The sequence below is a fragment of the Aeromonas sp. SCS5 genome (assembly GCF_001887375.1).
Taxonomy (GTDB): Bacteria; Pseudomonadota; Gammaproteobacteria; order Enterobacterales; family Aeromonadaceae; genus Aeromonas; species Aeromonas jandaei.
On record NZ_LFCS01000006.1, the window covers coordinates 113,986 to 170,652 of the forward strand.

Annotated in this window: 54 protein-coding genes and 1 riboswitch (2 of these 55 cut by a window edge); of the genes, 22 read left to right on the forward strand and 32 right to left on the reverse strand. The window is 60.6% G+C overall.

Annotated features, from left to right (window positions below; genetic code table 11):
* On the forward strand, positions 1-678 hold the 3' end of the coding sequence (locus tag BS300_RS08345) for a nucleobase:cation symporter-2 family protein (RefSeq protein ID WP_042032987.1). The gene continues 720 nt to the left of window position 1, outside the view; 678 of the gene's 1,398 nt are visible here — the last part of the coding sequence; the start codon falls outside the window, past its left edge; it ends in the stop codon at positions 676-678.
* Between the two features lie 78 nt (positions 679-756).
* Here BS300_RS08345 and BS300_RS08350 read toward each other — a convergent pair whose 3' ends face one another.
* Positions 757-2,133, reverse strand: a complete 1,377-nt coding sequence (locus tag BS300_RS08350) for a sodium:alanine symporter family protein (protein WP_071912108.1) — start codon at positions 2,131-2,133, stop codon at positions 757-759.
* 107 nt (positions 2,134-2,240) lie between these two features.
* A riboswitch (glycine riboswitch) is annotated at positions 2,241-2,351 on the reverse strand.
* A gap of 507 nt (positions 2,352-2,858) precedes the next feature.
* Between BS300_RS08350 and BS300_RS08355 the strand changes: the two genes are divergently transcribed.
* Positions 2,859-4,010, forward strand: coding sequence for a type III PLP-dependent enzyme (locus tag BS300_RS08355; protein ID WP_071912110.1), 1,152 nt, complete (start codon positions 2,859-2,861; stop codon positions 4,008-4,010).
* Between the two features lie 70 nt (positions 4,011-4,080).
* Here the strand turns inward: BS300_RS08355 and BS300_RS08360 are convergent, their stop codons facing one another.
* Positions 4,081-5,049 (reverse strand): calcium/sodium antiporter, encoded by a 969-nt coding sequence (locus BS300_RS08360; protein WP_043849393.1) that lies wholly within the window; start codon positions 5,047-5,049, stop codon positions 4,081-4,083.
* A gap of 125 nt (positions 5,050-5,174) precedes the next feature.
* Positions 5,175-5,648, reverse strand: a complete 474-nt coding sequence (locus BS300_RS08365) for a redoxin family protein (RefSeq protein WP_071912112.1) — start codon at positions 5,646-5,648, stop codon at positions 5,175-5,177.
* Between the two features lie 141 nt (positions 5,649-5,789).
* Here BS300_RS08365 and BS300_RS08370 point away from each other — a divergent pair, with 141 nt between their 5' ends.
* Positions 5,790-6,716: a phenylacetate--CoA ligase gene (locus tag BS300_RS08370; protein WP_071912114.1), complete on the forward strand. Its 927-nt coding sequence runs from the start codon at positions 5,790-5,792 to the stop codon at positions 6,714-6,716.
* Positions 6,717-6,770: 54 nt separating this feature from the next.
* On the opposite strand, the gene yfcD is transcribed toward BS300_RS08370, so the two are convergent.
* The gene (gene yfcD, locus BS300_RS08375; RefSeq protein ID WP_071912116.1) at positions 6,771-7,253 is read right to left on the reverse strand and encodes an NUDIX hydrolase YfcD; all 483 of its coding nucleotides are present in this window, start codon (positions 7,251-7,253) and stop codon (positions 6,771-6,773) included.
* 197 nt (positions 7,254-7,450) lie between these two features.
* On the opposite strand from yfcD, the gene BS300_RS08380 reads away from it, so the two are divergent.
* Positions 7,451-7,669, forward strand: coding sequence for a DUF1107 family protein (locus BS300_RS08380; RefSeq protein ID WP_071912118.1), 219 nt, complete (start codon positions 7,451-7,453; stop codon positions 7,667-7,669).
* 53 nt (positions 7,670-7,722) lie between these two features.
* On the opposite strand, the gene BS300_RS08385 is transcribed toward BS300_RS08380, so the two are convergent.
* From BS300_RS08385 to BS300_RS08440, 12 genes are all read right to left on the reverse strand, one after another.
* A complete protein-coding gene (locus BS300_RS08385; protein WP_071912120.1) occupies positions 7,723-8,037 on the reverse strand; it encodes a DUF2845 domain-containing protein in 315 nt (104 codons plus the stop codon).
* 190 nt (positions 8,038-8,227) lie between these two features.
* Positions 8,228-8,839 (reverse strand): FKBP-type peptidyl-prolyl cis-trans isomerase, encoded by a 612-nt coding sequence (locus tag BS300_RS08390; protein WP_033115749.1) that lies wholly within the window; start codon positions 8,837-8,839, stop codon positions 8,228-8,230.
* Positions 8,840-9,010: 171 nt separating this feature from the next.
* Complete coding sequence (locus tag BS300_RS08395) at positions 9,011-9,733, reverse strand: copper homeostasis protein CutC (protein WP_071912122.1); 723 nt, start codon at positions 9,731-9,733, stop codon at positions 9,011-9,013.
* Positions 9,734-9,774: 41 nt separating this feature from the next.
* Complete coding sequence (locus BS300_RS08400) at positions 9,775-10,677, reverse strand: ROK family protein (protein ID WP_071912125.1); 903 nt, start codon at positions 10,675-10,677, stop codon at positions 9,775-9,777.
* Between the two features lie 103 nt (positions 10,678-10,780).
* Positions 10,781-11,287 (reverse strand): GNAT family N-acetyltransferase, encoded by a 507-nt coding sequence (locus BS300_RS08405; RefSeq protein WP_071912127.1) that lies wholly within the window; start codon positions 11,285-11,287, stop codon positions 10,781-10,783.
* Positions 11,275-12,081, reverse strand: a complete 807-nt coding sequence (locus BS300_RS08410; protein ID WP_042032971.1) for a M48 family metallopeptidase — start codon at positions 12,079-12,081, stop codon at positions 11,275-11,277. Before BS300_RS08410 ends, BS300_RS08405 begins: the two co-directional genes overlap by 13 nt.
* Before the next feature lie 180 nt (positions 12,082-12,261).
* Entirely contained in the window at positions 12,262-13,236 is a 975-nt protein-coding gene (locus BS300_RS08415) for a phosphate ABC transporter substrate-binding protein PstS family protein (RefSeq protein ID WP_043849386.1), read from the reverse strand.
* A gap of 177 nt (positions 13,237-13,413) precedes the next feature.
* Positions 13,414-14,709: a phosphate regulon sensor histidine kinase PhoR gene (gene phoR / locus BS300_RS08420; RefSeq protein ID WP_071912129.1), complete on the reverse strand. Its 1,296-nt coding sequence runs from the start codon at positions 14,707-14,709 to the stop codon at positions 13,414-13,416.
* 8 nt (positions 14,710-14,717) lie between these two features.
* Positions 14,718-15,407 (reverse strand): phosphate regulon transcriptional regulator PhoB, encoded by a 690-nt coding sequence (gene phoB / locus BS300_RS08425; protein ID WP_033115756.1) that lies wholly within the window; start codon positions 15,405-15,407, stop codon positions 14,718-14,720.
* A gap of 95 nt (positions 15,408-15,502) precedes the next feature.
* Positions 15,503-15,922: a VOC family protein gene (locus BS300_RS08430; RefSeq protein WP_071912131.1), complete on the reverse strand. Its 420-nt coding sequence runs from the start codon at positions 15,920-15,922 to the stop codon at positions 15,503-15,505.
* A 62-nt stretch (positions 15,923-15,984) separates the two neighbouring features.
* Positions 15,985-17,265, reverse strand: a complete 1,281-nt coding sequence (locus BS300_RS08435) for a GGDEF domain-containing protein (RefSeq protein ID WP_071912133.1) — start codon at positions 17,263-17,265, stop codon at positions 15,985-15,987.
* A gap of 132 nt (positions 17,266-17,397) precedes the next feature.
* Entirely contained in the window at positions 17,398-18,225 is an 828-nt protein-coding gene (locus BS300_RS08440; protein WP_071912135.1) for a helix-turn-helix transcriptional regulator, read from the reverse strand.
* A 214-nt stretch (positions 18,226-18,439) separates the two neighbouring features.
* Here BS300_RS08440 and BS300_RS08445 point away from each other — a divergent pair, with 214 nt between their 5' ends.
* Complete coding sequence (locus tag BS300_RS08445) at positions 18,440-19,339, forward strand: DMT family transporter (protein WP_071912138.1); 900 nt, start codon at positions 18,440-18,442, stop codon at positions 19,337-19,339.
* An 81-nt stretch (positions 19,340-19,420) separates the two neighbouring features.
* Here the strand turns inward: BS300_RS08445 and BS300_RS08450 are convergent, their stop codons facing one another.
* The 5 genes from BS300_RS08450 to BS300_RS08470 form a co-directional block, all read right to left on the reverse strand.
* Positions 19,421-20,113 (reverse strand): response regulator, encoded by a 693-nt coding sequence (locus tag BS300_RS08450; protein WP_041208165.1) that lies wholly within the window; start codon positions 20,111-20,113, stop codon positions 19,421-19,423.
* A 3-nt stretch (positions 20,114-20,116) separates the two neighbouring features.
* Positions 20,117-21,682: an ATP-binding protein gene (locus BS300_RS08455; RefSeq protein ID WP_071912140.1), complete on the reverse strand. Its 1,566-nt coding sequence runs from the start codon at positions 21,680-21,682 to the stop codon at positions 20,117-20,119.
* 17 nt (positions 21,683-21,699) lie between these two features.
* Positions 21,700-23,250, reverse strand: a complete 1,551-nt coding sequence (locus tag BS300_RS08460; RefSeq protein ID WP_071912142.1) for an NAD-dependent malic enzyme — start codon at positions 23,248-23,250, stop codon at positions 21,700-21,702.
* Between the two features lie 23 nt (positions 23,251-23,273).
* Entirely contained in the window at positions 23,274-24,590 is a 1,317-nt protein-coding gene (locus BS300_RS08465) for a 2-hydroxycarboxylate transporter family protein (RefSeq protein WP_071912144.1), read from the reverse strand.
* A gap of 500 nt (positions 24,591-25,090) precedes the next feature.
* Positions 25,091-25,273, reverse strand: coding sequence for a hypothetical protein (locus BS300_RS08470; RefSeq protein WP_225628274.1), 183 nt, complete (start codon positions 25,271-25,273; stop codon positions 25,091-25,093).
* 308 nt (positions 25,274-25,581) lie between these two features.
* Between BS300_RS08470 and slyA the strand changes: the two genes are divergently transcribed.
* The 5 genes from slyA to BS300_RS08495 all read left to right on the forward strand — a co-directional run bounded on the left by slyA (position 25,582) and on the right by BS300_RS08495 (position 29,554).
* Positions 25,582-26,088 carry a transcriptional regulator SlyA gene (gene slyA / locus BS300_RS08475; RefSeq protein WP_041208161.1) on the forward strand — a complete coding sequence of 169 codons (507 nt, stop codon included), beginning with the start codon at positions 25,582-25,584 and terminating at the stop codon, positions 26,086-26,088.
* A gap of 1 nt (position 26,089) precedes the next feature.
* Entirely contained in the window at positions 26,090-27,145 is a 1,056-nt protein-coding gene (locus BS300_RS08480) for an HlyD family secretion protein (RefSeq protein WP_071912146.1), read from the forward strand.
* Positions 27,135-28,202, forward strand: a complete 1,068-nt coding sequence (locus BS300_RS08485) for a DUF2955 domain-containing protein (RefSeq protein WP_071912148.1) — start codon at positions 27,135-27,137, stop codon at positions 28,200-28,202. Before BS300_RS08480 ends, BS300_RS08485 begins: the two co-directional genes overlap by 11 nt.
* A 99-nt stretch (positions 28,203-28,301) precedes the next feature.
* Complete coding sequence (locus BS300_RS08490; protein ID WP_043849375.1) at positions 28,302-29,060, forward strand: transporter substrate-binding domain-containing protein; 759 nt, start codon at positions 28,302-28,304, stop codon at positions 29,058-29,060.
* Positions 29,061-29,197: 137 nt separating this feature from the next.
* Positions 29,198-29,554 carry an MliC family protein gene (locus tag BS300_RS08495; RefSeq protein ID WP_042032947.1) on the forward strand — a complete coding sequence of 119 codons (357 nt, stop codon included), beginning with the start codon at positions 29,198-29,200 and terminating at the stop codon, positions 29,552-29,554.
* Between the two features lie 50 nt (positions 29,555-29,604).
* On the opposite strand, the gene BS300_RS08500 is transcribed toward BS300_RS08495, so the two are convergent.
* The 3 genes from BS300_RS08500 to nrdD form a co-directional block, all read right to left on the reverse strand.
* Positions 29,605-29,997 carry an energy transducer TonB gene (locus tag BS300_RS08500; protein WP_041208157.1) on the reverse strand — a complete coding sequence of 131 codons (393 nt, stop codon included), beginning with the start codon at positions 29,995-29,997 and terminating at the stop codon, positions 29,605-29,607.
* A 190-nt stretch (positions 29,998-30,187) separates the two neighbouring features.
* Positions 30,188-30,697: an anaerobic ribonucleoside-triphosphate reductase-activating protein gene (nrdG, locus tag BS300_RS08505; protein ID WP_071912150.1), complete on the reverse strand. Its 510-nt coding sequence runs from the start codon at positions 30,695-30,697 to the stop codon at positions 30,188-30,190.
* A 100-nt stretch (positions 30,698-30,797) separates the two neighbouring features.
* Entirely contained in the window at positions 30,798-32,915 is a 2,118-nt protein-coding gene (gene nrdD, locus BS300_RS08510; RefSeq protein ID WP_041208156.1) for an anaerobic ribonucleoside-triphosphate reductase, read from the reverse strand.
* Between the two features lie 445 nt (positions 32,916-33,360).
* Between nrdD and BS300_RS08515 the strand changes: the two genes are divergently transcribed.
* Entirely contained in the window at positions 33,361-34,335 is a 975-nt protein-coding gene (locus tag BS300_RS08515) for an ABC transporter substrate binding protein (protein WP_071912151.1), read from the forward strand.
* A 61-nt stretch (positions 34,336-34,396) separates the two neighbouring features.
* Here BS300_RS08515 and ligA read toward each other — a convergent pair whose 3' ends face one another.
* The 3 genes from ligA to smc all read right to left on the reverse strand — a co-directional run bounded on the left by ligA (position 34,397) and on the right by smc (position 41,040).
* Positions 34,397-36,403 carry an NAD-dependent DNA ligase LigA gene (gene ligA / locus BS300_RS08520; protein WP_071912153.1) on the reverse strand — a complete coding sequence of 669 codons (2,007 nt, stop codon included), beginning with the start codon at positions 36,401-36,403 and terminating at the stop codon, positions 34,397-34,399.
* 98 nt (positions 36,404-36,501) lie between these two features.
* Complete coding sequence (gene zipA / locus BS300_RS08525; RefSeq protein WP_071912154.1) at positions 36,502-37,650, reverse strand: cell division protein ZipA; 1,149 nt, start codon at positions 37,648-37,650, stop codon at positions 36,502-36,504.
* A 15-nt stretch (positions 37,651-37,665) separates the two neighbouring features.
* Positions 37,666-41,040 (reverse strand): chromosome segregation protein SMC, encoded by a 3,375-nt coding sequence (gene smc / locus BS300_RS08530; protein ID WP_071912156.1) that lies wholly within the window; start codon positions 41,038-41,040, stop codon positions 37,666-37,668.
* Positions 41,041-41,150: 110 nt separating this feature from the next.
* Between smc and cysZ the strand changes: the two genes are divergently transcribed.
* The gene (gene cysZ, locus BS300_RS08535) at positions 41,151-41,915 is read left to right on the forward strand and encodes a sulfate transporter CysZ (RefSeq protein ID WP_042032896.1); all 765 of its coding nucleotides are present in this window, start codon (positions 41,151-41,153) and stop codon (positions 41,913-41,915) included.
* 145 nt (positions 41,916-42,060) lie between these two features.
* The gene (locus BS300_RS08540; protein ID WP_033115777.1) at positions 42,061-42,675 is read left to right on the forward strand and encodes a trimeric intracellular cation channel family protein; all 615 of its coding nucleotides are present in this window, start codon (positions 42,061-42,063) and stop codon (positions 42,673-42,675) included.
* Between the two features lie 85 nt (positions 42,676-42,760).
* Here the strand turns inward: BS300_RS08540 and BS300_RS08545 are convergent, their stop codons facing one another.
* From BS300_RS08545 to BS300_RS08555, 3 genes are all read right to left on the reverse strand, one after another.
* Entirely contained in the window at positions 42,761-43,012 is a 252-nt protein-coding gene (locus tag BS300_RS08545; RefSeq protein WP_041208149.1) for a lipoprotein, read from the reverse strand.
* Between the two features lie 49 nt (positions 43,013-43,061).
* The gene (locus BS300_RS08550; RefSeq protein WP_033115779.1) at positions 43,062-43,607 is read right to left on the reverse strand and encodes a YcbK family protein; all 546 of its coding nucleotides are present in this window, start codon (positions 43,605-43,607) and stop codon (positions 43,062-43,064) included.
* A 163-nt stretch (positions 43,608-43,770) separates the two neighbouring features.
* Positions 43,771-45,255 carry a L,D-transpeptidase family protein gene (locus BS300_RS08555; protein ID WP_071912158.1) on the reverse strand — a complete coding sequence of 495 codons (1,485 nt, stop codon included), beginning with the start codon at positions 45,253-45,255 and terminating at the stop codon, positions 43,771-43,773.
* A gap of 658 nt (positions 45,256-45,913) precedes the next feature.
* On the opposite strand from BS300_RS08555, the gene BS300_RS08560 reads away from it, so the two are divergent.
* The 5 genes from BS300_RS08560 to BS300_RS08580 all read left to right on the forward strand — a co-directional run bounded on the left by BS300_RS08560 (position 45,914) and on the right by BS300_RS08580 (position 51,400).
* The gene (locus BS300_RS08560) at positions 45,914-46,459 is read left to right on the forward strand and encodes a hypothetical protein (protein ID WP_033115781.1); all 546 of its coding nucleotides are present in this window, start codon (positions 45,914-45,916) and stop codon (positions 46,457-46,459) included.
* A 53-nt stretch (positions 46,460-46,512) separates the two neighbouring features.
* The gene (locus tag BS300_RS08565) at positions 46,513-47,523 is read left to right on the forward strand and encodes a glycosyltransferase family 2 protein (RefSeq protein ID WP_071912159.1); all 1,011 of its coding nucleotides are present in this window, start codon (positions 46,513-46,515) and stop codon (positions 47,521-47,523) included.
* A complete protein-coding gene (locus BS300_RS08570) occupies positions 47,523-47,894 on the forward strand; it encodes a GtrA family protein (protein WP_033115783.1) in 372 nt (123 codons plus the stop codon). Before BS300_RS08565 ends, BS300_RS08570 begins: the two co-directional genes overlap by 1 nt.
* On the forward strand, positions 47,894-49,060 hold the full coding sequence (locus BS300_RS08575; RefSeq protein ID WP_071912161.1) for a hypothetical protein: 1,167 nt from the start codon (positions 47,894-47,896) through the stop codon (positions 49,058-49,060). Before BS300_RS08570 ends, BS300_RS08575 begins: the two co-directional genes overlap by 1 nt.
* A 228-nt stretch (positions 49,061-49,288) precedes the next feature.
* Complete coding sequence (locus BS300_RS08580; RefSeq protein ID WP_071912163.1) at positions 49,289-51,400, forward strand: alpha-amylase; 2,112 nt, start codon at positions 49,289-49,291, stop codon at positions 51,398-51,400.
* A gap of 69 nt (positions 51,401-51,469) precedes the next feature.
* On the opposite strand, the gene BS300_RS08585 is transcribed toward BS300_RS08580, so the two are convergent.
* On the reverse strand, positions 51,470-52,096 hold the full coding sequence (locus BS300_RS08585) for a glutathione S-transferase (protein WP_071912165.1): 627 nt from the start codon (positions 52,094-52,096) through the stop codon (positions 51,470-51,472).
* A gap of 168 nt (positions 52,097-52,264) precedes the next feature.
* On the opposite strand from BS300_RS08585, the gene BS300_RS08590 reads away from it, so the two are divergent.
* The 4 genes from BS300_RS08590 to BS300_RS08605 all read left to right on the forward strand — a co-directional run bounded on the left by BS300_RS08590 (position 52,265) and on the right by BS300_RS08605 (position 55,786).
* Positions 52,265-52,909 carry a response regulator transcription factor gene (locus BS300_RS08590; RefSeq protein ID WP_033115787.1) on the forward strand — a complete coding sequence of 215 codons (645 nt, stop codon included), beginning with the start codon at positions 52,265-52,267 and terminating at the stop codon, positions 52,907-52,909.
* Between the two features lie 87 nt (positions 52,910-52,996).
* The gene (locus tag BS300_RS08595) at positions 52,997-53,578 is read left to right on the forward strand and encodes a TetR/AcrR family transcriptional regulator (RefSeq protein WP_033115788.1); all 582 of its coding nucleotides are present in this window, start codon (positions 52,997-52,999) and stop codon (positions 53,576-53,578) included.
* A gap of 71 nt (positions 53,579-53,649) precedes the next feature.
* A complete protein-coding gene (locus BS300_RS08600) occupies positions 53,650-54,528 on the forward strand; it encodes an alpha/beta hydrolase (RefSeq protein WP_071912167.1) in 879 nt (292 codons plus the stop codon).
* A gap of 112 nt (positions 54,529-54,640) precedes the next feature.
* Positions 54,641-55,786, forward strand: a complete 1,146-nt coding sequence (locus BS300_RS08605) for a patatin-like phospholipase family protein (RefSeq protein WP_071912170.1) — start codon at positions 54,641-54,643, stop codon at positions 55,784-55,786.
* Between the two features lie 6 nt (positions 55,787-55,792).
* Here BS300_RS08605 and BS300_RS08610 read toward each other — a convergent pair whose 3' ends face one another.
* On the reverse strand, positions 55,793-56,667 hold the end of the coding sequence (locus BS300_RS08610; RefSeq protein WP_071912173.1) for a monovalent cation:proton antiporter family protein. Its footprint extends 1,078 nt past the window's final position; only the last 875 of its 1,953 coding nucleotides appear in the window; its start codon lies off the right edge, out of view — the gene reads right to left on this strand; the stop codon is at positions 55,793-55,795.

Here is a 56,667-nt window from a genome sequence, read left to right on the forward strand (position 1 = left end):
GGCAAAGTGAGCGCCCCCACCTTCGATGGCCCGCTGGTGATGGTGCCCATTCCGCTTCACTACGGTCTCGGCTTTGACTGGCAGCTGTTCGTACCGCTCGCCATCATCTTCGTGGTGACGGCGCTCGAGGCGATCGGTGACATGACCGCCACCTCCGACATCTCCGGCGAGCCGCTGGAAGGGCCTGTCTATATGGAGCGGATCAAGGGCGGCGTGCTGGCCGATGGCGCCAACTCCATGCTGGCAGCGCTGTTCTCCACCTTCCCCATGTCCACCTTCGCCCAGAACAACGGCGTTATTCAGCTGACCGGCGTCGCCAGCCGTCATGTCGGCCTCTTCATCGCCGCCATGCTGGCCCTGCTCGGCCTGTTCCCTGCGGTAGCCAGTCTGGTACAGCAGATCCCCGAACCTGTGCTGGGCGGCGCCACCATCGTCATGTTCGGCACCATTGCCGCCGCTGGTGTGCGCATCATCTCCCGCGAGGAGCTCGACCGCCGTGCCCTGATGATCCTGGCGGTGTCGCTGGCCATGGGCCTCGGGGTAGCGCAGGTGCCGGAAGTGCTGCAGCACCTGCCGGAGCTGGCCAGAAGCGTGCTCTCTTATGGCGTCGCCACCGGCGGCATCACCGCCATCGTGATGAACCTGCTGCTGCCCAAGCGCAGCAAACAGCCTCTCTGATCCCGCGACGAACAGAGCGCAATAAAAAAGCCACGACCCGGGTCGTGGCTTTTTCCGTTTAAATCGATTGTTGCGGGATCAGGCGGTCTGCGGTTCCGGCTCGGCTTCGCCATCCTGTTCGCGACTGAAGTAGGCGCGGGTCTCGGCAATCACCACGTGGCGCAGGCCAATCAGACCGATAAGGTTGGGCACCGCCATCAGGCCGTTAACGATGTCGGCCAGCAGCCAAATCATATCCAGATGGAGGAAGGCACCGCTCGCCACCAGCACCAGATAGATGAGGCGGTAAGGTTTGATCGCCTTCACCCCGAACAGGTACTCGGTGCAGCGCTCACCGTAGTAGTTCCAGCCAAGGATGGTAGTAAAGGCGAAGAACAGCAGGCCAATGCTCACCAGATACTGGCCGATATGGGCATCAAGCCCCTGGGCAAAGGCCTGACTGGTCATGGCGGCGCCGCTCACATCGCCGCTCCACACCCCGGTCACCACCAGGGTCAGGCCGGTCATGGTGCAGATGATGATAGTGTCGATGAAGGTACCGGTCATGGAGACCAGCCCCTGCTCCACACAGGAGTCTGTCTTGGCCGCCGCTGCCGCGATAGGCGCTGAGCCCAGTCCCGACTCGTTGGAGAAGACCCCGCGCGCCACCCCGGACTGGATTGCCAGCATGATGCCGGCACCGACGAAGCCACCGGTCGCCGCATGGCCGGTGAAGGCACTCCCGATCACCAGCGCGATCGCCTCCGGCAAGGCACTGGCATTGTTCACCAGCACGCCCAGACAGGCGACGATGTAGAAGATGGCCATGAAGGGCACTACCTTGCTCGACACGCTGGAGATGGACTGGATGCCCCCCAAAGTCACCAGCGCCACGATCAGGGTCAACACCACGGCAGTCGCTTCACGGGGCACCGAGAAGGAGAGGCTCATGGCATCACTGATGGCGTTCACCTGCGGGAAGGTGCCGATGCCGAAGAAGGCGACGCCGATGCCGAACAGGGCGAACAGCTTGGCCAGCGGCCTGGAGCCGAGCCCCTTCTCCAGATAGTACATGGGGCCGCCAGCCATCTGGCCGTTGGCATCCTGCTCGCGATATTTGACCGCCAGCAGACACTCGGCGTACTTGGTAGCCATACCAAACAGCGCAGCCATCCACATCCAGAACAGGGCACCCGGGCCGCCCAGCTTGATGGCGGTGGCGACCCCGACGATGTTGCCGGTGCCGATCGTTGCCGAAAGCGCGGTACAGAGGGCGCCGAAGCTGGAGACATCCCCCTGCTTGCCCTGGCCCTGATCGCGGCCAAAGACCAGACGCAGAGCGAGCGGCAAGCGCACCACCTGAAGCAGACCCAGACGCAGAGTGAGGTAGATACCGGTCCCGACCAGCAGGATCAGCAGGGGTGGCCCCCAGATAAAGCTATCGATGGCGGTTAACGCCGATTGAATTGATGACATGCATCCTCCTTAAGAAACAAAAATTAAGGAGGAGAAGGATGATCTTCCCATAGGTGTCGCGATCGGCCAGAGGCGATCGGATGCGGGCCAAGCCCAGGTACAACCATCCCATCCCCTCTGTCCTTTTGCCTGAGAGTTTCCGGCGCCAGATTGCGATGCAATCATGGTGCCTTGCTCCTTCGGCGCCCGATTAAACGGGTCTCTCCAGAGTATCGTCCAGTAGCAGTCCACACCGGTTGCCCGGTACCTGAAAGATTCACTTCTTCGGTGGATGGTTGCCCATCGCTCTCCTGCTACCTTCATCCGAACTAATTTGGATTAGGAAGCGGGCATGTTAATCCAAAAAATGTGAGCTGTCTCGCACTTGGAACCCCGCTGCCGCACTTTTTTGCCCTGCGCTCAAACCCTCGCCAACATGTTAAATGTTAGTTAACTATCAACAAGTTAAGCCCGAACGGCAGCGAAACGGTTCGATCAGGAAAGTGGCTGAATTGATAGCAATCCTCTCAATCGTTTCGGCCAGAAAAACTTGCCAACATATCCAATCAAATAGCTTGCACACAGAGTCAATAAGCAGATAATCCGACGCATAACCAAGCACTTTGCCATCAATTTATGCACTGTGTTCGGTTGGTCCCACCGGACCGCTCGCCTGACCCGGCCGTCGCCGGTTCAATCGCATATGGCTTGGGCATATCACGCCCCCTAAGGATGACCAAAAGAGAATGAACGAGACCCTGGTAGCACAAGATTACCGTCAGCTGGTTGAACAATTCGGCTCCCCCCTGCTGCTGCTCGACAAGGCAGCCGTCCGCAAACAGTATCGGGCGCTGGCCACTGCCCTGCCCGATGTACGATTGCACTATGCACTCAAACCCCTGCCCCACGAGGCGGTGGTCTCTGTCTTGAAGGAAGAGGGGGCCTGTTTCGATCTGGCCACCAATGGCGAAGTGGATCTGGTGCGCAGTCAGGGGGTTCGCCCGGGACGCTGCATTCATACCCATCCCATCAAGCGCGACAGCGATATCCGTTATGCGCTGGAGTTCGGCTGCACCGTGTTTGTCTATGACAACCCGCTGGAGCTGGAAAAGTTCATTCCCTACAAGGACGAAGTGAAACTGCTGCTGCGGGTCAGCTTCCCCAACCCCGAGACCAAGGTCGATCTCTCCAAGAAGTTCGGCTGCACCCCGGAACAGGCGCTGCCACTGTTGCAACTGGCCCACGCCAAGGGGATCAAGGTGATGGGGCTGTCGTTCCACGTCGGCTCGCAGGTGCCTCACGCCCGTCGCCATGTGCAGGCCATCGACGCCTGCCGCGAGATCATGGAGCAGGCCTGGGCGCTCGGCCTCAAACCCTGGGTGCTGGATATCGGTGGTGGCTTCCCGGTCGATTATGAGGGTGGCGAGTTCGATATCGACGGCTTCTGTGCCCCGATCCGCGAGGCGCTGGCCAAGCTGCCCGCAACCGTACAGAAGATTGCCGAACCGGGCCGCTTTATCAGCGCACCGGCCATGACCTCGGTCGCCAGCGTGATGGGCAAGGCCCACCGCGGTGACAAGATCTGGTACTACCTGGATGACGGCCTCTATGGCAGCTACAACGGCCAGCTCTACGACCACGTCACTTATCCGGTGAGTACGCCCTATGCCAGCGGCGAGCTGCACAACTCGGTACTCTCCGGCCCCACCTGCGACAGCGTGGATGTGATCCGCGAGGGCATCATGCTGCCGGACCTCGAGCTTGGCGAGCTGGTAGTGGGCAAGGTGATGGGCGCCTACACCTGGGCCTCCGCCTCCACTTTCAACTTCTTCCCCAAGGCGAGCATCCTCATTCTGGACAGCAGCCAGAAGGGACAGAAACTGGTGGCTGTCGCTTAAACGCCGCCAACAGAATGCAAAGAGGGGAAGCCATGGCTTCCCCTCTTTCGTTGCATCATGCCCGATATGGCTAGACGAACTGGCTGCCCAGCAACCAGCCGGTGTAGGCGACGAAGCAGGTGAGCAGCACGCCCCCCTCCAGCCGGTTGATGCGGCCCTGCCCCTTGCGGCCCAGACACATCACCAGCAGCAGCAGGGTCAGTCCCATCATGATGCTCCAGTCGCGGGAGAGCACTTCCGGCGCCACATCGAGCGGGTGAATACCGGACGCAATCCCCACCACAGCCAGGGTGTTGAACAGGTTGGAGCCGAGCACGTTGCCAAGGGCCAGATCGTGCTCATTCTTGCGAATGGCGATGAGGGACGAGGCCAGCTCCGGCAGCGAAGTACCGATCGCGACGATGGTGAGACCAATCACCAGATCGCTGATGCCAAGCGTCTGAGCGATGGTCACCGCCCCCCACACCAGCAGGCGGGAGGCGCCGATCAGCAACACCAGCCCGACCACCAGCCAGAAGATGGCGCTTTTGAGGGACATCCCCTCACTCGCGATATCCTCTTCGGTCTCTACATCCAGCGCATCTCCCTTGCCATTCATGCCAGCCCAAATGGACCAGCCCATCAGGCCAACAAAGACGACACCCAGAATGGCGGCATCCATCCGGCCAAGATGGCCATCCAGCAGCAGGGCACCGGAGAGCAGGGTAATGCCGAGCAGGATCGGGATCTCCTTGCGCACCACCTGAGAGGCGACCGCGATGGGGCTGATAAGCGCCGTCAGACCCAGGATCAGCGCGATATTGGTGATGTTGGAGCCATAGGCGTTGCCAAGGGCCAACCCGGGATTACCCTGAGAGGCTGCCAGCGCGGAGACCACCATCTCGGGGGCCGAAGTGCCGAAACCGATGATCACCATGCCGATCAGCAGCGGCGGCATGCCGGCATAACGGGCGGTTGCCGCCGCCCCGTCCACAAACTTGTCAGCACTCCAGACCAGCAGCGCCAGTCCGGCAATCAGGGCAACAAAAGCCAGGGTCATACAGTCTCTATCCCATCGCCAGTAAACAGGAGCGCCAGCAAAAGCTGCTGGCGCCATTGGAAAGTGGCGCCCAGTGTAACGGCGCCGCCTGTCAATTCAAGGGAAAATCAAACAACGATTAATCGCTACAGTCTGCTCAGCAGACTCGCCGCATCGGAGACCTCGAACTTGCCGGGCACCTCCACAAACAGCTGCTCTACCACGCCATCGTTGGCGATCAACGCAAAGCGCTGGGCACGCACGCCGCCAAAGGCACCGGTCTCTTTGGCAAGTCCCAGCGCCCGGGTCCAGCTGCCATCACCATCGGCCAGCATGGTGATGGCCCCGGCGTTCTGGGCATCCTGCCACGCCTTCATCACGAAGGCGTCGTTGACCGACAGACAGCAGATAGTATCGACCCCCTTCTCCTTGAACTTGTCCGCCAGCACCACGTAACCCGGCAGATGGGCGTTGGAGCAGGTGGGGGTAAAGGCGCCGGGCACCGCAAACAGCACCACCCGCTTGCCGCCAAACAGGCTTTGGGTGTCTCGCTGCTGCTTTCCTTCGGCGGTGATGAAGGTGAATTCGCCCGCAGGCAGGGTCTGACCAATCGCGATCATCGTGCTCGTCCTTTAGTTGAGGGGGGCCTGTGGATGAAAAGAGCCCCAGTCTACCTCACACCAGCCATGTGACACAGGCCCCTCTCTGCTGGGGCCATTTGAACTAACCTTGAGCAGGATCTGCCGACTCAGGAGGCCTTCATGCATAACCATTACGACGGGCTGGAAATTCGTCCCCCAGCCCTGCGCGCACAACAGCAGCTGGATCAGCTCAATCATCAACTCGCCCATGTCAGCCAGTATTGCTCCGGCTACTCCAGCGCCTATCGCCACTGCCGTCTCGACGATCTGGAGCAGCTCGCCTCCCTGCCGCTGCTCGACAGCACGGATCTCTTTGCCGCCCAGCAAGCCTATCCCCCCTTTGCCGGACTCACCGGTCGGCCAGCCAGTCAGGCGTTGCGGGTCTTCTCCTGCCCCGGGCAGCTGGCCATTCCCGAATATGCCGGGGCCGACTGGTGGGGGGCTGCACGGGCGCTCTTTGCCGCCGGCTTCAAGGCAGGAGAGGTGCTGCTCAACTGCCACGACTATCACGCCGGCCCCACCGCCTTCATCTTTGACAACGGGGCGCGCCAGCTTGGCTGCCCCGTGGTGCCCTGCGGCCCCGACGACACCCAGCGCCAGCTCGAAGCACTGCGGCGCTATCAACCCACCGGTTTCGTCGGCCCGCTGGTCACCCTGCTCGATCTGCTGGAAGCCGCCGAGCTGGCAGAGACCCCCACCGAATGCCTGCGCCACGCCCTGCTGTGCGAGGTGACCCATCCCGAGACAGCACCGCTCGAGGCTATCCACGGCATTGCCGCCTTCAACTGTCTGGTGTGGCAGGATGTCGGGGTGGTGGCCTACGAGAGCCGCCCCGGTCAGGGCTTTATCGTCAACGAGAGCTGCATCGTCGAAATCATCGACCCGGCCAGCGGCAAGCCGGTGACGGGGGAAGATCCGGGACAACTGGTGGTGACCAGGCTCGATCTGGAGTATCCGCTGCTGCGCCTTGCCACCGACTGGCAGGGCTACTGGCTGGCCAGACCCAGCCGCTGCGGGCGCACCAACCGTCTGCTCAAGATTGTCTAGCAGCGCAACAAAAACGGGCAGCCCAAAGGCTGCCCGTTTTTTGTGGCGGCGCTCTTAACGTCGCGCCTGCCAGGTGGCGATAGCCAGCAGGGAGTCGGGGGTAAACTCGGCGGCGCGGGCCGCTATCTCGGCCAGGCTCATCCACTGCACCTCGCTCACCTCTTCGGCCTGCAACTGCAGCGGCCCCTGATAACGGCAGCTGAAGAGGCCACCCCAGACCCGATACCCCTCCCCTTCGGCATAGAAGTCACCGAATGCCTCGAGCGGCACATTACGTATCCCCAGCTCCTCGGCCAGTTCACGCCGCGCCGAGGGTTCCATCTCCTCCCCGGTGGTGACCACGCCGCCGGCGCACGCATCCAGCATACCGGGGCAGAAATCCTTGCTGAGGGTGCGCCGCTGCACCAAGATGCGGTTCGCCGCATCGAGCACCAGAATGTAGCTGGCCCGATGGCAGAGATTCTCGCGCCTCACCCTGGCACGCTCGGCCACGCCAATCACCCGGTTATCCGCATCCACTACATCAACCCATTCCACGCGCAGACCCTTTTGCTCATCCAGTCAAAGTGCTCGCAGTATATCGGGGCCGAGCCGCTGCACCGCACAACTTTTTCATGGCCGCATTGCCGCACGTGACCGTGACCGGATTAATTGAACGCGTACAAAACCGTCATCAGCATGTCATATACGAGTCCCATCATCTCCCCCGTCCGGTTCAATCAGGGTTTGTTGTGATGAAGGTGTTCAAGCAGTTATCCCCGCGCCAGATCGCTTGCTACATCAAGAGCTTTCACCGAGGTTACTTTGCCATCGAGGCATTGGGGACATTTGAATTCAACGCCGGCAGGATCAGCCTTCACGGCCTGACCTGTCGCCAGCGACTGAGGCTGGCCCGCCAGATCAATCTGGCGGTCAGACAACTTGGTCACCGCGACCCCTTGCCGGACATGTGAGTCAAGGGACTTGCCCTTCTGTCTGTTGTGCATCCATGCCTTTCGCCCGCCGGCTACTCGCCGCGCGGGCCATTTTCGATGTCAATCACCTTGCCGTTGCGCACGGTGACAAAGCGCATGAACTCGTTCTTGCCGAAGTTGTAGGTCCAGCGTTCGCCATATTTGACCTCGACCACGTTGCCATACTGATTCTCCTCGTTACGGGTAATATCTTCCCGCAACATCGGCTCGCCGCACTTGAGCAGCATCTCGGCGGTGCTGTCCCCTTCGGTAATGAGCGCATTCTTGCAGCGCATGGCGTCGGCGCTGGCCGGAATGCTGAGCAGCAGCAAGGCGGTCAGCACGGCCTTGTTCATGTATCTGTTCATCCTGGGTTCCTCGATTTGATCTGACGGTTTGCAGTATGCCTGCCGCCAGAGTGAAAAAATCAATCAAGAGTCGAAAAAGATGGCGGCTATCGTCCCCGATTTCATCTGGTCGCGACAACCGGTGTCTATTGAGGGGCCCCAAAAAACAGACGGCGACCCGAGGGTCGCCGTATGTTTCAAGCCAGCCGGATTACAGGATATCCAGCAGCTCTACTTCGAATACCAGCGCGGAGTAGGGCGGGATGGAACCGGCACCACGGGCACCGTAGGCCAGATCGTGCGGGATGTAGAGCTTCCACTTGGAGCCAACCGGCATCAGTTGCAGCGCTTCAACCCAACCAGCGATAACGCCTGTCACCGGGAACTCGGCCGGCTGACCGCGCGCAACGGAGCTGTCGAATACGCCACCGTGGGTGAAAGTACCGTGGTAATGCACGCGTACGGACTGACCCGCTACCGGCACGGCGCCATTGCCCTCTACCAGCACTTCGTACTGCAGGCCGGAATCGGTCACAGTCACTTCGTCGCGCTTGGCGTTGTCGGCCAGGAAAGCTTCGCCAGCAGCGGCAGCTGCTTTGGCAACCGCTTCCTGCTCTTCCTGCATGCGAGCGGTGATGACCTGGAAGGCATCGTTGATATCGTCACGGCTGACCGCGAACTCCAGACCGTTCAGGGCATCTGCCAGACCTTGCTGCAGGGCCGGGATATCCAGACCGGCGAAGGCTTGCTGCGCCAGCTGATCACCCATGTTGCGGCCGATGCCATAACTGGCTTTCTGTTCGATAGAGTCGTATTGGGACATTGAGATGTGCTCCGGGTCCAGATGATAAAAGAGACGGGATGATATCAGACTTTTTCGCGAGGTGCTGCCGACCTCGCACCTGATTTCCCCGAGCGTGGGAGAGAGTTCACACAAGCAAAAAGAGGGGCGCCAGCAAGTGGCGCCCCTCTTTTGTCCGTTTGGTCCGAAAGGTTATCGATCCAGCAGGGCGCGCACTGCCGCGACCTTGGCACCATCGGTGATATTGACCCGGCCATCATCCGAGGTACCCATATTGACGCCATGGGGCACCATACCGCCGCGCCAGCCCATGCCGGACATATGCACTTCGCTCACCCCGGTAAACTCGATGATGGTGCGCACGTTATCGGCATTGACCCCCGCCCCCGGCATCAGGCTGGCACGCCCCGCCAGCGCCTGTTGCATCGCCTGCAGATTTTCCAGTCCGGCCAGCGCGGTCGGTGCATGGCCGGAGCTGAGAATGCGCTCACAGCCGGCAGCGACAATGATCTCCAGATCGAGCCGCCAGTCAGAAGAGAGATCGATGGCGCGGTGGAAGGTGACACCCAAGGGGCCGGCGGCATCCACCAATTGTTGAAGTTTGGCGGCGGGGACCCGCCCCTCTTCGTCCAGCAGACCGACCACGACCCCTTGCAGACCGGCAGAGCGGGCCGCCGCGATATCTTGCAGCATCATCTCGAACTCACCGTCGTTGAAACAAAAATCTCCGGCGCGCGGACGGATCATGGCATAGACAGGGACGGTGGCGTGACGAGCGGCCAACTGCATAAAACCATAGGAGGGGGTCAGCCCCCCAAGCCCCAACGCAGAGCAGAGCTCGATGCGATCGGCGCCAGACTCCTGGGCTGTGAAGAGGGATTCCAGATTGTCGATGCAGATTTCAAGAGAGGTCATGAGGACTCCTTTTATCGGGGAGATCAGACCTGCATCTGATCTCATAGATTGAGCAAGGCTGCGCCCCGCACCCCACCGGCACCGCCAAAACGGGCTTCGCGGATTTCGGGCACTGCCACCCCGGGCAGCAGATGGCCGGGCAGGCGCAGCGGCAACTGTTCGTAAAGGGCAGGCAGGCCACTCAGGCCGCCCCCCAGCACCACCACCTCGGGATCCATCACCGAAATGGCGGTAGCAAGTCCGGCCGCCAGGATCTCCAGCCAGCAGTCGATGGTGGCAACGGCATGGGGCTCATGAGCCTCAAAGCGCGCCACAATCTGATGGCCGGTGGCCCGGTGGCCGTGAAAATGGTAGTAGAGGCGCTCAAGGCCTGTACCGGATCCATAGGTTTCAAAACAGACCAGACGGCCACAGCCGCAGCGGGGACGAGGCAAGTCGGGATACTTCATCAGGATGGTGGCCGGCAGCGGATAGTGACCGATTTCGCCAGCCAGCCAGTTACGCCCCTGGATCACGGTGCCTGCCAGATAGATGGCACCACCGATGCCGGTGCCAATAGTCATACCAAGCGCACTGCCGGCCCCATCGGCCGCCCCCTTGTGCACTTCCGACCAGAGGAAGCAGTTGGCATCGTTATCGACCTTGACCGGCCGCGCCAGCAGCTCGGCCAGATCAGCCCCCAGATGGCGACCATTGATGGAGGGGAGGTTCGCCGCCACTATGCTCTGGTCGTGACGGTTTAGAATGCCGGGAAAACCGATGCCGACCGCCCCTTTGACGCCAAAGCGGGTATCGGCCTGCTCGACCCGGGAGCGAACCAGCTGCAACAGCCCCTGATAGTCATCACCGGGCGTACTCATGCGCTCTTCATGGCAGAGGTTCAGGGCGCCGTCGTAGACAGCGAACGCAATCTTGGTACCACCGATATCAAAGCCGTAATACATGCCGCACTCCCTGTCAGCGAGTTCTCATCCCATCTGTTTCGGGTGACATTGTATTAATTCGCTAAAAAAATAAAGTGACCGGGGGCGAAAAACGGGAGAGAGATCAGAGCAAACGGGACATTTCCCGCTGCAGACAGGGGTGGCCAAGGCTCATCAGGGTGCGCTCCTGACCATCAAACATGAAACCGCGGCGCAGGTAGAAGCCCTCGCCGATGTGATTGCCATCGAGCAGCCACAACTTGACGCAACTGCAACCGGCGCGGCGCATCTGCATCGCCACCGCCTGCCACAGCCGCTTGCCATAGCCCTGCCGCCAGTGATCGGGGTGAAGATAGAAGGCGCGGATCCAGGCGATGGTCTCATCACCCTCCTGCCCCGGTTGCCAGTAGAGCAACCCGATAACGACGTCGTTGAGACAGAGCAGCATGGGCCTTGGCCCAGTGTCAGCGAGCCGCTGCTGCCAGATCTGCAGATGGGAAGTCACCGCCAGCTGCTCCAGCAGATCCGGGCCCAGCACCTGACCATAGGCAGCGAGCCAGCTGGCTCGCTGCATCACCGTCATGGCGGCAGCATCCTCGGGCCGCGCCATGCGCAGGCTTATGCCTTGCATTGGGGCACCAGACCCGACGCGCGAGCCTGTTGATAGAGCGGCTCGACTTCAGCCTGCTGCGCCTGCAACTCGGCAATCCGGCTCTCGTTGCTCGGGTGGGTGGAGAGCAGCTGGGGCGGATTGTTGCCACCGGAGGCTGCGCTCATGTTTTGCCACAGCGGAATCGCTTCGGCCGGGTTGAAACCGGCACGCGCCATCAGCTCCAGACCCAGCCGATCCGCTTCGCTCTCCTGGGTGCGGCCATAGGGGAGCATCACCCCCACCTGCATGCCAAGACCTAGCGCCGCCATGGTGGCGCCACGGTACTCGCTGCTGCCGAGGGCAACATCGGCGGCTGCCATACCAATACCGGCCAGCTGGCTGCGGGAGAGGCGCTCGTTGGAGTGCTGGGCCAGCACGTGAGTCAGCTCGTGACCGATAACGGTCGCCAGCTGATCCTGATTCTTGGCTACCTTGAGCAGGCCGCTGTAGACCCCGATCTTGCCGCCGGGCAGCGCAAAGGCGTTGACCTGCTTGGAGTCAAACACCACCACTTCCCAGTTGGTGATGCCGTAGCTGGCGGGCACTTGAGCTGCGACCGCCTTGGCGACGCAGGAGACATAGGCGTTCATTTTGGCATCAGTGCTCACCTTCTCCTGCTGCTTCATCTGGGCAAACGAGTCGGCTCCCAGCTGGTTCATCTGCTGGGGAGAGTAGAGCAGCATCTGGCTGCGGCCGGTCGGCGACTGGGCACAAGCGACCAGCAGGGAACTGCAGAGGGCTACCAGGCCAAACTTGGAGAGAGACGCAATCATGAAGGGGTCCTTTGCCATAACGTTGCCCTATTCTCGGAAATGCCGCCCTGCTACGCAAGGGAGCCAGCCCCCGGCTGGCGGAAAAATATCCATCCTGCGCTATTAACAAAACTGACAGCCGCCAAAAACAAAACGAGCCCGCTTGGGGCTCGTTTTATCAGGCATGCTGACTGCAGGCAGTTACATAATACCCAGCTTTTTCAGGTCAGCCTGTACCACCTTGGCCGGTACCGGTACGTAACCATCTTTGGCAACGATATTCTGGCCCGCCTTGGAGAGCATCATCTTGACAAACTCTTGCTCCATCGGGGAGAGCGGCTTGTTCGGGTGCTTGTTCACGTAAACGTACAGGAAGCGGGAGAGCGGATACTTGCCGGTGATGGCGTTGTCAGCGTTCGCTTCGATAAAGGTCTTGCCATCCTTGGAGAGCGGAACAGCACGCACGCCGGAGGTGACGTAGCCGATGCCGGAGTAACCGATGCCGTTCAGGGAGGCAGAGACGGACTGCACCACGGAAGCAGAACCCGGCTGCTCGTTCACACCGCTCTTGAAGTCGCCGTTACACAGGGCGTGCTCCTTGAAGTAACCGTAAGTACCGGATACGGAGTTGCGACCGAACAGTTGCAGATCCTTGCCGGACCAGTTACCGGTCAGACCCAGATCAGACCACTTGGTGGCCGCCTTGGCTTCACCGCACTTGAGGGTGCTGGAGAAGATGGCGTCGATCTGCGGCATGGTCAGCCCCTTGATGGGGTTGTCCTTGTTGACGAATACGGCCAGGGCATCGACTGCAACGCGGATGGCAGTCGGCTTGTAGCCGTAGCGCTTCTCGAATGCTTCCTCTTCACCGGCCTTCATGGCGCGGCTCATCGGGCCAAACTGGGCAACACCCTCGGTCAGGGCGGTCGGCGCGGTAGAGGAGCCGGCAGCCTGGATCTGCACGTTGACGTTGGGATACATGCGCTTAAATTCTTCAGCCCACAGGGTCATCATGTTGGCCAGGGTATCCGAGCCGACAGAGGACAGGTTGCCCGAGATGCCGCTGGTCGGGGTGTATTCCGGCAGGTTTTTATCGACACCATAGGCCAGGGTGCTGGCAGAAAAGAGGGTTGCTGCGGTGAATCCGATTACACCAGCCAGTTTGTTGAGTTTCATCCAATCTCTCCAAAGTTACAGAAGGTCCGTTCTTAAAACGGCGCCAGTATCTGACCTGGCAGTGACAAATTTATGGATTTAATGTGACACTTTAATGACATGGCGGCGCTTTTGTCCAAATGGCAAAGGGCTGCCAACGCAGCCCTTCACCTATATCTAACACCTTGTCATAAAAGACTATTTTATCACCACCATCCGGCCGGGGATGAGAAAGCTGAAGCGGCTGCCAAAGCCGACCCGGCTCTCGATATCGAGCTGGCAGTCATGGTGACTCAAGGCATGCTTGACGATGGCAAGGCCGAGGCCGGAGCCACCGGTGTGGCGCGAGCGCGCCTTGTCCACCCGATAAAAACGCTCGGTGAGCCGTGCCAGATGCTCGGGCGGGATCCCCTCCCCCTCATCCTGCACGGCAAACAGCGCCATCGCCCCCTGCTTGCGCCACTCCACCGTCACCTTGCGCCCCGGCGGCGTGTAGTGAATGGCGTTGTAGACCAGATTGGAGACGGCGCTGCGCAGCTGCTCCTGATCGCCGCGTACCAGAAGATTGGGCTGCACCACGAACTCGATCTGATGGGCCCGCTCGCCCGAGAGCGCCCGCGCCTCCTGCTCCAGCAGCCCCAGCATGGCGGGCATGTCCACCAGATGGGAGAGATCAACGCTCGGAGCCGCCTCGATGCGTGACAGGGTGAGCAGCTGATTGACCAGATTGTCCATCCGGATGGTCTGCTCCATCATCACCCGGTGCGCCTTGGCCCACATGGCGGGCGGTGGCGGCTCCTCGGTCATCTCCAGATAGCCCTTGAGCACCGTGAGTGGCGTGCGCAGCTCGTGGGAGACGTTGGAGACAAAGTGTTTGCGGGTCTTCTCCAGACTGCGCAAGCGGGTGACATCGCGCACCACCAGCATCGCCTGATCGGAGGCGTAGGGCATGATGCGAAACTCGAGAAACTTCTCCTCGTTGACCGGGGAGTGCATCTCCAATGGCTCGTCAAAAGCCTGTTTCGCCAGATAGGCTGTAAAAGCCGGATTGCGGATCAGGTTGCCGATATGCTGACCGGCATCTTCCGGCCAGCGAAAACCGAGCAGCTGCTCCGCCAGCCGGTTACACCAGAGGATGCTGCCATCATCACGCAATACTACGGCCGCGTCAGGCAATGCCTCGGCCCCTTCCCGAAAGCGGCGGATCAGGCCCGCCAGCTCGCGGCGCCGGGCGCGGTGGCGCTGCTGCAACTTGTAAATGCCGTTGAAGATGTGCTCCCAACTGCCTTTGCCGTTGGGAGGAACCAGGCTGCGATCGTGCCACAGCCAGTCCGACAGCCGCTTCTGGAAGCGGTAGTGCCAGCCAAGATGGAACAACGCAGCGACCAGCAGAGTGAGCGAGAGGTGATCAATCAGCCAGCCAACCAATGCGAAGGGCGCGTAAAAAAATGCCATTCGCCACAACTGTCGCCGCCAGGCGTAGGGTTGTAACATAACAGCCTCTAGAGACGGGTTGAGAAGCGGTATCCGGCTCCACGCACCGTCTGAATCAATCTATCGTGCCCTGTCTCTTCTATCGCCTTGCGCAGGCGGCGAATATGGACATCCACGGTTCTGTCCTCGACGTACACATTGGTACCCCAGACATTGTTGAGCAGCTGCTCGCGGCTGTAGACCCGCTCCGGGTGGGTCATGAAGAAGTGGAGCAGCTTGAATTCGGTTGGCCCCATGTCGAGGGCCCTCTCTTCGGCGCTGACCCGGTGCGAAACAGGATCCAGCTTGAGCCCCTGCACCTCGATCACCTCGTCCACCGAGGTGGGAGAGACGCGGCGCATCACCGCATGGAGGCGGGCAGTCAGCTCCTTGGGAGAGAACGGCTTGGTGATGTAGTCATCGGCCCCCGCTTCGAGGCCGCGGACCTTGTCCTCCTCCTCGCCGCGGGCGGTCAGCATCACCACCGGGATCTGGCGGGTCACTTCATCCTGCTTGAGCTGCTTGATGAACTGGATGCCGCTGCCACCGGGCATCATCCAGTCGAGCACGATGAGTTCCGGGTAGGGTTCGCGCACCTTCGCCAGTCCATCGGCAAAATCTTCCGCTTCAATCGTCTCATATCCCTTCTGTTCCAGCACGAAACAGAGCATTTCGCGGATCGGTGCTTCGTCCTCGACCACCAGAATTCGCTTAGCCATTCCCTTCTCTCTCCTCTGTGAAGATGGGTGCGCCAATTATTAGAATTTTCTGTGACACTTTTATGACTTTGTGACAGACGGGATGATAAACGTTTTCAAATGCCACTGGCAGATATCCGTTGCAGCAGATCCCAGCGGTTGCCACTGATATCTTCAAATACCACTACGGTGCCGTAAGGCTCGTCACGGGGCTGTTCACAAAAATGGACACCATACTGCTGCATTCGCCGGTAATCCCGCCAGAAGTCATCGGTCTCGAGAAACAGAAATACCCGCCCGCCGCCCTGCTTGCCAATGGCGGTACGCTGCTCTTCGCTGGCGGCGCGGGCCAACAGCAGCGCGGAACCCGTGCTGCCCGCCGGAGCGACCCGCACCCAGCGCTTGCCCGGTTTGCCCGGCTCGTCGAGCCGGGTATCTTCCAGCAGCGCAAACCCCAGTCCCTCGGTGAAAAAGGCGATGGCCTCGTCGTAATCGGCCACCAGCAGGGTCAAGGCCCCGATGGTTTGTCCTGTCATAGGGTTCTGTCCGTTTTATAAGAAGTTGTCGAATGGTGGTCTACACGGCGTACCGCCCGCTCTCACTGTGCTTCCACCCGATTGCGGCCATGCTTCTTGGCCTGATAGAGCGCCTCATCGGCCCGCTTGAGCACCCGCTCCGGGCTATCTCCCGCTCGTTCGGCCACCCCGAACGAGGCGGTCACCTGCAGGGAGGCGGGCCAGTGGGGATACTCTTCCAGCCGGGAACGCAGCCGCTCGGCCAGCGCACAGGCCCGCAGCAGGTCGTAATGGAGGCAGAGCAGCACGAACTCTTCGCCCCCCCAGCGCACCAGATGGCAGAGCGCATCGCTGTTTAGCTGGATTTCGCTGACCAGATGCTTGAGCACTTCGTCCCCCACCGGATGACCGTGGGTGTCGTTGATCTGCTTGAAGTGATCCACGTCGACATAGATGAAGGCAAACGGCAGATCGCCGATATCGGCCAGCAGCCGCTCCCCGCCCAGACGGTTGAGGGCGCCGGTGAGCGGATCGTAACAGGCCAGCTCGCGGGAGCGGCGACTCTCTTCACTCAGGCTGCGGTTGAGCGCCTCCACCTCCTCTTTGGCGCGATTGGCGTGGCGCAGCCGCTGCTTCATATGCAGGTGGTTGACCATAAAGGTGGCACAGCCATAGAGAAACCAGACCAGCAGGATCAGGCGATAGAAGAGGGTCGCATCCAGCCAGTCACCATGAAACTGCAGCTCTTCGATCACCACGCCGTGCTCGCCCACCGACATGTCGGACCCCGCCGCAATCTCGATGGCGTAGACCCGGCTCAAATCTGGCCCCTGCAACTGCAAAGGCACCTTGTAGCGCTTGATCCACCAGGTGGCCGGGGTAAACACGTCGAGCGGCACCTCGTGGCTTCTGCCGTAGTCGGCGGGGCGGAAGATGATCTCGTTGAACTTGGACGACATGGGATCGCCGGGGATATTGGATGCCCGGTTGTAGTTGCGCAGATAGAAGCGCCAATCCTGCTGGCCATCGCCGGTCACGCTCAGGCGCACATGGAGCGTCTTGAAACGACTGAGGTTGAGCCCCTGCTCGGGGGCAGACAACGTCAGGATCAAACCGCAGCCGGGATAGGTGTTGGGCTCGTCAGAGCGTGTGCAGCTCACGCCGGGCTCCCCTTCCAACGAGGGAGCATAGCGGGCCGATGCTTCGCTCGCACCGGGAGCCCGCGTCACCTCGACGGTGTGGGGCCAGTTTTTGATATCCAGCACCCGCTCGGGACCGAACTCGAACAGCAGAATGGAACAACCTGTCAATGCCAGCAGATACCAGAAAACGGACTCGGCAAAACGGGAACCGGAAGCGAGCATGCTTACCCCATGGCATCAGGATGGATACACAAACCTCAGGATCAAGCCGGGCAACATAGCCCGGGCCTCATCGTGGAATCTCGAAACAAGCCACTATGATACCCTCGATAACGACAATAAACATGTAGCTTATCAAGATGTTCGCGACTCTTTGCCCGGCACTCCCGTCAGCGAACTGCCTCGCGATTGCTGCCGATAGCGCTGGGGCGAGCAGCCCAGTTCCCGGTTGAACATGGCAATGAACGCGGAGGTGGAACCATAACCGAGCCGCCAGCTGATCTCCTGAATAGGCAGCTCCCCCTTGAGCCAGGCCAGCGCCTTGATAAGCCGCAGCCGCGCCCGCCACTGGCCGAAGTTCATCCCGAGCTCGCGCAGACAGCGGCGCGCCAGAGTGCGCTCTGTGGTGTGCAGCTGCTGCGCCCACTGGGCCAGCGTGCGGGGATCGGCCGGATCGTTGTGCAGTACGGCCAGCATGGGGGCCAGCAGTTTGTCTTGACTCATCGGCAGGTAGCTCTCCTGACAGCGGGTACGGGTCAGCTTGGCCACCAGCAGCTCGGCCTGACGCTGATCCCACTCATCCACCATATGGCCCACCTTGCGCTCGCAAAAATCGGCGAGCAGGGCGCGGATGAGCGGCGTCATCAGCAGCAGGCGCGGCTCGGCTGGCAAACGGGCGGCCAGCTCGTGACTGACATAGATGGAGGTGTAGTCGAGGGCCTGCTCGTTGTAGGCGGCGTGCTCCAGATCCGCCGGCACCCAGATCAGGTAGTCGGCGGGCACCTGCAGACGCTGGTTGGCCAGCCCCATCTCCATCACCCCCAGACTGATCATGCTGAGTTGCCCCCAGGGGTGGGAGTGCATCGCCATGACGTTCTCCGCCTGCAACTGCTGATAGCGAAAGTAGAGGGGATTGGGCGCTGGCAGCTCGCTGTCTGCCGGATGGTAGTGCCGGTTTGTCATGGTCTCTTCGCTCTCCTCTCGATGCCTGTCTCTATAGCCGCCTGATGTGCAATCTCGGCCTGTATCAGGCCGGCGCCATACCCTAACCGGTGGCGCTAGCCTTGCAACAGATAACCGGGAGTTGTCTTTTCTGCGGGATAGTTTGTCAGTTTTACGTTACTTGACAACATACAGACAAGGTTAAACTTGTCGCATCTACTCCAAGGAGCCTTTGATGCGACTCTTCTCCCCCCTCCTGTTTCCGCTGATGGCGGTGCTGATCTGGGCCACCAATACCGTGGTCTCCAAAGCGGCGGCCAGCGTGCTCGACCCCGCGGCCATCTCCTTCTATCGCTGGGTGATCGCCGCCCTGGCGCTGACCCCCTTCTGCCTGCCCACCCTCTGGCGGCGACGCAGCGAGGTTCGCCCCTGGCTTGGCAAGCTGCTGGTGCTGGCGGCGCTCGGTATGGTGCTCTACCAGTGCCTCGCCTATTACGCCGCCCACAGCACCTCGGCCACCAATATGGGAGTGATCGGCTCCCTCATTCCGCTGCTCACCCTGCTGCAAGGGGCGCTCTTCTTCGGCCAGCGTCCCGGCAAACAGGCGCTACTCGGCATGAGCCTCTCCCTGTTCGGGGTGCTCTGGCTGCTTGGCAAGGGCGAGCCGCTGGCTCTGCTGCACAACGGCATCAACCCGGGGGATGGCATGATGTTGCTCGGCTCCGCCAGCTATGCCCTCTACGGCCTGCTGATCCGCCGCTGGCAACCCCCCTTTGGCCCCTGGTTCAACCTCTACATGCAGATCCTGCTGGCCGTACTGCTGCTGGTGCCGCTCGCTCTCAGTGCCGACTCGATGGCGGTGCCGGCCGAAGGGTGGGGACTGGTGATCTTCGCCGGGCTCGCCTCCTCCCTGCTGGCGGCCTACTGCTGGATGCGCGGCCTCGCCTGCATGGGCGCCGAGCGCACATCGGTCTTTATGAACCTGATGCCACTCTGTACGGCGCTTATCGCCGTCGTCGGGCTGGGCGAGCCGATCCACGGCTACCACCTGCTGGGTGGTGGCCTCATTCTGGGGGGCGTGATGATCTCCCAGCTGAAAAAGCGTGTCCCACTGCCGGAGCGCAATGCGGCCTGACGGGCAACACGCCAAAAACAACAAGGGAGCCGCGGGCTCCCTTGTTCATTTCTATCGTGTTCTGGCGACTGTGAACCGACTTCACCCCGCCCGGCGCCAGCGGTAGCGCCGCTCCGGCCGCCCTCGTTGACCGTAGTTGAGATCCACATCCACCCGATCTTCCGACTCCAGATACTCCAGATAACGGCGCGCCGTGGTGCGACTCAGCGACAACCGCTGCGCCACCGTATCGGTCGAGAAGACGCTCTCTGGCTCGGCAGCAAGCAGGTCGAGCACCTGACGCAGGGTAATGCTGTCGATCCCCTTGGGAGTGGTACGCACCTCCTTGGGTTGGGCACGTCCCTTGCCGAGCAGGCGATCGAGATCCTCCTGCTCCAGCCGTCCCGGCTCGGAGAGCTTCTGATGAAGTTGCAGGATTTCGTCGAGACTCTGCTGGATGCGAAACAGCCGCAGCGGCTTGATGATGTAGTCATGCACCCCGAGATTGAGCGCCTGCTGGATGGTCTCCACATCGCGCGAGGCGGTCACCATGATCACATAAGCCTCGCGGTTGTGGCTGCGCAGGCGGCTCACCCACTCAAGGCCGGAACCGTCAGGCAGGGAGATATCCACCAGCAGCAGCTGCGGCACCACGCCGGCCATCATGGCATCGGCCTGGGCCAGCGTACCGGCCCGCCCCAGCAGGGAGAAACCGGAGGTGGAGGCCACCAGCTCGGACAAGATGGCACCAATCCGGTCGTCATCTTCAATAACAAGGGTGAGTATTGGATCCATGGCTCACATTAATTTGTTTTTATTCAGGTAGATGCCAAACAAGGTGGTCTGCTCGACAGTTCGGCGCCATTCTATCACACCCTCGTAGCGCCCCACGGTTTCCTTGACCAGAAAGAGTCCTACGCCATGATCGCCGCTCTGGCGGCTCACCCCGTAATCGAACAGGTGATCGGCCAGATCCTCGTCCACCCCCTCGCCGCTATCCTCCACCTCGATCACCAACCGGCGCCCCACATCGCACAGCGAAAGCAACACCCGCGGCGGACACTGCTGACGATTGCGCCAGGCCGCCTGCAGACCGTTGTCCAGCAGGTTGCCGATGAGGGTGATGAGATCGGCCGAGACGGCGGCCGGATACTCGCCGAGCGCCGAATCGGGATCGAGCTCAAGCGTGACCCCCAGTTCGCGCGCCCGGCTGAACTTGCCGAGGATAAGACCGGCCACTGGCTTGTTGTCGATAAGTTCCAGCAGCTCCTGCAGCAGGGTCTGGCATGCCTCGTTCTCCTGCTGGATAAGCTCGACCGCCTGATCCACATGACCCAGTTGCAGCAGGCCGGAGAGACTGCTCAGCTTGTTGGCAAACTCGTGGCTCTGCATCCGCAGCATCTCGGCGTACTGGCGCAGGTGGGTGACCTGTACCCCCAGACTGGTCGCCACTTCGGGACGACTGAAGATCAGGAGGCGCCCGGGCTCCTTGCCATGTACCACCTGCCAGCGACCGACGAACGATTCGCCCTGAATGGTGAAGGCAACCTCGCCCTCCTGCTCGAGTACGGGCGCGAGCGGTGGCACCAGCTCGGCCAGCGCCTGCCCCTGCAGGGCGTGACGACCGGTGGCAGGCAGCCGCAGCTGATAGATGGCGGTGCTGTTAATCATGGCGATGTGGCCGCGGCCATCCAGCGCAATCACCCCTTCGGCAATCTGCTCCAGCACCAGATCCTGCAGGGTGAAGCGGCGGACGATCGCCTCCGGCTCCAGATCGAGCAGGGTCTTGCGCAGCAGATATTGCACCCAGAGCGCCAGCAGCAGGCCGCAACCAAAGACGGCCCCGATGGCGCTGATGAGCAGGGCGATCCGCTCCATGTAGATGCCCTCCACCTGCTGCATCAGGTAGCCGACCACCACGGCCCCCATGGCACGCCCGTCAGCCCCCACCACCGGAGAGAAGCAGCGGATCGCCGGCCCCATGGTCCCCATGTCGCGCGAGCAGTAGCTGCGCCGCTCGTGGATCGCGGGCCAGAGATCCTCACCGCGAAACTGTCCCCCCACCAGAGCGGAGTTGGGGTGGCTGAGGCGACGGCCATGCTCGTCGGTCACCACCATATAGGCGGCATCGGTACGGCGGCACACCTCCTCCATGTAATCGCGCAGCGCAGGCTCGCTCCCCTGATGCAACGCCGCTACCACCCGGCTGTCAGCCGCCATGATGCGGGCCAGATCGCCCCCCTTCTCCTCCAGATTGCTCTCCAGCAGGTGGCGGATAAAGAGCGCGAGCAGGCTGCCCAGAATGATGATGAGCAGCAGGGAGAGCCCAAGGGAGAGGGTAACCAGCTGGTGGCGAAGTTTCATGCACGGACCTTGCAACGTCAGGAAGCCACCCAATAGTGCGGATGCCACCAGGTCTGGTCAATCAAAGGTGCCGGATCACCGGCAAAATCGGCCAAACCCTCCTCACGGGCGCAGAGCGCCACCGCTCTGGCGACGGCGCGAGCCACCTCCCCCACCTGTTCGATGGGAGGCAGCAGCCGACCCGCCAACAGCGGATAGGCACCGACCGCCCGTACCGCGGCCAGCAACATGCCATCGCTGATACGGCGCGCCTTGACGGCGCAGGCCCCGAGACCAATCCCCGGGAAGACATAGACGTTATTGCACTGGGAGACCACCCGCCGCTCGCCCGCCACCGTCACCGGCGCAAAAGGGCTACCGGTGGCCAGCAGGGCACGGCCATCGGTGGCGGCCCACACCTGCTCGGGGGTGGCCTCGGCGCTGCGGGTCGGGTTGGAGAGCGGCAGGATCACCGGCTGATCGCACACCTCCCCCATCGCCTGCAACACCTCGCGGGTAAAGAGGCCACCCTGACCACTCACGCCAATCAAGACCGCCGGTCGCACTTGGCGGATGGTCTCCAGCAGCGAGCTGTTACCCTCCTCTACGGCGCGGGCAAAGGGCAGCTGGGCGCGGGTCAACGCAGGGCGATCGCAGCAAACCACCCCATCCTGATCAAACAACCAGACGCCGTCGTGACTCCCCGCCAGCTGGGCCAGCATGGCGGCAATGCCGCAACCGGCCGAGCCCGCCCCGACTATCAGCACCGGGGCATCGCACAGGACAGTGCCCGCCTGCTGCAACCCGGCCAGCACGCAGGCCGAAGCCACAGCCGCCGTACCCTGAATGTCGTCGTTGAACATGCAGAGCTCGTCCCGATAGCGGGCCAGCAGGTTGGCGGCGTGCTTGCCGGCAAAGTCTTCAAACTGCAGCACCACCTGCGGCCAGCGCTTGCGAATGGCGGCCACCACCTTGTCCATGAAGTGGTAGTAGCTCTCGCCGTCGATGCGCGGGGATTGCCAGCCAAGGTAGGAGTCATCCTCCAGCAACTCGGGGTTGTTGGTGCCCACATCGACGCAGAGCGGCAAGGTACGTGCCGGGTTGATGCCACCCGCGGCGGAGTAGAGCGCCAGCTTGCCGATACAGATCCCCATGCCGCCGATACCGAGATCGCCGAGCCCCAGCACCCGCTCGCCGTCGGAGATGACGATCACCTCCACCTCCTGCTCCACCGACTCGAGGATGTCGTCGAGATCGTCCCTGTCATGCCAGGAGAGATAGAGGCCGTGGCTGCGCAGATAGAGGTCGCTGTGGCGCTGGCACGCCTCTCCCACCACCGGGGTGTAGATGATCGGCAGCAGCTCCGGCAGGTGGTGGCGCACAAGATCGTAGAAGAGCACCGGGTTGTCCTCCTGCAGCTGGCGCAGCAGCAGATGCTGGTCAAACGGACTCTGCATGGCACTGACCAATCGGTAGATCCGGCGTCGTTGTTGAGAGAGGGACTCCTCCTTGTGCGGCATGCGGCCGCGTACACCCTGACGCTTGCGTTCGGCATAGGGCAGGCTGGTGCCCATCATGATGTCGTTCATCTTGTTTGTTCCTCAATCCGGTATCAGGCAAGCAGGGAGATAAGCGCAGTCGCCAAAATCAGCATCACGGCACCGCCGAGGCGGGAGGAGATCTGGGCAAAGGGCATCAGCTTCATGCGCTGGGCCGCCGAGAGCACAGCCACATCGCCGGTGCCCCCCATGTTGGCCATGCAGAGCCCGCCGGTGATGGCCGCCTCGATGGGATAGAAGCCGATCAGCTTGCCGACCAACGCCGCACCGAGGGCGCCGCCAATCACGGTGACCATGACCAGCACGAAGTAGCTGATGGAGAAGGCGCTGATGAGCTCGGGAATACTGGTATAGGCGACGCCGATCCCCACCAGCAGTGAGGGGGTGAGGTTGCTCACCACAAACTGATACCAGTCGGCTGCCGCCTGCTCATAACGGCGCGGCAGCAGGCCGCTCACCTTGATAAAGGCGACTGCCAGGATCATCAGGGCGAAGGGGTGCATGGGGATAAAGTTGCCAAGCAGGGAGCCCAGCACAAACATGCTGGAACTGATAAAAAGCCCCATGCCCAGACTCTGCAGGGTCGGCGCTTCGGCCTGCTCGTCAGCAATGCTCTGGCTATTCTCTTTGACCATCAGCTTGCCGTTACCGGTCAGGGAGGGGTAACGGCGACCAAGGCGCGCTAGCAGGGAGCCCACCAGAATGGCCAGGGTATTGGCGATCACCACCGCCGGTACCATGCGCGACAAGAGATCCGCACTGGACATCTGCATCGGGCCGGAGAGGATCTCAACCAAAGGCACCGCGCCAGCGCCCATGCCACCGCCCATGATGGGCAGACCAATCAGCAGCACCGCATTCTTGAAGCCATATCCCATCAGGGAGCCGACCAGCCCCACGCTCAGCAGCGCCAGTGCGACGCCACCAAGAATGACCGGCAGGTAGCGCATGGCGGCATTTTTCAGCAAAGCGCCGCTCATGCCGAACACCGAACCGGTCACCAGACTGGCGATGAAGAAGTTGAGAAAGCCCCCCTCCTTCATGAAGTTGGTGATGACCTGTCCGGCCTGTACCGGCAGCAACTGATATTCAAACAGGGCGGCACCGCCGAAGATGGCGAGGATGGTGCCGCCACCCAGATATTCGCGGATCGGCATGATCCGCTCGCCCAGCTCGGTCAGCAGGGTACCAAGCACAAACATCAGCGCCAGTGCACCGACCATGCCGAGCGGCAGCGAGCCGTTCCAGCCGGAAAAGAGAACGCAGGTCGCCAGCCCGAGAAATATAAAGAGCGGCATACCGGCAATTTGGTGGCCACCCATAAAAGCGGCCTTTTCTTGTGTGGTTGGTAGGGTAGAGAGGTTTTTCATTGTTATGGACTCTGCGTGTGATTGTGGTCGCTACTTTATTGATCCCCCTCGCCCCTGTCGGTTAGCCAGACTGCAAAGCCATATAAAAACATTAAAAACTTAAACGTCACGCCTCGAACAAATGTCATACATCCTGTATGGCAAGCGGGCGTTATATGAAGCTCAAGCGAACAAACCGGACAATTATTTTCCAGCCAATCCCGGCTTGTGGATCGGGATAAGCAGAGGCGTCGGTGAAAATAGCAGAACCGGATGACAAACCCTGTGGGCAAATAATCTACGCTGGCAGCGAAACATATGGTCGGGGTCGGTGCCTGTCGACCAGCCGCGCCGCAGCCATCCGTGGCTATGGCCACAGAGACGCAGCAAGAGCAAGGCATTGCAAAAAACTGGCGGCTTGGCCAACGTCAGGAAAGGGGAATATCGATATAGAGCGATGAGCCAAGCCAGTGCATACATCGGCACCGGCTTGAACTCACAAGGACTACACGTGGTCAGATCTATTCCATCAGCAGCAATGGAATATTGGCAGGGTCAAAATCATGGCAGATATCGGCATGCTTGCTGGCGCCCTTATTGGGCCCCTCCCGACTCACACCATAATGGGACTCTGCACCATATTCTCCATCACTCAGCAGAGCTTCTATTGCCAGATATACACATCCACTGTCATAGCCATCCACAACCCGTCTCTCCCTGTTTTATAACCTCATCAATATTAGCGGATAAAAAATAAGCTGCGCGAGCAGTACAGATATTTTCTGAAAATAGCCTCGAAATTATTACGGTATTTCGTCACATATTTCCGCTCTTCCCCTTTTTCCCCCGGACCCGGTCACTCCACAGCCAAGAAGTTCCAATCAAACCCCACCCGTTCACGATTTGCTGCCACCTGTTGAAAAAGAGATCTGCATCACGCTATTTACTTAGCCTGCTAAACAAATGATAATAGTTAGCAGGCTAACAAATTTATGTGAGTGAGGAACAAGGGATGACGGATCTGGAGAGGTTGCGCGAACTGTCGCTCGCCGAGCAAATAGCACGCATGCACCGGTTGTGGCGTACCGCCGCCGATCTGGAGCTGGCCCCCCTTGGCCTGACCCACCCGCGCTGGACTGCGCTCTGGAAGCTCTCCCGCATGGGCAACCATGTCAGCCAGAAGACCCTGGCCGACGCCCTCGAAATCGAGCTCCCCTCCCTGATGCGTACTCTCGGCCAACTGGAAGAGCAGGGGCTGATCGAACGCCACTGCTGCAGTCAGGACAAACGGGCCCGCATCGTCTCGGTCACTCCCACCGGCCAGACCCTGCTCGACCAGATCGCCAACCGCATCATGAATATTCGCAGAGAGCTGCTGGCCGGTATCGACGAAGAGACCCTGAGTCTGTTTGAGGCGACGGTGCAGCGTATCTCGGCCAATGCCCTGAGCAAGATTGAAACACACAACGAGAACGGTGGGCAGAGCACCCCGCCCGATGCACAACCCGCAGAGGAATAAAATGACCCCAGATCAACAATTCAGCCGCTGGATCAAATGGTCCATGGCCGGCTTTACCGCCCTCTTTGCCTACTTTCTGATGGCAGACCTGCTGATGCCACTCACCCCGCAGGCCATGGCCACCCGAGTTGTCACCAAGCTGGCCCCGCAAGTGAGCGGCAAGGTGGTCGAAGTAGCGGTACACAACAACCAGCAGGTCAAAAAAGGCGACCTGCTCTTCAGGCTGGACCCGGTTCCCTTCGAGCTGGCGGTCGAGCAGGCCCGTCTTGCCCTGGCGCAAGCAGAGCAGCAGAACAGCGAGCTGGATGCGGCCCTCAGTGCCGCCAATGCCGAGCTCTATGCCAAGGAGACGCTGGCCAGCCAGAAGTGGCGTGAGGCTGAGCGGATCAATGCTCTGTTCCAGCGTCGCATGGTCTCGCTGCAGCAGAAAGATGAGGCAGACAGTGCCCTGCGCAGTGCCCAGGCCAGTCTGCGTGCCAGCAAGGCGAAGCTGACCCAGCTTGAGGCCAGCCGTGGTGTGACCGGGGATGACAACCTGCTGCTGCGCCAGGCTCGCAACAAGCTGGCGCAAGCCGAGCTGGCACTGGCTTACAGCCAGGTGCATGCGGATCAGGATGGCACCATCACCAACCTGCAACTCAAGCCGGGCAGCATCGCCAGTGCAGGCAATCCGCTGCTGGCGCTGGTGTCAGAACAAGTAGACGTGATCGCCGATTTTCGTGAAAAGAGCCTGCGCCACGTTGGTGACCAGACCAGGGCGCTGGTCGCCTTCGATGGTGAACCGGGCCAGCTCTATCCCGCCCGCGTCAGCAGTCTTGATGCAGGTGTGAGCGCCGGTCAGTTTGATGCCAACGGTCGGCTGGCCGCTCCGGTCGAATCGGATCGCTGGGTACGGGATGCCCAGCGGATGCGCCTGCATCTGGAGCTGGATGATCTCCCGTCCCACCTCCCCGCCGGTGCCCGGGCCACGGTACAACTGCTGCCGGACAACCCGCTGACCGCCATGCTGGCTCGTGCCCAGATCCATCTGCTCAGCCTGCTGCACTATGTCTACTAATCAAGCTGCGTCACCCAGTCCAGCCACAACCCATCTGTGGCATCGGCCCCTGACCGGTAACGAGCTGCGCCAGTGTCTGCGTATCGCCTTTGGCTGCACCACCGGCTTTCTACTCTGCAAGCTGTGTGGCTGGAATTACGGGGTCTTTTACACCGTGACCCCCGTGCTGCTGCTTGGCATGGTGCCGGTGATGAATGGTCATGCCGCGCGCCAGCTGATCGCCGCGGCAGCCATCTGCGGGGTGGAAGTGGGTCTGTTGGGGGGGCTGTTCGGCAGCCACCCCGGGCTGATGACCCCAATAGCCTTTCTGCTGTTTCTCTACCGCTTTGCCGCCATGTCGCGGGGCAGTCTGTTCCTGTTTGGTGCCAACGGTGTGCTGAGCCTCAGCATCATGCTCCACTTTGCCAGCTATCCGCAGACCGACCTCAACGACCTCATCTTCAATAACCTCTTGGCCAGCGTGCTGTCGGTGCTTATCGCCTACCTGATGACGGCCCTGATACCGGATGTGGAGGCGCGCCCCAAACCAACCCCAGCCCCCAAGGCACCGCACCGGATGCGCCATGAGGCTCTGCTGGGAGCAACGGTCGCCACCCTCTCGTTTCTGGTGTTTCAGGTGTTTGATCTGCGTGACTCCATGTCGGCGCAAGCCACCACCCTGCTGGTGCTCTTTCCCATGCACTGGAACGGGGCGCTGAACTACGCCCGCAAACGGGCCATGGGCACCTTGCTCGGGGTCACCTTCGGTCTGCTTGGCCAGCTGCTGCTCTATGACTGGTCGGGTCAACTGCTGCTGGTGGCTCCGCTGCTCTGGCTCGGTGCCATGCTGTTCAGCCATGCCCATGTGAAGGAGGCGAGCGGTTCCGGCGTCGGTTTTGGCGCCCTGACCACCCTCGGCATCCTGTTCGGTCAATATCTGACGCCGGGAAACGATCTGGTATTCAGTGCGCTCTACCGGGTCAGCAGCATCCTCTTTGCCATCGTGGCCACCCTGCTTATCTGCTATCTGGTGCACCAATTACTCAACCGCTTTGAGGCAACCCGCTTCGGCTGCTGACGGTTGGCGTACTCGAACGCCACTAACCACCTTGACCAGGCGGAGCAAGGACGCTAGCTATGCTTGTAGAGCTGCAATGTATGGGTGAGGAGCCGCGCTATGGTCGCTGAGTGGGGAAAATGGTTGGCAGGGGTGCTCTGGCTGGCGGCAAGCCAGACCGGCGCAGCACCATTGCTGATTGGCGCCGAAGATGACTGGGCCCCCTACAGCGTGCTGAACAGGGAGACGGGTCAGCCGCAAGGGCTGGCCCCCGAGCTGGTTCGGGCGGTATTCGCCGCCGAAGGCATCGAGGTCGCCTTTCGTACCCTTCCCTTTGCCCGCTGCATGCACGATGCCAAGAGCGACCAGCTGGCAGGCTGCTTCGATGCCACCATCACGGATGAGAATCACGACCAGTACTTTTGGCACAAGACCCCCATGTTCAGCGAGGATCTCGCCATCTTTGCCCTTGCCAGCGAGCCACGCCGGGACCTCGACCTCGCCTCTCTCAAAGGCAAGCGGGTCGGCATCACTCTTGGTTACACCTACCCCACCAGCTTTATGACAGATCCGCAGATCGCCCGCTTTCAGGCCAAATCCGACGCCCAGATCCTCGATATGCTGGCACGGGGCCGAGTCGACTACATCCTGATGAACGGCATGCCGGGCTATCTCAAGATCCGGGAGAAAGCGCTGACGGGTCAGGTGGTCAAGGTCGGCAAGCTCTCTACCGATGGCTTCTGGGTCGCCTTCTCTCGCCAGCACCCTCAAGGGGAAGAGATGGCCAGACGGTTCGAGAAGGGGCTGCAGAAGATCAAAATGAACGGCACCTACGATGCGCTAATGCAGCAGTTTGAAACCCGGCTCGGAGCACGCTGAAAGGCGCTCCGGCCACATTCTGCCCCCGTCAGACATCAATCGACGCAACCCTCGCACAAAGTGATTACAGCAGTGCGTTGAGCTGTTAGGCTCACGCCCGTATGACACCACCGTATAACATCAGGGGAGCTGTAACCATGAACAAGGTCCATATGATGAGCGCGGGGGCACTGGCTCTCTCGCTGCTTGCCGGCTGCAATCAGGGCAATACCCTCACCGTTACCGGCGGTAACCCCGTCAGCTATCAGTGTGAACAGGGCAAGAAGGTACAGGTACGCTACTTCTCTCTCTCCGACGAGAGCCTCAGCTTTATCAAGTTGTCTCTACCGGACGGCAAGGATTATACCCTGCCGCAGGCCATCTCGGCCTCTGGCGCCCGCTATACGGATGAGCGTGAAGCCGTCTGGTGGAACAAGGGGGATGAAGGGTTTGTCGAGATGCGCGGTCAGGACGATGATTGGCAGATCGTCTACAACAACTGCAAACAGCAGTAAATAGAAGAGATCCCGGCCAGGCCGGGGTCTCTCTTTTGGTTGTTCGGGGATCAGTTGAGCTCTATTTCAAAGCGGTTGGTCACCACCACGGGAATGGCATCCGGATTACTGTCCGCCGGACTGTAGCGCAGCCGTGAGAGGGTTGCCAACGCGCTCTGCTCCAGCTCTCCGGGCGGCTCGGCGGCGACGATCTCTGGTTTTATCGGGTTGCCATCAGCATCGATCTGGTAGCGTACATCCACATATCCCCTGACCGGTTTGGCAGGCACAACGACAGGCACGTCATCACCAAAGAATGAACGGCGGTTTTCCTGGATCCAGTAACTGGAGAGCTGCTCGAGGGGAATCGCGATCGGTGTACGGTTAGCGGCGACCTCCTGCCGGGAGCTGCATCCTGCCAGCAGCAACACGGCACACCCCAACCACAATGCTTTCCATCCCATGCCAAGCTCCTTTTCGTCTCTTATGCTGGTTGTTTATTGTTCTGCTCTTGGTCAGCAGACTGGCCGTCCACTGGTCAGTGACCCATCCTAGCGAAAAAGACCCGAGCTGGACATAAACAAAGGGCCAATCTGTGAAGATTGGCCCTGAAAACATCAAGTTGGCAAAAGTTAACCCGGCAGAATGCCGGACTCAGGAGGCGAACAGACAAGGGATACGCTCCCCGCCCTCACGCCAGGCGTTGAGATCATGGATCTGCTGGTTGCTGCTGCCACGCCAGAGCAAACCGGGATCCGCCAGCTCCTTCTCGAACTTGCCATCCACCAGCACATCAAGCAGAGCCACCAGCTCCCGTTGAGGTGCGGTGAGCTCGCCCAACAGGTAGCCGGTCCAGCACCAGATATCCTTGCCGGGACACTCGGCACGCACCCGTTTCACCAGCGCCAGCACATGAGGAACGTTGGCCGGGTGGAGCGGATCGCCGCCAGAGAGCGAGAGCCCGCGCCGTTTGATGCGGCTGTCGTTGAGATCCGCAATGATGCGATCGCTCATCGCCTCATCAAACGGCTTGCCGCCGTCAAGGCGCCAGGTGCTCTGGTTGTAGCAGCCGGGGCACTGATGTTCGCAGCCCGAGACAAACAGGGTGGCACGGGTGCCGGGGCCGTTGATCACATCGACCGGATAGTATTGGTGGTAGTGCATCGCTTGTTTCCTGCCTTGTTCACGGGACTGCGGCATGGCTGCCACCCTCCAATGAAAATGGCCCCTTGAGTCAGGGGCCAGCTCTTCATCATTGCAGCGCTCACATATGTTTGACGCGGCGCTTCACCTCTTCCTGCTTGCCCGCATTGAAGGGGCGTGCATCGGGGCTACCGAGGTAGCCGCAGACACGGCGGGTCACCGACACCTTGGCGGGGTCGTGGTTGCCGCAGCGCGGACAGGTAAAGCCCTTGGAGGTGCACTCGAATTCGCCGGTAAAGCCGCAGTCGTAGCACTCGTCGATGGGTGTATTGGTACCGTAGTAGGGCACCTTGTCATAGCTGTAATCCCAGACGTTCTCGAGCGCTTCCAGATTGTGCTGGATGTTGGGGTATTCGCCGTAGCAGATGAAACCACCACTGGCGATGGGCGGATAGGGCGCCTCGAAGTCCAGCTTGTCGTAGGGGTTGACCTGCTTCTCCACATCGAGGTGGAAGCTGTTGGTGTAGTAGCCCTTGTCGGTCACCCCCGGCACCACGCCAAACTCTTTGGCATCGATGCGGCAGAAGCGGGAGCAGAGGTTCTCGCTCGGGGTGGAGTAGAGGCTGAAGCCGTAGCCGGTCTCCTCCTTCCACTCATCGGTCGCGGCCTTGAGGCGCTCGATGATGGCGATGGCCTTCTGTTGCAACTCGGCGCTGTCGAACAGGTGTACCGAATCACCAAACAGAGCGTTGATGGTCTCGTGTACCCCGATGTAGCCAAGGGAGATGGAGGCGCGGCCGTTCTTAAAGATCTCGCTGACGTTGTCGTCTGCCTTGAGACGCACACCGCAAGCACCTTCCATATAAAGGATGGGAGCGACCCGAGCCTTGACCCCGTCGAGACGTTCGATGCGATACATCAGCGCCTTCTTGGCGACCCGCAGGGCGGCGTCCAGCTTGTCCCAGAAGTCCGCTTCATCGCGGGATTTCAGGGCAATGCGCGGCAGGTTGAGGCTCACCACGCCGAGGTTGTTGCGACCTTCGTGGATCAGCTCGCCATTCTCCTCGTAGGCACCGAGGAAGGAGCGGCAACCCATGGGGGTCTTGAAGGAGCCGGTCACCTTCACCACCTGGTCGTAGTTGAGGATATCCGGGTACATCCGCTTGGAAGCGCACTCCAGCGCCAGCTGCTTGATGTCGTAGTTGGGATCGCCCTGCTTGTGGTTGAGGCCATCCCTGATGGCGAACACCAGTTTCGGGAACACGGCGGTCTTCTTGTTCTTGCCAAGGCCGGCGATACGGTTGCTGAGGATGGCACGCTGGATCATCCGCGACTGCCAGCTGTCACCCAGGCCAAAGCCGAAGGTAACGAACGGGGTCTGACCATTGGCGGTGTGCAGGGTGTTGACTTCGTACTCCAGCGACTGGAAGGCGTCGTAGCACTCTTTCTCGGTACGGGCCATGGCGTAGGCTTCCACATCGGCAATGCCCCACTCTTCGGCCACTTCGCGGTGCTTCTGCCAGCTGATGGTCACATAGGGGGCCAGCACTTCATCGATGCGGTTGATGGTGGTGCCGCCATAGATGTGGCTCGCCACCTGGGCGATGATCTGGGCAGTGACCGCGGTGGCGGTGCTGATCGATTTCGGGGTATCGATCTCCGCATTGCCCATCTTGAAGCCGTGAGTCAGCATCCCCTGCAGGTCGATCAACATGCAGTTGAACATGGGGAAGAAGGGAGAGTAGTCGAGATCGTGGAAGTGCAGATCGCCGCTCTCGTGGGCCTGAACCACATCACGGGGCAGCATGTGGCTGGTAGCATAGTGCTTGGCGACGATACCGGCCAGCAGGTCGCGCTGGGTCGGGATCACCTTGGAATCCTTGTTGGCGTTCTCGTTGAGCAGGGCCGCGTTGGTCTGCTCGACCAGACCGCGGATCTCCTGCGCCAGACGACCGCGCGCCTCGCGGGCCTGATCCCGATCGTGACGATATTCGATATAGGCGCGGGCAATGACCTTGTCATCGGAGGCCATCAGGTGGTTTTCAACCAGACGCTGGATCTCGTGGATATCAACCTCACCACGCCCCTCCAGTTCCTGACTCACCGCACTTGAGATACGCTGTGCCAGTGCCGGATTGGCCTGATTGACCGCTTCCGCAGCACGACTGACCGCCTCGCTAATCAACTGGGCATTGAATGGTGCGCGACAGCCGTCACGTTTGATCACAACCGGTTTCATGAATTTTCCCCGTTAAAAGGCCAGGCAATCTGCTCTGGGCTTACCCTTGTTGGTTCCCCTCCAACGTCTCGTCCTGGACGCAAACAAATTCAGCCGAGGCTTGACAAGCCTGGGCTGAAGAGAGGAAGGGAACAGCTTATACACAGCTTAATAACACAACATATAGGTATTAAAAATGAATGCAGCCCTATATGTGGTGTCTATTAGGCACCAAAGCAGGTAGCCATTTATTGATCCAAAACAGGTTTTACAGCGAGTGGGACAGTTCACGACCAACCAATAAGAGCCTCAAACAAGGCCATCCTCAACGGTGGTGCGGGCTGGCGTCCGATCTGCCTAAGCAGAAAAAAATTCGCAATAAACACTCTGGATGGCGGGGTGACAGTGCCAAGCAAAACCACTCATACTGAGCGGGTAGAGACGACGGTTCGACACAGGACACCCTATGCGTAAATCCCTCTTGCTGCTACTGCTGACTACCTTATCCCTGCCTGTGTGGGCAGCCCAAATACTGGTGATCAGCAGCTACCACCCCGACTATCTGTGGGACATCAGTTACAACCAGGGACTGGTGGATGGTCTCAAGGAGAAACACCAGATCAGCCACTTCTACATGGATACCAAGCGCCGGCCACGGGAAGAGTTCGACGGAATCGCCCAACAGGCAATCGCTTTCTACCTCAAGAGCAAACCGGATATTGTGGTGCTCGGCGATGACAACGCCATCAACTATCTCGCCAGCGAGATCTCGTCCCTCGGTACCCCCGTCGTCTTTCTCGGCATGAACGAAAATCCCCGGCTCAAGGGCTTTGTCGGCCACCCCAAGATCACCGGCGTGCTGGAGCGCCCGCTGCTCAAACGCAATATCAGCGAGATGAGCCAGATGATGGGTGGTCTCAACAAAGCACTGGTACTGTTTGATTCCAGCAATGTGGCCCTCACCGCCATCGAGGATGAGTTCAAAACCCAGACCGAGCTGCGCGTTGGCCAGACCCGGGTCTACAGCCAGCTGCTCGGCGAGTATGACCTCTGGCAGGAGGCGGTGCTCAACAGCAAGAAAAACGGCTATGGCGCCATCTTCCTCGGTCTCTACCACACGTTGCTGGATGAAAATGGCAAGCATGTGAATGAGAAAACGGTACTGGAGTGGACCAGCCGGCACAGTCCGGTGCCGGTTTTCTGCTTCTGGGAGTTCACCGTGGGCAAAGGGATGGCCATCGGTGGCCTGGTGCTCGATGGCAAGGATCAGGGGCTGCAGGCGGCGGCGCTCATCAACAACATACTGGCGGGAGCGCTGCCCAAAACCCTCTCCCCCCGAGCGGCCCTGCGTGGCGAGTATGTCTTCAGCAAGAGCGAAGTGGCCCGCTGGCACCTCGCAGTGCCGGAGAAGTGGCGCAACAAGATCCTCTGGCGTGAATAACACCCAATAAAAGAGAACCCGGCCATGCCGGGTTCTCTTTTTATCTCAGCCTGCGGGCCACTCAGCCCTGCAACGCCTGTTGCAGCTCCTCTTCGCTCCAGACGGTGATACCCAGCTCCTGCGCCTTGGCGAGCTTGGAACCAGCCGCCTCCCCCGCGACCAGCACATCGGTCTTGGCAGACACAGAACCAGCTACCTTGGCGCCCAGCGCCTGCAGTGCCGCCTTGGCATCGTTGCGCGACAAGGTGGTCAGGGTGCCGGTCAGCACAAAGGTTTTGCCGGCAAAGGGTTGCTCCGCGGCCTCTTTCTTCTCGATGGCTGGCCAGTTGATGCCGGCAGCCAGCAAGGCTTCCAGCACCTCCACGTTATGGGGCTGACGCAAGAAGTAGTAGACATGCTTGGCTACCACATCGCCCACGTCGGCTACTTCGAGCAGTTGCTCCACCGAAGCCGCGCGCAGGGCATCCAGGGTGAGGAAGTGGTTGGCAAGATTGAGCGCAGTCGCCTCCCCCACTTCGCGGATCCCCAGGGCAAACAGGAAGCGCGGCAGGGTGGTGCTGCGCGCCGCATCGATGGCGGCTACCAGATTGAGTGCCGATTTTTGCCCCATCCGCTCAAGACCTGCCAGTTGGATGGCATTGAGGCTGAACAGATCAGCGGGAGTCTTCACCAGCCCCTTGTCTACCAGCTGCTCGACAATCTTGTCGCCAAGGCCGTCCACATCCATGGCACGACGGGCGGCGAAATGCTTGATCGCCTCCTTGCGCTGCGCCTCGCAGAACAGGCCGCCGGAGCAGCGGGCAACCGCCTCTCCTTCCAGCCGCTCCACTGCCGAGCCACAGACCGGGCACTCGGTCGGGAAGAGAATTTCGCGCGCATCAACAGGGCGCTGTGCTTCTACCACGGCCACGATCTGCGGGATCACGTCCCCTGCCCGGCGCACGATCACGGTATCACCGACCATGACGCCAAGGCGCTCGATCTCGTCGGCGTTGTGCAAAGTGGCATTGGAGACCGTCACACCGCCGACAAACACCGGTTTGAGCTTGGCCACCGGCGTCACGGCGCCGGTACGGCCAACCTGAAACTCGACGTTCTCAAGCAGGGTCATCTCCTCCTGCGCCGGGAACTTGTGGGCGGTCGCCCAGCGCGGGGCGCGTGCCACAAAGCCGAGCTCCTCCTGCAGAGCAATGGCATCCACCTTGTAGACCACGCCATCGATCTCGTAAGGCAGCTCGCCACGGCGGGCCAGAATGTCGTCGTGGAACGACTGACAACCGGCAGCCCCCTCTTTGAGTTTCACCTCGGGACTAAGCGGCAGCCCCCACTCCTTGAGCTGATTGAGGCGACCAAAGTGAGAGTCACCGAGCAGCTCGCCGCCGACACCGACGCCGTAGGCGTAAAAGCTCAGGGGACGGCTGGCAGTGATACGTGAATCTAGCTGACGCAGACTGCCGGCGGCGGCGTTACGCGGGTTGACGAACACCTTCTCGCCTGCGGCCAGCGCCTTGGCGTTCATCGCCTCGAAACCAGCCTTGGGCATAAACACTTCGCCACGCACCTCAAGCCGCTCGGGCCAACCAGAGCCCCGCAATGCGAGCGGAATGGCCTTGATGGTACGCACGTTCTCGGTGATCTCCTCACCGGTAGCGCCATCGCCCCGGGTCGCGGCCTGCACCAGCTGACCATTTACATAGAGCAGGCTCACCGCCAAGCCATCCAGCTTGGGCTCGCAGCAAAACTCGAAACGCACTTCACGCTTGAGGCGATCGCTCATCCGTTGTTCAAACGCCAGCAGCTCTTCGCTGCTAAAGACGTTGTCCAGACTCAGCATGGGGATCTCGTGACGCACCTGCCTGAAGGCTGTCAGCGGCTGGCCACCGACCCGCACGCTCGGGGACGCCGGGGTTTTCAGCTCGGTATGCTCGGCTTCCAGCGCGATCAGCTCGCGCATCAGGCGATCGTATTCGGCATCCGGCACTGTGGGGTTATCCAGCACATAGTACTGGTGACCATATTCGGTAAGCAGTTCACACAATTGACGGTGGCGGGAGAGAATATCGCTCATGAAAAAGTCTCGAAGTGTGATTGAAAATCCGGTCGGGGTAGAAACAAAAATGCGGTACCTGGGTACCGCACTTTGATTCATTCGACCCGCATGGCGTATTAGTCGCGGCTGGCCTCGTAGGCTGCCAGCTCATGACGGTAACGGGCGATAGTCTCGTCGCTCAGCGGACTGCGCTCCATATCAGTCAGCATCGCATCGAGATCGCTGGCCAGCTGATCGGCTGCCTGCAGCATGTCCTCGAAGGCAAACGCGGCATTGCTGCGCAGGGGCAGCTGCATGAACAGGGAGACACCCGGCGTGGTGAACTGCTCCATCCGATAGGGATTGAAGGTGCCCGGCTTGACCATGTTGATCATGGAGAAGAGCACTTCACCCTTGCCGTTGGCATCTTCGTGACGGTGGAAGATATCCATCTCGCCAAACTTGAAGCCAAGCGCCATCAGGGAGGAGAGCAGGGTCGCCCCTTGCAGCTCGTGGCCCGGACGTCCCATCAGGTTGATGACATAAACGTCCTGCCAAATCTTCTCGACCGGCTGGGCAACAACGCGCGGCTCTTCGACCGGCGCTTCGTAGACCGGCTCCTCATACACGGGCTCGGGAGCAACGTGACGGGGCTGCGGCTTGTATTCGGGTTCGGCAGCGCGCACCGGCTCGGCACGCACGCTCTCGTTGCGCACGCCAAAAGTCGGCGCAGTTGCATAGGCTGGCTCGACCAGCGGCTCGTCATCCTGAACCTGCATGACAGGCTCGCGCTGGGGACGGGAGCGGTAAACCGGGGTACGACGATTGACCTGCGCCGGCTTGCGCACGGGTGCAGCAGGCTCTTCCTCTACCACTTCGGGCTGAGGCTCATCGTATGCTTCCTCTTCTTCATAGACAGGAGGCGGCGGGGGAACCGGACGGGCAGCAGGCTTGCGCACAACGGGTGGCGGCAGATCGTCCTCGTCATCTTCATCATCAAAGGCGGGCAATGAGGAGCGACGGCTGAGTTCCGGCTGGCGGCTCTCTTCGTCACGATGGAGCTTGGGCTCGGCGCGACGACCACTGCTGACCACACGCACCTGACCGATGCCATCGCTGTCGAACGCATCATCGTCACGATTACGTGACTTGGACTCCATCCGGCCAAGCGGTTTCTCTTTGATCGGTGCCTGACGATTCTTTTTGTTGCTCCACAACCCGTGAATGAGCAATGCCGCAATAGCAATACCGCCCAGGGCAACCAAGATGTAACGCAATTCCTGCATTAGCTGCTTCTCTTTCTAGTTTTGCTCAGCCAAAGCGACGGCTTCACCGATATCGACCGACACAATGCGAGAAACTCCGGGCTCTTGCATTGTGACGCCAACCAGCTGCTCAGCCATCTCCATGGAGACCTTATTATGACTGATGTAAACGAACTGTACTGTGCTCGACATCTCTTTGACAAGAGAACAGAAGCGACCGACGTTCACTTCATCGAGCGGTGCATCCACCTCATCCAGCAGACAAAAAGGTGCTGGATTGAGTCTGAAGATGGCAAAAACCAGCGCAAGTGCGGTTAAGGCCTTCTCCCCCCCGGAAAGCAGGGCAATGGTAGCATTCTTCTTACCCGGAGGTCTCGCCATGATGCTCACTCCGGCCTCCAAAAGATCATCGGAGGTGAGCTCAAGCCAGGCACTGCCCCCACCAAACACTTTTGGAAAGAGGGATTTTAAATCTTCATTGACCTTATCGAAAGTGTCCCGGAAGCGTATTTGTGTCTCTTTATCAATTCTTTTAATGGCTTGGCTCAAGGTTTCCAGCGCTTGCTCAAGATCCTGGCACTGGTTTTCCAGATAAGTTGCTCGCGTTTTCGCCTCTTCGTACTCTTCCAGCGCAGCCAGGTTGATGGCGCCAAGTGCCTCCACTTGCGTCTCCAGCGTCTGGACCTCCTGGCGCAGCTTGCCGCGATCAGCGGCAATCAGCACCGCCTGATCGAGATCCACCAGTCGAATACCCAGCTCTTCGAACTGTTCGTGCAGCCCTTGCCGACGGGTGAGGTTGCGCTCGCGCTCAAGGCGCAGGGTCGCCAGCTTCTCCTGCAGCACCACCAGCTGCTTGTGATCGGCGCTGCGCGCCTGATCCAGCTCGCTCAATTGACGTTCCAGCTCCGCCAGCCGTTGATGGCAGGCGAGTTGCTGCGCCTCCAGATTGCGCTGCTCCGCCAACAAAGGGGCGAGATCAGGAATCGCTTCGTTCTCCGGGTTCTTGAGTCCGGCCAGCTCCAGCTCGAGCCTTGCCAGCTCTTCCTCACCAAGCGCAATCAGCTGACGCAGGTTGCCAAGCTCAAGCTGCAAACGCTGACAGGTCGCCTGCTGCTGCTCGCGCCGCCCGCGCGCCTCTTCCTGCGCTCGCTCGCAGCGCCCCAACAAATCCTGAGCCGCCTGCAACGTTTCGCTCAGAGGCTCGCCCTGCTCCAGCAACTCGGCCAGACGCGCCTCTTCGATCGCCAGCTGTTGCTCGGTCTCGGCCAGCCGCTGCGCCTCTTCGGCCTGCTCTTTATCGAGGCGAACCAGCTCTTCGCCAAGCTGGCCGAGCCGCAGCAGCCGCTCTTGTCGCTGACCTTGCTGCAAGCTCCAGGCTTCGCGCAGTTGCTGCCATTTTCGCTCCTGCTCGCGCAGGGCTCGCTGCGACAACTCCTGCGCATTAACGATGCGCGCCCGCCGTTCATCCGCTGCTGCCAGCTGCCCGCTCAATTGTGCCAGCACGTCGGCTGTAGCGCGTTGCTCGGTGTGCAACCGCTCACGTTCACCCAGCAGCGCCATGGTACCGAGCGCAGCGCCCTGTCCAATGTCCGCCCAGTTCGGCCCCAACCAGTCGCCGGCAGGAGTCAGTACCGACTCACCGGCCAGCAGGGTTGGCTGGCGAGCCAGTGCCTCTTCCCTGTCATCGGCCAGCCAGATGGCGTTGAGGAAGGCGGGAACGTGATCACCGCTGATCAAGGAGGCCAGGGTGCCGGCAACGGCTGGCTGCGCCGGGCCAATCCAGAGTCCGTCCAAAGCCGGATTGCACTCGTCCGCAGGGGTCGCGGTGAGCCAGCGGCCCAGCACCTTGTCGAGCGCCTGTGCCCATTCAGGGGCAACTTGCAGCCGATCCGCCAGAGTCGCCCCCTCCATCTGCTCGCCAAGGATCTGATCCAGCGTCGTCAGGCGCGCCTCCAGTTCCCGTAGCAACCCCTGCTGCTGGCTGTAGGTGAGTTTGAGCGCTTCATGCTCCTCAATGGCCTGCGCAAGCTGCGCTGCCAGCTCCCCGGCCGCCGCCCTGCCCAACTCCAGTTCGCCCCCCAGCGTATCGAGGGTCGGTTGCAGATCGGCATCCTCTGCGCCGATGGGGCCGGAGCGCTCATCCTCCAGCTTGAGGCGGGCAAGTCGGGTTTTGGCTTGCAGCTCATGCAGGCCACCGAGCCGGGCCCGGGTCTGGTTTAGCTCCCCCTGCAGTCGGGTCACCTGCTGCTGCCACTGTTGCTGCTGCTGGCGGGTCTGCTCAAGCTGCTCGCTGGCCCGCAGTCGCGCTTCCTGTTGCTCGGTGAGCAACTGCTCACACTGCTCCAGCCGCGCCTCTTCCAGCTCGCTTCTCAACACGCCTTCAGTCAGCTGCTCCTGCTGGCTGGCCAGCTGCGCCTTGCGGCTGGTGATGCGCTCCCCGAGCGCCTGGGTTCGCGCCTGCAAGTCACGGCCAAGCTCGCTCTGGTGCAGCTGTTGCTGCTCAAGACGGGCGATGGCCTGTCCGCCAAGGAAAATCTGTTGTTGCCGATTGGCTTGCTCGGCCTGCGCCTCCTGCCGGGCCACCAAGAGGGTAACGTGGCGTCCCTCGTCGGCGGTGCGCTTGGCATCGAGCGCTGCCAATGCCTGTTCGACCTGCGCCAACTCGCTCTTGGCCTCGCCAAGGCGAGTCTCCAGTGCCCACAGCTCGGAGCCAATCAACTCGGCGCGAGCGGCGCGCGAACGGCTCTTGAGCTGTTTGTAGCGCTCTGCGGTTTCGGCTTGGGCCTTGAGGTGGTCGAGACGGGAGCCCAGCTCGCCGCGGATATCGCCCAGACGCTCCAGATTCTCCTGGGTGTGGCGAATGCGCTGCTCGGTTTCGCGGCGCCGCTCCTTGTAACGGGAAACGCCGGCCGCCTCCTCCATGAAGAGCTTGAGATCGGCGGGACGGGACTCCACCAGACGGCTGACAGTGCCCTGCTCGATGATGGCGTAGCTGCGGGGCCCGAGGCCGGTACCGAGGAAAAGGTCGGTCACATCCTTGCGGCGGCACTTCTGGCCATTGATCTGATAGTGGTTGGTGCCGTCACGCAGCACTTCGCGACGCACCGAGATTTCGGTAAAGCGGCCGAACTCGCCGGGCACCCGGTTATGGGGATTGTCGAACACCAGCTCGACCGAAGCGCGGGCATGGGCGGTGCGGTTGACTGAGCCGTTGAAGATGACATCCGTCATGTTCTCGCCGCGCAGATGGCGGGCCGAACTCTCGCCAAGCACCCAGCGCACAGCGTCGATCACGTTGGATTTGCCACAGCCATTGGGCCCGACCACTGCGGTCATGTCGGCATTGAGCTCGATGCGGGTCGGCTCGACAAACGACTTGAAGCCGGCGAGTTTGATCAGTTTCAGACGCATGGCGACCTGTATCAGTGGCTAAATAAAGGGGAGGCGGGCAGGCGACTTTACCAAATCAAAAGCTTGTTTGTAATATGCTGACTGTCTTCCCATGCACAGATGGAGCTCATATGAGCCAATCACCCCATATGGTCAAAGCATCAATCAGCGGTGCAGATTACTTCCTGCGCGGTTTTTCCCTCATCCGCCAGCCCGGCATCCGCACCTTCGTGCTGATCCCCCTGCTGGTCAACTTCGTGCTGTTCGCCGGCGCCTTCTATGCTCTGCTGTTGCAACTCGACAGCCTGTTCGCCTGGCTGCACCAGCAGATCCCGGCCTGGCTCAACTGGCTGGACTACCTGCTCTGGCCAATCGCCCTCATCACCATACTGGTGGTCTTCTCTTTTATCTTCAGCTCGGTCGCCAACTGGATTGCCGCCCCCTTCAACGGCCTGCTGGCTGAAAAGGTGGAGCAGATCCTGACCGGCGAGGCACCCAACGACAGTGGCATGCTCGATATCGTCAAGGATGTGCCGCGCACCTTCGGTCGCGAGTGGAAGAAGCTCAAGTACTACCTGCCCAAGGCGATCGGTTGTCTCATTCTCTTCCTTATTCCCGTGGTCGGCCAGACTTTAGCCCCCGTGCTCTGGTTCCTGTTCAGCGCCTGGATGATGGCGATCCAGTACATCGACTATCCGTTCGACAACCACAAGATCGACTTCATCACCATGCGCGATGCCTTGAAGCAGCGCCGTGGCCAGTGCCTCAGCTTTGGCGCTCTGGTGACCCTCTTCTCCGCCATTCCGGTAGTGAACCTGTTCGTGATGCCGGTCGCCATCTGTGGCGCCACCGCCATCTGGGTCGATCACTATCGGCAGGAGCAGCTGCGCCGCTGATCCTCAAGCAGTGATTAAAAAGGCACCTTTACAGGGTGCCTTTTTGCTTTTTCGCATGAATTAAAATAATGGATATATTGCTTTGCTTGTCCCATATAGTACGAGTTGTTAGGATGCTCGCCTTTCTCGTACCCTGGGATATCTCATGTTACATGCACTCTTCTTGCTGGGCCTGGTGGCCGAAGGGATGACTGGTGCGCTGGCAGCTGGCCGGCGACGGATGGATCTGTTTGGTGTGGTAATCATCGCCTCGGCAACCGCCATCGGCGGCGGTACCATCCGCGATGTGCTGCTGGGGCACTATCCCCTGCTCTGGGTCGAGCATCCGGAATATGTGCTGCTGGTTGCGGGCTCGGCCATGGCCGGGGTCATCTCGGCGCCGCTGATGCGCTACCTCGGCAAGCTCTTTATGGCGCTCGATGCGCTGGGTCTGGTGGTCTTCTCCATTTTCGGCGCAGCAAGAGCGCTGGAAATGGGACATGGCGCCGGCATCGCCTGCATCATGGCGGTAGTGACCGGGGTCTTTGGCGGGGTGCTGCGGGATCTGCTCTGCCAGCGCATTCCACTGGTGTTTCGCCGCGAGCTCTATGCCGCCATTTCCCTCATCACGGCAGCCCTCTACTGCCTGGCGCTGGATCAGGGGCTGCCGACCAACTGGGCGGCCTTTGGAGCGATTGGCATCGGCTTTGTGTTACGCCTCCTGGCAGTTCGCTTCAAGTGGGGATTGCCCACCTTCAACTACCAGTACGCAACCCACTGAGTACGCCAGCTTTTGACGAGAGCGTCCGGATTGCGGACAACAAAAAAGCGCCGGTATGGCGCTTTTTTCATGGGCTCTTGCAGCCTCAGTTAATCCCTTCCGAACTGAAGAAGGTTGCCTTGTCGGCGATGAAACGGATCTTGATGTTCTTGCCATCACTCCCCCAGATACAGCTGGTGGTACCCAGTGCATCGTCACAACGCTCGGCTTTGCCAAGAATGGCGCTGGCCTCGGCGTAGCTCATCCCCATCTTCAGTTTGTCGTAGTTGTCGCGGTTGAGCTTGCTGCAACCGGTCAATGCCAGGGCGATCAGGATCCCCGTTACCAGACGTTTCATCTGTCTCTCCTCTCTCAATCATTGGAGCCTAACAGGTTGGCCCGGGTGCTCACCAGCTTCGTACAGGGCCGGTGTCGAGGTGAACAAAGTTGTCATGGGGGTAGTAGCCGACCCCACCGACCTTGAGATGGAGCGCAGCCTTGCGCAGATTGGCCAGCTGAACGCCGGGAATGCGCACATCGACCGCCTGTCCCAGGGTGTGGTAGCTATGCTTGGCAACCCCGCGGCTTCTGCGGCGCTTCTGGCGATTGGTCGCCGGCGCCCGATAACCGGAGATGAGCTGGATCTCCCCTCGCCGCCCCAGCTTGTGCTGCAGCAGGAAGAGCTGATCGAACAGCTTGGTATCTATATCGAACACTTCATTGCGACGATAGTCGCGGAAGATATGGTTCAGTTCGGCCAGCCCGTCATTGAGATAGCGGCCATTTTCCCAATAACTGACCCTTGCCCGCTCACCGGTGTTGAGATTGAAAAAGCTCAGTTCACGACCAGTGGTACTGCGGCTTGCCAGCGCCGGGAAAGAGACCAGCGAGCTACCCAGCAGGCAACCGGCTCCCAGCAACAGGCGACGACGACTTATCTCTTGTTCCAGCATAAGGGGTCCGTCCATCGCAGATTCAAGCGACATGGTTGAATAAAGATTGTTCAATGAATTCGGTTCAGGCGCTTGAAACTACCTCCCGACCGGGATCATGTCAAACCTCTCTCGCCCATGAAAAAGCCCGGCCATGGCCGGGCTTTTCACTCTGTGGCTGGGATCACAGCAGACGACTCTGGAAGCTGACCCGATCAAATCCGTAAATGTCGTTGCGCAGTTGCTGGCGACCATCTTCGTCAATCCAGCTGCTCCAGTAGACAGTAAACACCGGGATCGGCTTGGTCAGCGGCAACCACTTGGTCTCGCTCTCCTTGAGGATCGACGCCACCTTGTCCGGTTGGTAGCGGGAGTCAGCCAGCAACAGTTCGGCCAGATCATCGGCATGCTCGACCCGGATACAGCCCGAGCTAAAGGCGCGAGCCCCCTGCTCAAACAGGGACTTGCGCGGAGTCGAGTGGAGGTAGATGGCCTCGTTGTTGGGCAGGTAGAACTTGTAGCGACCGAGCGCGTTGTGATCGCCCGGCTTTTGCCGCAGACGATAAGGGAAACCGGCGGCCAGCGCCTGACGCCACCCCTCTTCGGTGAACTGGACAGGGTTGCCCTCACCATCGATCACATCGAACTGCTCACGACTCAGATAGGCAGGATCGCGACTCAGCTTGGGCAGAATATCCTTGCTCAGAATGGAGCGCGGCACATGCCAGGAGGGGTTGAGCACGATGGAACGAATTTCGCTGGCGAGGATGGGCGTAGCACGCTGCTCCTTGCCGACGATGACCCGGCTGGTAAAGACCTCGTTACCGGACTCCACCACGCTCAGGCGATAGTCAGGAATGTTGACCAGTACATAACGGGGCTTGCTCAACTGATCGACCAGGTCACGGCGCCAGAGGTTACGCAGCAGCAGGCTGGCACGTACTTGCGGCCCGGTATTGAGCCAGGAGCGGGTCTGACGGCCGATCACGCCGTCGGCGGTCAGACCGTGACGACGCTGGAACTGCTTGATGGCCTGCTCGGTATCGGCGTCATAGATGGCATCGCCGTGCCTGGGCGCGCTATCTCCCAGCTCGTTGAGCATGGTGCGGATCTGGCCAAGCTCGTCAGAGCTCTCGCCGGCACGCAGGGTCGGCATGTCGAGGGTGGGCCACTTGTTGGCCATCGGCATCGCCAAAAGCTTGTGGACCTTCTCCCGAACCGCATCATATTCAGCCACCTGAGGGCGCAGCGATTTCACCTGAGTGAGCAGGTCATCATCGCTTGGTTTGGTGACCACGGGACGGTTCAGATCGAACTTGAGCGTCTTCATCTGTTCGCGGGAGACCAGATCCATCGAGCGCCAGGCATACTGAAAGCGACTCAGCTTGGCGAACGCTTCATCATAGATAGCGCCCCGCGCTGCAGCAGGGGTTGCCTGCATCCGTCGCCAGAGCTTGAAGAAATCGGGATGGAGCTGGGCAAGTACCGCTTCCTGCAGCTGCTGCTCCAACTCGATACGGGCCTGCTCGGCCTTACTGCCCTGATACCAGTCATGCTGGGTTTTGCTGACAGCGACTACCACCTGTGCCTCGGCCGCATGCACTACTCCGGCAGGCAAACAGCCAAACCAGACCAGATTGGCAAGGGCCAGCCAATACTTCATCCCCATGGATACCTCAAAACGATGTGTTCACTCTGTCAGACCCTCTGGTCCGGCTGCTCATGATGCGTGAATGGCTATCACTTTGCCAGCACCCCGGAACATAGCGCCACCAGATAATTTCATTGTCATTGATTGAATCGCAATCGGCCAATTCACCCGTCGCTGCGAGCGGAAGAACCAACTTCTGGCCGCCAATCGCCATATAAAAGCCAGGTGCTCACCAGTGCTGCACCGACATGCGTAAAGCCGCTACAGAGCAGGCGGTCAACCAGTGTGTGATGACCACGCCCTGGCTAGTGAGGTCAGTCCGAAACGCTCCAGGTTTATCGACTGCCATCCCGACTGACTGAAGGGGGAAACCGGTAAAAAAGGGGCTCATATCAGTGCTATTGGAACTATCAGTAACGCCAGTGACGCCATCCGAAAGAAAATGACGCAGCAAACAGCACCATTTTCCTATGCCAAAGAGAAGCATTCCTTTGTAATCAGCCACTTCCATAATGTTTGTTTTATCAACAAACAGTCGAGTAGGGTTTGGAGCATCGAGCAAAAGGGGTTAATATGTGACCAAATATTTTTTTGTGATCCACTATGCTTTTTTTGCAATTGGATTAGCATATGCGCGAGATCTGCCTACCAATTTCAGTCAGGCGTAGAGAGTGATATGACGTATAAAAAGTTTGGTTTTCTGACCGCCATCCTGGCGCTGAGCGGTTTCTATCTTTACACCCTCTATCTGGCGGCTCACCCCAACGTGAGTCTGGCCTACCGACTCTATTATCTGGAGGGGAAAACCCGTTTCTGGGAACACAACTCCAGCATGACCTATCTGCCGGGCAACGAGCTCAACCTCACCAAGCCGAGCCGTTTCCTCTCGAGCGAAGGCTGGGCTAAAAAGCCGAGCGAAGAAGGCACCCAGCTGAGCGGCAAGGGCGGCCTCTACTTCGTGCTGCCCAAGCAGGCTGCCAATCCGGAAGAGCTGACCATCCACGCTCGCGTCAACAGCCCGCAAGCGGGCGCTCTGCTGCAGGTTGCGCTCGGTCACGACTTTACCACCACGGTCAAACTGGCCAAGGCCGGGATTAACGAAATCCGTCTCAGCCTGCCGGGGGATTCCCTCACCGCAGATCCCAAGCGCCCCAATTTTCTGGCGCTCTCGGCACCAACCCCCATCAACGTTCAATCAGTGCGCCTGACCGTTGCCCAGTGATATTTGCCCTGAACACCGTTTTATAAAAACTACTATCCAATAAGGACGTTCTTATGTCGTATCCAGATTTTCGACTCTCTCTGGTCGTTCCCGTTTACAACGAGGAAGAGAGCATCGATGCCTTCATCAACGCGATAGACAACGAACTGGCCCCGCTGAAAGACCAGCTTGAAATTGTATTCGTCAACGATGGCAGCCGTGATCGCACCCGTGAAGTGGTCGAGCAGGCTATCGCCCGCGATCCCCGCGTAACCTTGGTCAACCTGGCCCGCAACTTTGGTAAAGAGGCAGCTCTCACCGCCGGTCTGCATCAGGCCAAAGGGGATGCAGTAGTGCCGATGGACGTGGATCTGCAGGATCCTCCCGCCCTGATCCTGGAGTTCGTCAAACTGTGGCAAACCGGTGACTACGACACCGTCTATGGCATCCGCGTCGATCGCAGCGCCGATACCCCAATGAAGCGCCTGACTGCCGGCGGTTTCTACCGCTTCTTCAACGCTCTCTCCACCAGCACCAAGCTGCCGGAGAACGCCGGTGACTTCCGCCTGATCGACCGCAAGGTGGTTGAGGCTATCAAGCAACTGCCCGAGCGCAACCGCTTCATGAAGGGGCTGTTTGCCTGGGCCGGTTTCCGTGCCGTTGGCGTTCCCTACGAGCGTCCCGCCCGTCATGCCGGCGAGACCAAGTTCAACTACTGGAAACTGTGGAACTTCGCCCTCGACGGTCTGCTCAGCTTCTCCAGCTGGCCGCTGCGGGTGTGGAGCTACGTGGGCGTGAGCGTCTCTCTGGTTGCCTTCCTCTACATCCTGAAAATCATCACCCAGGTGCTCTTCTTCGGTATCGACGTACCGGGTTATGCCTCTCTGATGTCGGTGGTGCTGTTCCTCGGCGGTATCCAGCTGCTGTCCCTCGGTATCATCGGCGAGTATATCGGTCGCATGTTCGTGGAGGTGAAACAGCGCCCTGTCTACCTCATCGAGGGAGTCTATGGCCAGTACGCCAAGAAGGAGGCGGACAACAAGCAGGATGACGAGCAACAAGAGCAGCAGGAGCAAGCGTCCTGATGATCTCCCGCGAGGAATTCTGGCGGCTGGTTCGTTTCGGTTTTGTCGGCGGGGGGGCTACCCTCGTCGATCTGGGCACCTCCATCGCCCTGTTTCACACCTGGCCAACCATCTCCGAACATCTGGTGACGACACTGGCTTTTGCCGTCGCCTTCTGGTTTTCGTTCTTCGGTCACCGTTACATCACCTTCCAGAAGCAGGGAGCCGCCAGCAAGTTTCTGCTGGTCGCCCTCTTCTCGCTGGCGGTGCGTAACCTGATCCTGAGCGGTCTGCTGTTTGCGGGTCTCTCCGGTCTCGTCCCGGTGGTCATTGCCACCCTGACCGTCACTGTACTCACCTACATCCTCTCTCGCGTCTGGGTTTTTGCCTGATGAATGACATGACCAATACCGCTTCCCTGCCCGGGGACAGCCTCCCTTATCGCCCGTCACTGCGCATCAGCGGCCGTGACTGGCTGATGATCATTGCCGCCTTCGTGCTGAGCCGCGTGGCCCTCTATGGCATGGGGTACTTCGGTGTCCAGCTCTATGGCACTCCCGATATCGGGCCACTGCAAGCCTATTGCCAGTTCGACTGCGTCTGGTTCCAGCGCATCATCGAAAACGGCTACGACCTCTACCCGCGCTGGCTGAGCAAGGGCAATGCGGCCAACTGGGCCTTCATGCCGCTCTATCCGATGGTCTCCGGCGCCATCTCCAACCTGCTCAATGTCGAGAGCCTGATCGGCCTCATCATTGTCGCCAACGCCTCCTTCTTCGCCAGCCTGCCGCTGATGCTGCTGGTGCTGCGCCAGCTCAAGCTGGGTGATGACACCGCACGTTTCGGCGTCTGGCTGCTGGCCTTCTCCCCCTTCTCCGCCTACTTCGTCTCCGGTTATACCGAGTCGACCTTTATGGCGCTGATGCTGGGGATGTTCCTGTTTGCCTACCGGCAGCAGTGGCTGATGGTGGCACTGCTCGGGGTGTTCATCTCCGCCACCCGCAACCTGGGTGTGATGATGGTCTTCCCGGTGCTGATCCTGGCACTGCAGGCTTACGGCTGGCGCGAGTTCTTCCGCTTCACCGAGCGCGCCTTCAAGGTGGTGTTCACCCTCTGGATGATCCCCTTTGGCCTGTTTGCCTACATGCTCTACCTCTATCACCTCACCGGTGATGCGATGGCCTTCAAGCACATTCAGGTGGCATGGGGCCGTTATATGGACAGCCCGCTGGACTGGTGGCTGAGCGGTTTCGAGCTGGGTGGTCGCAAGGCCTACCTCTCCATCATGGTGATCTTCGGCTGGGGTCTGAACCTCTACCTGTTCAGCCAGAAGCGCTGGGCTGAAGCGACCCTGATGTTCATCTGCTGCACCATTCCGCTGATGACCGGACTCAACGCCATGCCGCGTTACATGTTCGGCCTCTACCCGACCATGCTGGCGCTGATCCTGCTGACTCATCGCTGGCCCGCCATGCGCCCGGCTGTGCTCTGCATCAGCGGTATGGTCGCCTCCTTCATTGCGGTGGCCTTCGTCAACTTCAAGTTCTTCACCGTCTGATGTGACGGCGATAGCTGAAACCTCAAATGCCGGTCAACTGACCGGCATTTTTTATGGCCGCTATTTTTATCGGCTGTGTTCCCCTGCCACTCCCCGTCACACTTTGCTCTGCTTGAAAACGTAACCATTTGAACTGATGTCACAAATCGGCATTTTGCCGATCCAAGGCTCTCTTTGCTCCTCCTAGAATGGGCCTTTGTCCGAACTGCCCTGCTCAAGGAATGGCTTATGCGTCGCGCTCCCAACTTATCCCCTCTCTGGCTCGCCCTGCTGGCCAGCCCTCTGTTGTTCGGTCAGGCCATGGCCGCCCCCGAGGTTCACCTCTATGTGGATGGCCAGCCGGTAGCGACTCCAATCACCCTGGACAAGGGGATGGTAGAGCTGACCCACACCCTCACCAGGGGGAGCCACCAGATCCGCATCAGCGACGCGGGCAACAGTTGCGGTACCAGCTTTGGCCCGAGTGAGAGCAAACCGCTCCCCTTCGGCACCGCCCAGCCGATGGACAAGTGCAGCAAGGGGCAGAGCTTTAACCTGCGCGTGATGCTGGCGGGGGATTATCAGTTCACCTTCAACCCGGATACCCCCAGCCTCAAGGTGCTGCGGGCGACCAAAAAGAGCGAGTTCAAACGCCAGCCGCCAGAGGAGCCCTGCATCAGCTGGGATGGCGGGCCGGTTACCCTATCCCTGAAAGGAGTCTGGCCCGACGGCACCCGGTTGCGGGATGCCTACTCCGGCCAGGAGGGCGTGGTCAAGGGCGGCAAGCTGACCCTGACGCCGAGCAAAGAGAGCGGCGGCCTGCTGCTGCTCGAGCCGGTCAAGGCAACCAAGCCAGCGCCATTCAGCTGGGATCAGGCGAGTGTCTATTTCCTGCTGACCGACCGCTTCAACAATGGCGAGCCCGCCAATGATCACAGCTTCGAGCGCCAGAAGGATGGTCAGGATGAAGTGGCCACCTGGCACGGCGGTGACTTCAAGGGGCTGACCGCCAAGCTCGACTACATCAAGCAGCTCGGCATCAACGCCGTCTGGATCACCCCCATGGTGGAGCAGGTGCACGGTTTCATCGGCGGCGGCGAGCAGGGCAACTTCCCCTTCTACGCCTATCACGGCTACTGGGCGCTCGACTTCACCAAGATTGACCCCAACTACGGCGATGAAGAGAGTCTGAAAACCCTGGTGGACGAGGCGCACAAGCGCGGCATGCGCATCATCCTCGACGTGGTGATGAACCATGCAGGTTACGCCACCCTCGCTGACCTGCAGGATTTGGGGCTCACCGAGCTGACCCAGAACACAGCCAAGCTGCCGACCGTCTGGAACCAGTGGCGCCCGAGCGGTGGCCTCAACTGGCATGGCTACAACCAGTTCATCGACTACCAGTCGCCGAAGTGGGACAAATGGTGGAGCGGTGGCTGGGTGCGCGCCGGTCTGCCCGGCTACCCGCAGCCTGGCACCGACGACGTCACCGGCTCGGTGGCGGGGCTGCCGGACTTTCTGACCGAATCCACCAAGCCGGTGGGGCTGCCGCCGCTGTTGGCGGCAAAAAAAGATACCAAGGCCAAAGTGTTGCCCAACGCCACCGTGAGCGACTATCTCATCGCCTGGCACACCGACTGGGTACGCCGCTTTGGCATCGACGGTTTTCGGGCCGACACCGTCAAGCATCTGGAGCCCGAGGTGTGGGCAAAGCTCAAACAGGCGGGCACGGCAGCCCTCAAGGAGTGGAAGGCCGCCAACCCGACCAAGAAACTCGACGACCTGCCCTTCTACATGGTGGGCGAGGTGTGGGATCACGGGGTCGCCAAGGATTTCTGGTATCAGAACGGCTTCGATTCGCTGATCAACTTCGACTACCAGCGCGAGTTCGCCCTGCCCCAGGCCCAGTGTCTGGCCAGCGCCGAGCCCACCTATGCCAGCTACGCCAGCCGCATCAATCAGGATCCCGAGTTCAATGTGCTGAGCTACATCAGCTCCCACGACACCAAACTGTTCTTCGGCGACTATCAGGACGTGCCGCTGCAGCGCCGGGTCGCCAGCAGCTTCATGCTGCTGCCGGGCGGTATCCAGATCTACTACGGCGATGAGTCCGGCCGCGGGCTAGCCAGGGATGGCGGCGTGTTCGATCAGGCACTGCGCTCGGACATGAACTGGCAGGAGCTGGCCAGCGGCGACAAGGCCGAGCTGGTCAAGCACTGGCAGCGGCTCGGCCAGTTCCGTGCCGCCCACCCGGCGGTGGCGGCGGGCAGTCACAAGAAGCTGGCCGACAGCCCCTATGCCTTCGTGCGAGAGAAGGGGAATGACAAGGTGGTTATCGTGTTCGCCGGCCGGCAACAATAGAGGCGAAGAAGGCAGAGAAAACAAGAGAGGGGAGCCAGTGGCTCCCCTCTCTTTTGCACGTTTATCGGCTTACTGCGTCTGGCGTACAGCCGACGGCCACTGCAGGCGCGCTTTGACCAGGGTCTCCTGCCACAACGGCCAGGCCAGCAGTGCCTGCTGATAGACCCCCGCCTGACCGGGCAACTGGATGCCATAGCTGGCCAGCCGGTAGGCCATCACCGCATAGAAGGCGTCGACAATGCCCGCCTCGCCAAAGTAGAAGGGGCCCCGCGCCTGCGACCAGATCTCCTGCAAACGGGCCAGTTCGCCCACCGCCTCAACCGGCGGCTCGCTGCGGGTGGGAGCACCAAGAAAGAAGGGCAGCAGAGTGCGGATCTGGCGAAAACCGGCGTGCAACTCGGCGCAGAGGCTGCGAGCCAGAGCCCGCTCAGCCTGAGATGCGGGATAGAGCTGGCGATCGGGGCACAGCTCGTGAACATATTCGGCGATAGCCAGCGAGTCGTGTACCCGCACGCCATCGTGTTCGAGCCAGGGCACCAGCCCGGCCGGCGCCACCCGCTTGAGCCGCACCAACGACTTGGCATCTTCCAGATCGAACACCTGCTCCTGCCATGCCAGGCCGCTCATGGCCAGCACCAGTGCCGCCCGCATCGCCCAGGTGGAACCCGTGCCCACCGTCAATACCAGAACTCCCATCTTTGCCTCCTGCAGGGACTTGCGCTTTGCGCCCCGTCGGCCTCTTGGCACGACATCCGGCGCCCGCTTCACATTTGCGCACAGGCAGGTTTGACCCTCCCGATGAGCGATGCTAGTTTGATTTTTCAAAACAATCAGTTAGCAACCATGTGAGCCATTAACTGAGATATGGACAGCCAATTTACCATCGTCATCGCAGATGACCACCCCCTGTTTCGGGGCGCCCTCTATCAAGCGGTGCACATGGCCATCAACGATGCCCATCTGCTGGAAGCGGACTCCATCGACAGCCTTACCCACCTCCTCGGCGAGCATCCGGAGGTCGACCTGCTGCTGCTCGATCTCAAGATGCCGGGCGCCAACGGCTTTGAAGGGCTGGCTCACCTGCGCGGCCAGTATCCCGACCTGCCGGTCGTGGTGGTATCCGCCTCGGAGGACCCTGCCATCATCCAGCAGGTACTGCGCCTTGGCGCGCTCGGCTTCATCCCCAAATCGGCGCCGATGAAGGAGCTGGTCACCGCCCTCAATACGGTGATCGGGGGCGATAACTGGGTGCCGGAGGGGATCTCGCTCCATCCCGAATCGGAAGATGGCCCCGATTTCGCCAGCAAGCTGGCCAGCCTCACCCCCCAGCAGTACAAGGTGCTGATCATGCTGCGCGATGGCAGCCTCAACAAGCAGATTGCCTGGGAGCTCAATGTCTCCGAGGCCACTATCAAGGCCCATATCACGGCGATTTTCCGCAAACTGGGCGTCAAGAACCGTACTCAGGCGGTCATCGCGTTGCAGCAGATGGATATCAAGGAGGGTTGAGCCCTCCCATCCAGCCCGCCACTTATCTGCCGCTCGACAAATAGCACGATCGTACTTTATGCTGCCACCAGCCATGAGGAGATCGTGATGAGCAAGGGGCGCCTGACCCGGGAAAACATTTTGCAGACAGCCTTCGAGCAGGCGAGCCAGCAAGGGCTGGAGAGCCTGACCATCGGCTCGCTGGCCAATGCCTGCGAGATGTCGAAAAGCGGCCTGTTCGCCCACTTCCACTCTCGCGACAATCTGCAGATCGCCGTGCTGGAGTACGCTGCCGAAGTGTTTCGCGAGCGGGTGATCCAGCCGGTGCGCCAGCAGGAACACCAGAGCCAGCACGACAAGCTGATCGCCCTGTTGCAGGCCTGGCTCGCCTGGAACCAGAGCTTTGCCGGACGCTGCATGTTTCTCGATGCCTGGACTTCGGCGCAGGAGGGCGAGGTACAGCAGGCCGCCCGCCAGCTGGTGCGCTTCTGGCTCGACTATCTGGCTCGTCAGGTCGCACAGGGACAGCTGGAGGGGGAGTGGCGCGAGGGGATGGATCCCTGGCGTGCCGTCTACCGCCTCTATGGCCTCTATCTGGCGGATCAGGTGTTCAACGCCCTCAATCTGTGTCAGGATCCGGCCCGCCACTTCTGGCCCGAAGTGGAAGATCTGCTCGCCAGCTGGTGCTGATCTCCTGGCAATCCTTTTTTAAAACCGACAAAAAAGCACGACCGTTCGCACATAAAAACCACAGGATGACCATGAGCAGCAAGATCTACTTCAACACCCGCCGCTTCAGCCCGAGCAAATGGCTGCTGGGGATCGGCACCCGATTGCACCATACCCTGGCACCCGGCCATGCCAAGCGCACCGCCAGCAAGTTGCTGCTGACCCCCCAGCGCAACCAGCGGGACAACGCAGCGCCAGCCGGTCTGGTCAAGCAGGCCGTCCATACCAGCGAAGGGACGCTGATGAGCTACCGGCTCGGTCAGGGGCCGCTCTGGCTGCTGATGCACGGCTGGTCAGGCAGTGCCAGCCAGTTCTATCCGCTGATGAGCCATATCGCTGCGCAGGGTTTTACGGCCATTGCCTACGATCACCCGGCCCACGGCCACAGCGCCGGCCATACCGGCCACCTGCCCCGCTTCGTGCGCGCCTTCGACGAACTGGCCGCCCGGCTGGCTACGGAAGTGGGCCCTGTCCATGGGGTTATCGCCCACAGCATGGGGGGCGCCGTCACCCTCTCCAGCCGCCAGCAGCATCTTGACGGGCTGCCGCTGCTGCTCATCTCGCCGGTGCTCGACTATGTGCCCCAGCTATACGGCATGGTGGCACGCTCCGGCTACTCCATCCGGCTGTTCGATGCGGTGGTCAAGGAGATTGAACAGGAGTATCAGCACCCCTTGAGCACGGTCGATCCACTGGGTCGCCTTGCCAACCGCAGCGGTGAGGCCATCATAGTGCACGATGAAGAGGACAGATTCGCCCCCCATAGCGACTCCCTGCGCGCCAGCCAGGATGGGCATACCCGGCTGGTGAGCACCCGGGGTCTGGGCCACGGTCGCATTCTTGCCAGTGCGCCGGTATTCGCCGCCTTCGATCAGCTGGCACGACCGGAAAATCCTCTCCGGGCCCTTTGACCGGGGGCCATGAAAAAAACGGGAAAGCGCCCGTTTTTATATTTGATACAGCGCCTTATAGTTAATTTGTCAGTGGGAGCATCCTTGTCAGAACACTATAAGGCGCCAGCATATGGCCAGACCCAATACAGCGTTGTTGCTCACCGGAGGCGGAGCGCGCGCCGCCTATCAGGTCGGTGCCCTCAAGGCCGTGGCGGAGCTCTATCCGCGCAATCTCGGCATCCCCTTTCCCATTCTGTGCGGTACCTCGGCCGGGGCCATCAACGTCACCGCGCTCGCCTGCTACGCCTCCAGCTTTCATCTGGGGGTGCGCAAGCTGGAGTGGGTCTGGCGCCGCTTCGAAACCCACCACATCTTCGATTTTCACCCGGGGCGCCTGCTGTGGCGACTGATGTACGAAGGCTCGGCCGGCCTCATCAATCCCGACACCAACCACGCCTTTCATCTGTTCGACAACGCGCCGCTGCGCCGCCTGCTGGATCAGTTCATCGACTATCACCGCATCGATGACAACATCCTCTACGGCAGTCTGGAGGCGCTCGCCATCACAGCATCCGATTACGACGACGGCCTCTCCACCACCTTCTTTCAGGGGCGAGCCGACCACCATCCTTGGGAGCGGGCCAGACGGCGCGGGGTGCGCACCCTGCTCACCTCGGATCATCTGCTCGCCTCCTCGGCGCTCCCCTTTGTCTTTCCGGCGACCCATATCGGCGACAAGTTCTACGGCGACGGCTCCATCCATCAGCTGAGCCCGCTCAGCCCCGCCATCCATCTGGGGGCAGAGCGGATCCTGCTGATCACGCTGGATCCACCGGCGCACTCGGCACCGACCCATCATCACGGCCACCTCACCAGCTCCAATATCGCCAGCCATCTGCTCGATACCGTCTTTACCGACACCCTCAACTCCGATCTGGAGCGGCTGTGGCGCATCAACCAGACTCTGGATCTTATTCCGGAGCGGGAGCGCAATCGCCTCAAACTGAAGCGGGTGGAGACCTGCGTGCTCAAGCCAAGCGAAGACCTCGATGCCATCGCGCTGGCCTATCTGCGCAAGCTGCCGGTGCAGTTGCGCCGCCTGTTGCGCGTGTTGGGGGTGAAGGGGGATGAGACCAGCAGTCTGGCCAGCTTTTTGATGTTTTATCCGGGCTATTGCCAGCAGCTGATCAAGCTGGGCTATCGGGACACCCTGAGGGAGCAGGCCAGGGTGATCGACTTTCTCGGCATCGAGCCTCAGCCGAGGGAAAAAGAGTAACCCTTCTCAGCGCCCCTCCAGCAGGCGCTGCTCCGCCTGCTCGATGGCGACTGCGGTACCAAACAGGATCAGCCGATCACCAGCCTGCAGGGTCAGCTCATCCCGAGGCTCCAGCATCTGATCGCCACGCTGAATCTCCTTGATCCTCACCTCATCCAGCGGCAACTCCCGCACTTCGCGCCCCACAGCCCACGCCTGATCATGCAGCATCAATGGGTGGAGGCGCTCCAGCAGCTGATCTGCTTCCAGATTGTTGGCGCTCTGATCCCCCCAGTAGAAACCGTGCAGAAAGCGATACTGGCTGCTGCGCTCATGCTCCATGCGCCGGATCACCCGCCCGAGGGGAATGTCGCAATTGACCAGTAGATGGGAGACCAGCATCAGGGCCCCCTCCTGAGACTCCGGGATCACCTCGAAGGCCCCCGCCTGCTTGTACTGCTCCAGAAAGCTGTCATCCCGGGTGCGTACCAGCACCTTGAGCTCCCCCGCCAGCTCGCGGATCAGCGCCAGCATCGCCTCCACCCGCTTGCGATCGTCGAAGGTGATGATCACCAGGCGGGCCCGCAGCAGACCGGCCGCCAGCAGGATGTCACGCCGGCTGGCATCGCCAAAGGCCACCTGCTCCCCTGCCTGCTTTGCTTCGCTCACCCGCTCGGGGTCAAGGTCGAGCGCCAGAAACGGGATCTCCTCGAGCTTGAGAAAACGGGCGCAGGTCTGTCCCGCCCGGCCAAACCCGGCGATGATGACGTGCTGACTCTTGCTGAGCCCCGACTGGGCGACTTCGGAGCGGGTCAACAGCGCCGGATCGGTCAGACTGCGGGCCAGCGAGTGGGCCTGAGTAACCAGCCAGGGGGTCATGGCGATGGAGATGATGCCGATGC

Coding starts and splice junctions, on each gene's coding strand:
- BS300_RS08540 (WP_033115777.1), top strand. CDS start 42,061: ATGTTACATGCACTCTTCTTGCTGGGCCTGGTGGCCGAAGGGATGACT.
- BS300_RS08480 (WP_071912146.1), top strand. CDS start 26,090: ATGACCCCAGATCAACAATTCAGCCGCTGGATCAAATGGTCCATGGCC.
- BS300_RS08430 (WP_071912131.1), bottom strand. CDS start 15,922: ATGACAGGACAAACCATCGGGGCCTTGACCCTGCTGGTGGCCGATTAC.
- BS300_RS08405 (WP_071912127.1), bottom strand. CDS start 11,287: ATGCAAGGCATAAGCCTGCGCATGGCGCGGCCCGAGGATGCTGCCGCC.
- BS300_RS08450 (WP_041208165.1), bottom strand. CDS start 20,113: ATGGATCCAATACTCACCCTTGTTATTGAAGATGACGACCGGATTGGT.
- BS300_RS08355 (WP_071912110.1), top strand. CDS start 2,859: ATGAACGAGACCCTGGTAGCACAAGATTACCGTCAGCTGGTTGAACAA.
- BS300_RS08590 (WP_033115787.1), top strand. CDS start 52,265: ATGGACAGCCAATTTACCATCGTCATCGCAGATGACCACCCCCTGTTT.
- BS300_RS08400 (WP_071912125.1), bottom strand. CDS start 10,677: ATGTATTACGGCTTTGATATCGGTGGTACCAAGATTGCGTTCGCTGTC.
- BS300_RS08575 (WP_071912161.1), top strand. CDS start 47,894: ATGAATGACATGACCAATACCGCTTCCCTGCCCGGGGACAGCCTCCCT.
- BS300_RS08460 (WP_071912142.1), bottom strand. CDS start 23,250: ATGAACGACATCATGATGGGCACCAGCCTGCCCTATGCCGAACGCAAG.
- BS300_RS08550 (WP_033115779.1), bottom strand. CDS start 43,607: ATGCTGGAACAAGAGATAAGTCGTCGTCGCCTGTTGCTGGGAGCCGGT.
- phoB (WP_033115756.1), bottom strand. CDS start 15,407: ATGGCTAAGCGAATTCTGGTGGTCGAGGACGAAGCACCGATCCGCGAA.
- BS300_RS08490 (WP_043849375.1), top strand. CDS start 28,302: ATGGTCGCTGAGTGGGGAAAATGGTTGGCAGGGGTGCTCTGGCTGGCG.
- slyA (WP_041208161.1), top strand. CDS start 25,582: ATGACGGATCTGGAGAGGTTGCGCGAACTGTCGCTCGCCGAGCAAATA.
- BS300_RS08465 (WP_071912144.1), bottom strand. CDS start 24,590: ATGAAAAACCTCTCTACCCTACCAACCACACAAGAAAAGGCCGCTTTT.
- phoR (WP_071912129.1), bottom strand. CDS start 14,709: ATGTTACAACCCTACGCCTGGCGGCGACAGTTGTGGCGAATGGCATTT.
- BS300_RS08410 (WP_042032971.1), bottom strand. CDS start 12,081: ATGATTGCGTCTCTCTCCAAGTTTGGCCTGGTAGCCCTCTGCAGTTCC.
- smc (WP_071912156.1), bottom strand. CDS start 41,040: ATGCGTCTGAAACTGATCAAACTCGCCGGCTTCAAGTCGTTTGTCGAG.
- BS300_RS08560 (WP_033115781.1), top strand. CDS start 45,914: ATGACGTATAAAAAGTTTGGTTTTCTGACCGCCATCCTGGCGCTGAGC.
- BS300_RS08515 (WP_071912151.1), top strand. CDS start 33,361: ATGCGTAAATCCCTCTTGCTGCTACTGCTGACTACCTTATCCCTGCCT.
- BS300_RS08605 (WP_071912170.1), top strand. CDS start 54,641: ATGGCCAGACCCAATACAGCGTTGTTGCTCACCGGAGGCGGAGCGCGC.
- BS300_RS08415 (WP_043849386.1), bottom strand. CDS start 13,236: ATGAAACTCAACAAACTGGCTGGTGTAATCGGATTCACCGCAGCAACC.
- BS300_RS08395 (WP_071912122.1), bottom strand. CDS start 9,733: ATGACCTCTCTTGAAATCTGCATCGACAATCTGGAATCCCTCTTCACA.
- BS300_RS08455 (WP_071912140.1), bottom strand. CDS start 21,682: ATGAAACTTCGCCACCAGCTGGTTACCCTCTCCCTTGGGCTCTCCCTG.
- nrdG (WP_071912150.1), bottom strand. CDS start 30,697: ATGCACTACCACCAATACTATCCGGTCGATGTGATCAACGGCCCCGGC.
- BS300_RS08385 (WP_071912120.1), bottom strand. CDS start 8,037: ATGAACAGATACATGAACAAGGCCGTGCTGACCGCCTTGCTGCTGCTC.
- BS300_RS08390 (WP_033115749.1), bottom strand. CDS start 8,839: ATGTCCCAATACGACTCTATCGAACAGAAAGCCAGTTATGGCATCGGC.
- BS300_RS08545 (WP_041208149.1), bottom strand. CDS start 43,012: ATGAAACGTCTGGTAACGGGGATCCTGATCGCCCTGGCATTGACCGGT.
- BS300_RS08500 (WP_041208157.1), bottom strand. CDS start 29,997: ATGGGATGGAAAGCATTGTGGTTGGGGTGTGCCGTGTTGCTGCTGGCA.
- BS300_RS08435 (WP_071912133.1), bottom strand. CDS start 17,265: ATGCTCGCTTCCGGTTCCCGTTTTGCCGAGTCCGTTTTCTGGTATCTG.
- BS300_RS08555 (WP_071912158.1), bottom strand. CDS start 45,255: ATGGGGATGAAGTATTGGCTGGCCCTTGCCAATCTGGTCTGGTTTGGC.
- ligA (WP_071912153.1), bottom strand. CDS start 36,403: ATGAGCGATATTCTCTCCCGCCACCGTCAATTGTGTGAACTGCTTACC.
- BS300_RS08585 (WP_071912165.1), bottom strand. CDS start 52,096: ATGGGAGTTCTGGTATTGACGGTGGGCACGGGTTCCACCTGGGCGATG.
- BS300_RS08440 (WP_071912135.1), bottom strand. CDS start 18,225: ATGACAAACCGGCACTACCATCCGGCAGACAGCGAGCTGCCAGCGCCC.
- BS300_RS08485 (WP_071912148.1), top strand. CDS start 27,135: ATGTCTACTAATCAAGCTGCGTCACCCAGTCCAGCCACAACCCATCTG.
- BS300_RS08600 (WP_071912167.1), top strand. CDS start 53,650: ATGAGCAGCAAGATCTACTTCAACACCCGCCGCTTCAGCCCGAGCAAA.
- nrdD (WP_041208156.1), bottom strand. CDS start 32,915: ATGAAACCGGTTGTGATCAAACGTGACGGCTGTCGCGCACCATTCAAT.
- BS300_RS08380 (WP_071912118.1), top strand. CDS start 7,451: ATGAAGGTGTTCAAGCAGTTATCCCCGCGCCAGATCGCTTGCTACATC.
- BS300_RS08580 (WP_071912163.1), top strand. CDS start 49,289: ATGCGTCGCGCTCCCAACTTATCCCCTCTCTGGCTCGCCCTGCTGGCC.
- cysZ (WP_042032896.1), top strand. CDS start 41,151: ATGAGCCAATCACCCCATATGGTCAAAGCATCAATCAGCGGTGCAGAT.
- BS300_RS08365 (WP_071912112.1), bottom strand. CDS start 5,648: ATGATCGCGATTGGTCAGACCCTGCCTGCGGGCGAATTCACCTTCATC.
- BS300_RS08570 (WP_033115783.1), top strand. CDS start 47,523: ATGATCTCCCGCGAGGAATTCTGGCGGCTGGTTCGTTTCGGTTTTGTC.
- BS300_RS08595 (WP_033115788.1), top strand. CDS start 52,997: ATGAGCAAGGGGCGCCTGACCCGGGAAAACATTTTGCAGACAGCCTTC.
- zipA (WP_071912154.1), bottom strand. CDS start 37,650: ATGCAGGAATTGCGTTACATCTTGGTTGCCCTGGGCGGTATTGCTATT.
- BS300_RS08495 (WP_042032947.1), top strand. CDS start 29,198: ATGAACAAGGTCCATATGATGAGCGCGGGGGCACTGGCTCTCTCGCTG.
- BS300_RS08565 (WP_071912159.1), top strand. CDS start 46,513: ATGTCGTATCCAGATTTTCGACTCTCTCTGGTCGTTCCCGTTTACAAC.
- BS300_RS08360 (WP_043849393.1), bottom strand. CDS start 5,049: ATGACCCTGGCTTTTGTTGCCCTGATTGCCGGACTGGCGCTGCTGGTC.
- BS300_RS08350 (WP_071912108.1), bottom strand. CDS start 2,133: ATGTCATCAATTCAATCGGCGTTAACCGCCATCGATAGCTTTATCTGG.
- BS300_RS08445 (WP_071912138.1), top strand. CDS start 18,440: ATGCGACTCTTCTCCCCCCTCCTGTTTCCGCTGATGGCGGTGCTGATC.
- BS300_RS08370 (WP_071912114.1), top strand. CDS start 5,790: ATGCATAACCATTACGACGGGCTGGAAATTCGTCCCCCAGCCCTGCGC.